The sequence below is a fragment of the Streptococcus sciuri genome, from assembly GCF_024814375.1.
GTDB lineage: Bacteria > Bacillota > Bacilli > Lactobacillales > Streptococcaceae > Streptococcus > Streptococcus sciuri.
Genome location: NZ_JANUXX010000001.1, coordinates 1 through 57,671, shown reverse-complemented (window position 1 = coordinate 57,671; position 57,671 = coordinate 1). Strand labels below are relative to the sequence as shown.

Genomic DNA, 57,671 nt, shown 5'->3' with positions numbered 1-57,671 from the left:
CACCGTGTGTTGCCGTATGGCTATCGCCACAGACAATAAACTTACCTGGCTGTGTACGTCCTGTCTCTGGTCCCACCATATGGACGATACCTTGTAGCTCTGAACCATGATCAGCATGAGGAATATCAAATTCCTTGACATTCCGAGCAAGAGCATCCATCTGCGCTTTGGAGATAACATCACGAATATCATAAATATTGACGGTAGGAACGTTATGGTCAAACGTTCCAAAAGTAAGATCAGGACGACGCACTTTGCGCCCTGACTCTCTCAAACCATCAAAGGCTTGCGGACTGGTCACTTCATGGATATAGTGCTGGTCAACATACATGAGCTGGGGTTCCCCTTCTTCACCTGTAATCACATGACGTTCCCATAATTTATCAAAAATGGATTTTCCACTCATTTATCATCCTCCAAAGGTAATAGCTGACAAGAAAGAACAGGCAAACCACTACACCATGTCACACTAGCAATCATAAACCGTACCATGTCACAGATTGCTAACAATCGCTTGTGTCATTTCGCTTGTTGTTGCATTTCCACCAAGATCGGCTGTTAGTGTACCTTCTGATAGCGTTTTTTCAACTGCCTTTTCAATCATAAGCGCAGCTGTTTTTTCTGCAAAACTCTCGCGTAACATCATAGCAACTGATAAAATCATGCTGATAGGATTGGCAAGGTTTTGACCTGCAATATCTGGTGCTGATCCGTGAATGGGTTCATAAAGACTAGGTCCATCAACGGAATGACTGGCTGATGGCATAACACCAAGCGTTCCAGATAAAACACTTGATTCATCAGATAAAATATCACCGAAAAGATTTTCTGTCACGATGACATCAAATCGACTAGGATTTGTAATCATCATCATGGCAGCGCTATCCACTAGTTGATGTTCTAGTGTTACTTCTGGATAATCTTTTGCAACTTGATTAGCAACTTTCCGCCACAGTTTTGAGGTGGCAAGAACATTTTGTTTATCAATGCTTGTCACTCTTTTTTTACGACTTCTTGCTAATTCGAAAGCTTTTCGTAAGATACGCTCAATTTCAAAAGTAGTATAAGCATTGATATCCTGTGCACTATCTCTTTTGAGATGGTGTTCACCAAAATAGATGCCACCTGTTAATTCACGAACAACAACAAAATCAACGTCCCTAATAAAATCTTCTTTAAGTGGCGATAAGTGTCTAAGCGCTTTGAAAATCTGCACAGGACGAATATTCGCAAAAAGCTTTAGTTCTTTGCGAATGGCAAGTAAGCCTTGCTCTGGTCTAATCGGAGCTGTATCATACCGAGGGCTTCCAATAGCTGCTAATAAAATAGCATCTGATGACTTAGCCGCTTCTAGTGTATCTTTAGGTAAAGGAGTGCCAACAGCATCAATCGCTGCACCACCAAAGACTCTCTCATCAATTTCATAGCAAAAACCTTCCTTACTTGCAACGGCAGCTAAAACCTCTAAACCCGCAACCATGATTTCAGGACCAATTCCATCTCCTGCTAACGTTACAATTTTCTTTGTCATAGATACCTCTTTAGAACTCTTTTTCGGACAGTTTTTTCTTCATTTCACCAGCGTTTTCTTTTTGTGCAAGAGCATTCGCATTGACATAAGCTATAGCTCCTGCTTTTAAAACGTCAAAGTCAATACCAGAAGCATTGAAAATAGTACCTGTGTCCACGTTTTCAATAGACACTGATACATGCGCTTGCGCATCAATCCCATCAGTCACAGCATCAATGGTATAGCTAAGGAGCTTAACCGTCTGGTTGAAAAATTTGTCGATAGCATTGTAAATCGCCTCAACAGATCCTTTCCCATTAGCTAATATAGCTACTTCTTCACCATCTGTATTGGTCATAAAGACTTCCGCTGTATTGGTCTCATCGCTATTTGAGGTGAGGGTTAAATTACTAAAGTGGAAACCTTCTGGATTTTCAATTTCAATTCCTGAAACAAGAGCAATAATATCAGCATCTGTAATCTCATGTTTTTTATCCGCCAATTTTTTAAATTTAGCAAATAAACTCTTAATCTCCGTCTCGTCAAAATCCAATTCAAGTTCTTTTAGCTTTTCAATGAAAGCATGACGCCCAGATAATTTACCAAGCGGCAACGAGTTTTTCTTTACACCGACAAGCTCTGGTGTAATGATTTCATAGGTCAATGGATTTTTCAACACACCATCTTGGTGAATACCAGACTCGTGTGAAAAGGCATTACCACCAACAACTGCTTTATTCTTTGGAATAGCAATTCCTGAAAAACGTGATACCAAATCAGCAGTATTGAGCGTCTCATCAAGCTTAATAGAACTTTTAGCTTGATAAAAGTCTTCTCGGATATTGAGCGCTACAGCTACTTCTTCAAGTGCTGCATTTCCAGCACGCTCACCAATACCGTTAACAGTTCCTTCAATACGACCAGCACCATTTTTGATAGCAGCTAGAGTATTTGCCACTGCCATACCAAGGTCATTGTGACAATGTGGGCTAAAGATAATCTCACGTTCTGATTTGACATTTTCAATGAGATACTTAAAAATAGCACCATACTCTTTTGGTGTTGTAAAACCAACTGTATCAGGGATATTGATATAAGTTGCTCCTGCATCCACAGCTACTTGACAAACTTCCAAGAGATAATCTCGTTCCGTACGTGTGGCATCTTCGGGTGAAAACTCAACTACATCAAAATATTTACGAGCATAACTAACCTGCTCTTTGATAAGTTCTAAAATCTCTGTTTTTGATTTTTTGAGTTTAAACTCACGATGAATTGGGCTAGTTGCAATAAAAACATGGCATTGCGGATATTTGGCATCTTTTAGCGCTTCGTAACAAGCATCAATATCTGACTTAACCGAACGTGCCAAACCTGTTACTGCCGTTGTTGTCATTGTATTAGCGATTTGTTTGACCGCTTCAAAAGAATCAGGACTCGCTGCTGGAAATCCTGCCTCAATGGCAGAAATACCCCATTTTTCAAGCTGTTTCGCAATTGCAACCTTTTCTTTGATTGAAAAATTAACCCCTGGTGTCTGCTCACCATCACGAAGTGTGGTATCAAGAAATTCAACTGTTTGCATTGTCATCACCTTTTCTAATATACTAAAAAACATCCCACTACCAAGCGAGATGTTTTTCCCGCTTGGTAACTAAGCCAAACAGGACTAATGCTTCTGCACTAGCCCAGACACCTCAATAGCAAAACGATTGAAACTGTACGCATTTGACTTCTCCTTGAATGTTGTTAGCACCAGTATATATTTTTCAGATTATTTTGTCAATAACAATTGTAAAACTTTTTTGATTTTTTTGTTAAAAAGACTTGGGTATCTCCAAGTCCTCAAAGATTAGTCTGATGTTGATGCACTCAAAATACTTGCCACTTTAGTATTAATCAAATCAATCGCTACAACATTGCTGACTCCCTCAGGAATAACCACATCGGCATAACGCTTTGTTGGCTCAATAAACTGATGATACATTGGCTTGACCACACTAGTGTACTGTTCGATAATGCTATCTAAACTACGCCCACGCTCTTCCATATCACGCTTTATTCGACGAATGATACGAATATCATCATCTGTATCAACAAAGACTTTGATATCCATCAAATCACGCAAACGTTTATCCTCAAGGACTAAAATACCTTCTACAATAAAGACATCCTGAGGTTCTTGGCGATATGTCTTGCTACTACGTGTATGCTGTGTATAATCATAAACAGGAATATCTACTGAGCGTCCTGCAATCAACTCATTTAAATGCTCAATCATCAAGTCTGTATCAAATGCTAACGGATGGTCGTAGTTCGTTACGACACGCTCCTCAAAAGTCAAATGACTCTGATCTTTATAGTAAGAATCATGCTCAATCATAGCTATATTTTCATCTGGAAAATGAGACAAAATAGCTCTTGAAACACTGGTCTTACCACCACCAGATCCACCAGTTACACCGATGATAATTGGTTTTTTACGCATAGTTACTCCGTTCATAAAAAGCTTCTTTATCTATTTTACTACATATTTCCTATTTGAAAAGCTAAAAATAACAATTTAAATAAAATCCACACTTTAGAACACTTCTTTCTCCTAAGTTTTTTGATATAATTGTAATAGTAAAAACAAAAGAAAACGAGGAACTATGTATGAAGCGTTTCCCTGATAGTTGGAATATACTGTTTGAGGAAAAAAGGATTACGACACTGACCCCTATCCAAGAAGCACTTTTTAATCCTATCTCCAAAGGACAAAACGTCCTTGGTATAAGCCCGACAGGAACAGGAAAAACCTTAGCTTATCTTTTTCCCTTGCTCCTTAAACTACAACCTAAAAAAGCGCAACAGCTGCTGATTTTAGCACCCAACTCAGAATTAGCAGGACAGTTGTTTGAAGTGTGCAAAACATGGTCTAATCCCCTTGGCTTACAAGCACAACTCTTTTTATCAGGTTCTAGTCAGAAACGCCAAATGGAACGTTTAAAAAAAGAACCCGAAATTCTCATCGGAACGTCTGGACGGATTTTTGATCTGGTCAAACTCAAAAAAATCAAAATGATGAAAGTGGAGACCATTGTCCTAGATGAATTTGATGATCTACTGAATGATTCTCAGTATAGCTTTGTTAGTAAAATCTGTCACTACGTGCCACGTGAGCATCAGATGGTTTACATCTCAGCTACACCAAAGATTACACGAGAGGCTTTAGCAGATGATACTGTAACCATTGACTTATCTGATACGATGACTACGCCTATCCAGCACTACTATGTCATGCTGGATAAGCGATATAAAACAACTTTTTTACGCAAGTTATCAAACATTCCACATTTGAAAGCACTAGTTTTTTTCAATAGCTTATCTGAGCTTGGAGCTTGCGAAGAACGTTTGCAGTTTCATCAGACATCTGCCATCTCTCTTGCTAGCGACATCAATGTTAAATTCCGAAAAATCATACTAGATAAGTTTAAACAAGGGGCATTTTCCCTTCTACTAGCTACTGATTTAGTAGCTCGGGGTCTGGATATTGAAGGATTAGATTATGTGATTAACGCAGAGCTACCCCACGATAAAGATAATTATATACACCGTGCAGGACGGACAGGACGCATGCAACACAAAGGAGTCGTCATCACTCTTGTCACAAACAAAGCAGAACTCAAACAACTCAAAAAATACATTTCCGTTCAAGAGATTGGTTTAAAGAACCAAAGCTTTTATTTCATAGAAAAATAGATTGGATAATCCAATCTATTTTTCTTACATTGACCTTTTTGTATCAAGTTTTCTAAGTTTGAAACACCCAAATCTGTCATTTTACTGTTTTAGAGCACTGCTTGGCAAACTCAAATCGCTGTGATAGTGAATATCAGTTGTATCAAGTCTGTCTAGATAATCAGCTAGTTTATCACCGTTTGGCAGAGATAATGTCGCCTCAAGGTCTAACAAAGGTTTTAATACAAAGGCACGTTCGCACATATAAGGATGAGGAATGATAAGAAGCTTGCTATTTACTGTCTGGTCATCATAAAGAAGAAGATCAATATCAATGGTTCTTGGTCCCCAATGCACATGGCGCATACGCCCCAGTTGATTCTCAATAGCTTGTGTTTTTTCTAACAAAATATTTGGTAATAAGCTTGTCTCAAGCAAACAGCAAAGATTCAAAAAATCAGCTTGATTTGTATTGCCCCAAGCAGCTGTCTCATAGACGGAAGATACCGCTACCAACTTTGTATCCTTTAACTGACTGATTGCTAAAACTGCTTCCTCAAGGTAAGCTTTGCGATTTCCCATATTACTGCCAAGGCTAAGATAAACTTTACTCATGACGTTCACGCTCCAGTTCAACCCCTACAGCGTCATAGTGACCATTGATGGGAGGATTTTCTTTAGTTATTTTGAGGGTAATTTTAGTAATTTTAGGAAATGTGTCCAGTAAATCATCACAAATCACACCTGCTAGACGCTCAATCAGGGCATAACGTTTTGTTTCAACATGTGTCCTGATATGGTCAAAAACCTGACCATAATGTACTGTATCTTCTAACTTATCCGTCTGTGAAGCCACAGTCAAATCAACAGACAAGATACAATCCACTCTGAAAATTTGGCCTAAAATCTGCTCCTCTGAAAACGCTCCATGATAGCCATAAAAACGACAATTTTCTAAATATATCTTATCCATCTATTTCACCAACTGTCCAACGACATGGACAATATCCCTGTTAGCTTTAACGTTGTGTACTCGCACGATGCGACAACCTTTCATCAGAGCCCAAGCAGATAGAGCTGCTGTTCCCTCGTCACGCTCTAGCATGTTGCGCTGACCACCAAGCAGATAATTCACTGTACGCTTGCGTGAAATTCCAAAAAGTACAGGATAACCTAGACAAGTTACACGCTCTAACCCTTTTAACAACTCGACGTTCTGCTTTTCATTTTTGGCAAAACCAAATCCTGGATCAATCCAAATATTTTCTCTAGGCACACCTGCTTTTCTTGCAGCCTGTGCTCGCTTGCTCAAAAAATTACAGACATCTTGTGTCACATCATGATAGTTTTCTTCTTGTTGATTATGCATAAGAATGATAGGAGCATTTTTTTGAGCAGCTAATGCAAGCATACCACCATCATAAAGTCCTGCCCAGACATCATTCAAAATATGAGCACCAGCATCCAGTGCTGCTCTAGCGACCGACGTTTTATACGTATCTATAGAGATGAGAATGTCTGGAAAAGCTTTTCGAACTGCCTTTATAACTGGAACTACACGTTTGATTTCCTCCTCTTCACAAACAAAGCTAGCACCTGGTCTTGTAGACTCTCCACCAATATCAATAATACTAGCACCATCTTTTATAAGACATTTCGCTTGCTCCAATGCACGATCCACACTATCATACCTACCACCATCTGAAAAAGAATCTGGTGTCACGTTTAAAATTCCCATGATAGCTACGCTACCGTCTACTTGATAAGCTCCTATATTCATGATTTCTCCTTTGTAAGATACTGTCTAACTTGTGCAATAAAGTACAAAGACCCTGTAATGAGATAAAAAATATCAGGATTATCCGCACCATCAACCCAATCTTGCCAAGAACTCACTCGAGAATACTTTTTGGGATAAGCTTGCAAGGCAATCGCTCGTGGGTAGTCAAAAGTGGTCACACTAACTTCACCTAAAGTTTCTAGCTGCTCTAACATAGCCTCTACAGGCTTAGTATTAATAGCAGATGCAAGAATCTTGATAGGTTTATCAGTATAAGTTTGCATCACAGCGACCAATGCTGCTATGCTTTCTTTGTTGTGAGCACCATCAATCATAAGATTTGGCATTATAAGCTCTGTGCGTCCTGCCCATTGCGTACTCTCTAATCCCTTTTTGATGATACTATCTGTCACGCTAGGGTAAGTGTTTTTTAATAAGAAACTCGTTGTAATAGCTAGGCTAGCATTTGCCATCTGGTGTTTCCCAAGAAGGTGCAAATGAATATCAGAAATCACATGCGTATCTTTTCGATAGGTGAATGTATCACCTGTAATAGTTATAGTAAACGCACGGCCTAGGCGATAAGTTGGACTGCTAGTCTTCCTTGCTTTTTCTTGGAAAACTTGCTCAACATCAGCTCTGCTACTAGCATAAATCAGAGGCACTTTATCATCTAAAACTCCAACCTTTTGTTGAGCAATTTCCCTATGTGTCTCACCGAGTACTGCTTGGTGGTCAAGCCCAATTGAGGGACAAACGACAGCTAAAGCTTTAAAGACATTCGTCGAGTCATAAAGCCCACCCATACCAGCCTCGATAAAGGCAATATCCACAGGATGAACGTGTCCAAAGTACTCAAACATTAGGAGCGTAATCACTTCAAACTCTGTCGCAGGTTCTAAATCAGTTTCTAGAGGAAGACGCTCAACAACAGGTTTTATACGCTCAACAACCTGCATAAAATCAGCTTTTGATATCATCTCACCATCAATACTAATACGCTCTCTAAAATCCAAGATATAAGGCGATGTAAAAGTTCCTACCTCATAACCTGCTAAACTAAAAATATGTTGCAAATAACTCGTTGTAGATCCTTTACCATTTGTACCAACGATATGAACAGCTGATAGATTTTGCTCAGGATGCCCTAGCTGCCCAAGCAGCCAATCCATACGCTCAAGACCTGGTTTTATCCCAAAAACAAGCTTACTATGTATCCACTCTAGAGCTTCTTGATACGTCATAATGTTCCTTTCTTCTCTAAAGTAAAAATGGCTTTATGGTTAGCCATTTTATCCTATTTGCTATCGAGTCACTACTAAGCCTTTGGTATCAAGATTTAAAACTTCTATTTCTCCGTCAAGATGTAGCTGCGATAATCTCTCTACAAAAGGTACAACATAATCTTTTGCTATCAGAGTCATGACGGTAGGTCCTGCTCCTGAGAGATAAGTTGCATAAGCACCAATCTTGTGCGCTTCAGCCTTAATAGGAGCAAATTCGGCCACTAACTGTTGACGAAAACGCTCATGAAATAAATCAGCTTCTATCGCTCGTCCAGCCTTTGTCAAATCCCCCACCAAAAGAGCAGAAACTGCTAGATTAGCGATACTACTCGCTTTAACTGCTTCGCTGTAATCAAAAGTGGCTGGCAAAACATGACGACTGTCACTCGTTTTCAACTCATAATTTGGAATAAAAGCTACAAAAGCGCACTCTGGGAAAGGCACAACAACACTCGTTACTTGCTCACCTGTGTAACTAGCCACAACGAGATTTCCAAAAAGAGCTGGGGCGACATTATCAGGATGTCCCTCTATTTGTGTTGCTAAATCAAGCTTGTCCTGGTTGCTGAGACCTAAGTTGCCTAGCTGGTTAGCCAACTCAATCCCTGCGACAATAACAGAACTTGATGATCCCAAACCACGCGCCAAAGGAATATCAGAAACCATATCAATCTTATGTGGCAACAAATCAGGCTTAACCTTAAGTGCAGTTTTGATGAGAAGATTACGTTCATCCCTTGGAATATTCTCCAAATTATGGTGCACTTCCCACTTCGTAGATGGAGCTAAGATGGTAATCGTAAGGTATTTGCTAACAGCAACTCCCACTGAGTCAAAACCTGGACCAATATTAGCACTCGTTGCCGGAATTGTGATTTTCATACTCATTCCCCTAAGACCTTAAATGTATTGAGTAGAGTCATATCACTAATAGATGATAATTTTTCAGTGATATGTACGAGTTGTGTCTTACTCATACTATGTGTGATAATGACGACACGTGCGTGGTTATTGCTTGCTTTTTGTTGCAAAACTTGCTCAAATGAGATGTCCTCAGCGTTGAACAAGTCAGCAAGACGAAGAAGCTGACCTTTTTCATCTGGTGTTGTAATGGCAAAATAGTAATGACTTTTGACATCACTAGCATCTGCTATGCGTGTTTCTCTTCTAAATTCATTGAAGGGTTTACCAACTGTATTATCTGACAAACGTCGTGAAATGCGCACAATATCCGCTACCACTGATGTTGCTGTCGGTTTTTGACCAGCTCCTGGTCCATAATACATGGACTCACCAATACCGATAGATTCAACAAAGACAGCATTCATCACGTTATTGACATTGGCTAGTGGATGCTCTTTAGGTAAAAAAGTTGGTGAAACTTCAGCAGATATACCAGAGGTAGTCTCACGTATGTCACCAACTAACTTGATAACATAGCCTAACTCTTGTGCAACTGCCACATCATCAGGTGTGATAGTTGAGATACCTTGATGGTCTACTTGGTCAAAATCAATGGTTATCCCAAAACCAAACTGACTCAAAATAACTGCTTTATAGGCAGCATCAATTCCCTCAACATCATTTGTTGGGTCACTTTCTGCATAGCCTAGATGCTGTGCTTGCGCAAGTGCTGCATCATATGTCCAACCCTCATCCACCATCTTTGTCATCATAAAGTTAGATGTTCCATTTAAGACACCTAAGATACGTGTCACCTTGTCAGAAGTGAGCGAATTAGCTAATGTACGTAAGATAGGGATACCACCTGCAACAGCAGCTTCATAATAGAAAGCAACACCCTTTCTTTGTGCAAGAGCAATCAAATCTCTCCCATGTGTTGCAATCAAATCTTTATTGGCTGACACCACGTGCTTACCAGCTTCTATCGCTTTTGTGATAAAGGTTCTTGCTGGCTCAATACGCCCCATCAACTCAACGACAATTTGAATATCGTCGTCACTCAAAATCGCATCTACATCCGTCACAAAGTTGTAGGCATGTCCAGCGGCGACAAGTCGTTCTTTTTCAGCATCGTCTTTAACCAAGACTTTGGCAATTTTTAATCTATCTTTAGCAGCTTCTTCAATTTTTTGTCCGTTTTCCTGAAATAAATATGGAATTCCGCTAGCAACTGTCCCAAATCCTAATAATCCAATTTTAATCGTCATAGATCCTCCTTTTTTCTGTGCACACTTCTTAAAAGGTACTAACTGTTTCTATTATACCAAATTTTCGAGATACTTTAATAATAAAGAGCTATTTTTTATACTTATCTCAAAAATATAAGGCATAACTCTATTAAAAACTACTGTTTAAATTCTAATCGAACGAATTGTTTTCCATTTGGTAAAGGAGTTTCAATCTGCTTGATGAGATGGTATCCGATTTCTTCTAACGTTTGAATCACTAAACTTTCCTCCATCTGATGATGTACTTTATCAAGATTATCAAAAACATGAAGATAAGGAGAATTAGACACCCATGTGTCATCTATATTGATTTGGATAATGCAGGAAACATACAAGGGTTGTATCTGTTCAACCGCCTTTTTGAAACAATCATACCCAATATATTCAATGAGTAAATTGGCAACTAATAATTCTGCTTGAGGTAGTTTATCTGTTTCTTCAATTAGATTTAATGCAATACATTCTAATCTATCAGAAAGGGCTGAATATCTTTTTGTCACTGCTTTTAGGTAGGCTTTGTTAATATCAATACCATACACCTTTTTGTATTTATTTTTATCAATGTGTTCTAGACCATTACCGCCTGCAACACCTAAAATAATCGTTGAATGGACGGGATAGGTATTAAATTGTTCCTTCATCATTTGGTTCATCGTTTGTAACTGCATAACCGAATCCAATTGCATATGATTTTCGTAATCTGATAAAGGTATTTCCTTCCAAGGATTTGTCATGTCTTTTAATCTCCTTTACTGTCATTTTATTTAGATATGAGCTTAAACTATCTTACACCATTATACAATAGGGGACCCTCAGTTCTCAATCTTTATAACCTCATTATATAGAGAAGCTGACACCTCTGAATAGCGGTGTGAAATATGGATAAGCATTTTACCTTTTAGAGATGTTAGGTAGGCTTCTAGTCTATCAAAAGTTGCTTGAACTAAAGCAGATAAACTCTCAATCAACAATAACATTTCTTTATCCTGCAGTAAGACTCGAACTAACAAGAATCTCTGCTTTTGCCCACCTGATAACCCACTATCACCTGTTAAAACTTCAGACAATAAATCAGAAACGTTTTCCACTCGTTGCTTACTAAGAACCCAGTCCGCTTGAATAAAAGTCCCTCTCCCTAAATGACTAAACAATCCAAATCTTACTGACTTTATAAGATATTCAATCCCTTTAAGAGTTTTCCTCAATGACTGTTTTTTCTTTGTAATCTTATCATTTATCTCAGATTTATAGTGATACAATGACACTTGGATAAAAGAAAATCTTTTTATTAATTCAATATTTCTAGAATTAATGAAATGCCCTGTAGTTGTCATTGTGACAAATTCAAAGTTATTGGTCACATATTTTGCGATTTCATTAAATTTTGGATGAACCATCAGCTCACCTCTTATCAATTGAATCTCATATACACTTCCCTTCATTTTATCTAAAAATGTAACTAAATCATTAAAATTTAAAAACTGCCTTTTTAAAGGACTAGATTGTTTATAGCAATGAATACAGTTTAAATGGCACTTATTTGTTAGCTCTATGACTATTTTTTAGGAAAAAATTTTCCGACTTCACCGTAAATGCTAAGTGAGTCAGATTTTGTCGGAGATTCAATAATTAGACCCTTTTTAAGCATATTTTTAAGGGCTCTCTAGCAAGTCAACTATTTAAGCTTCTTCTACATCTAATACAACATCTAAAAAATGGTGAACTAAATTACGCAAATGACCATCGTTATTTATAACTTCAATCAATAAAGTTTGATACTCATTTAACAAATAATTCTCATTGCTTCCAATAACAAACAATTCATTGCCAAAATAATGATAATAATAATTTCTCTGTAATTTGAGTTCCATTTTAACCTCTCCCCAAAAGCGATAACCTACCTGTAGTAATACCTAAACTTTTAAATGTGTTATCTAATAAAATACTCTAAAAATAATAATTTAGAGTAACCTTTTAGTTTGGTGTGTCCGCCTAGTTCCACAACCGCTGGTTACAACTTTAATTTTCAATAACTTGGAAGATAGCTGTTTAAAATTGATTTTTATCATAATATTTCTCCTAACTATTCTTATACTACAGATAGGCTGTGCTTACATTGAGTGTATCACATCGTTATATAAATACCAATTTGGGGATAGAAAAATTATAAATATTATATTTCATAGAGATAGCTCCTTGTGCCATTTACCCCAAGCTTTCTCTAATAAAGCTAGCTATTTCCTCTTCTTTGTGTTCAGCTAGGGCTTGAACAATTTTAGAGCCAACAATAACACCGTCTGAGACTTGATTGAAACGCTCGACATCCTCGTGCGTCGAAATGCCAAATCCTGTCAAAACTGGGATAGAGGCTAGGTCTCGTAAACGTGAGAGGTGACCGTCCAAGTCGTTGCGGTAACTGCTTGTCTTACCGGTCACTCCATTGACAGCAACAGCGTAAATGAAACCCTCAGCGTCTTCGACCAGCATTTTTTGACGATTAAGTCCTGTGGTGAGACTCACCAGTGGTACAAGGGCAATGTCTGCTTCCTCAAGCAGTGGTTTGATAAAATAATCTTGCTCGTGTGGCAAGTCCGGAATAATAAGTCCCTTGACAGGCGTGTCCGCTAAGTCAGTGATAAACTGATCCAAACCGTACTGAAAAATCGGATTAAAATAGGTCATGATAATCAATGGTAACTCTGTCTTAATCGCCTTTAGCGTACGTACAATCGTATGAGGAGTTGTGCCATTTTTCAGACTACGATTACCAGCAAGCTCAATGACTGGACCATCTGCAACAGGATCTGAAAAAGGAATTCCAATCTCAACAGCAGACACTCCTAATTTTTCTAAAAATGCAATCGTCTCAGCTAATCCATCAATCCCTTTATCGTGATCACCTGCCATGATGTAAGGAATAAAAATGCCATTACCTGTTTCTTTTTTTGCCTGTAAAAAGTGCGTTAGTGTTTTTTCCATCCTAGACTCCTTTTTGCTCTTTCTCTAAACGTTCTTTGACTTGCATCACATCCTTGTCTCCTCGTCCTGACAGGCAGACGACAATGGACTTGTCCTTACCGAGTTCCTTGGCTAGCTTAATAACGTAGGCAATAGCATGACTGGACTCTAAGGCAGGGATAATTCCCTCAAGACGTGACAGTAGCTTGAATCCCTCAAGCGCTTCCTCATCTGTGATTGGCACATAGTGGGCTCTACCGATCGCATTAAAATGCGAATGCTCCGGACCTACACCTGGATAGTCCAATCCTGCCGAAATTGAAAATGCCTCCAAAATTTGCCCTTCTTCATCTTGCAAAACGTCCATCAGAGAACCATGTAAAACACCTGCTCTACCTTTAGTTAATGTGGCTGCGTGGTCTTTTGTCTCTAGACCACGTCCTGCTGCTTCGACGCCATACATTTCCACAGACTTATCGTTAACAAAAGGATAAAAAAGTCCCATGGCATTTGAACCTCCACCAACACAAGCCACTAGGGCATCTGGTAAATCCTGTCCTGTTAATTGACTAAACTGTTCTTTAGCTTCACGACCAATAACCGACTGAAAATCCCTCACAATCTCTGGAAATGGTGCTGGACCAAGCACAGAACCCATAATGTAATGTGTGTCCTCTACGTTAGCTACCCATGAACGAAGAGCGGCATTAACAGCGTCTTTAAGTACACGTGAACCGTCTGTAACTGCCACTACCTTAGCCCCTAACAACTCCATACGAAATACATTGAGAGCTTGACGTTTCACATCCTCTTCTCCCATGTAAATGGTACACTCCATGTCAAAAAGTGCTGCTGCTGTCGCTGTCGCTACACCGTGCTGACCTGCGCCAGTCTCTGCAATAATCTTGGTTTTACCCATCCGCTTGGCTAGAAGGGCTTGTCCTAGAGCATTATTGATCTTGTGCGCACCCGTATGATTGAGATCTTCACGCTTGAGATAAATCTTTGCACCACCTGCATAATCACTCAAACGCTGTGCAAAATACAGTGGATTCTGCCGACCAACATAATAGGTCAACAATTGTTCAAGTTCTTCTTGAAATGTTGAATCCGCTTTTGCTTTACGATAAGCAGTTTCCAGTTCTAAAACTGCTGTCATCAGTGTCTCTGGGATAAAACGTCCTCCAAACTTTCCAAAAAATCCCTTTTCATCTGGTTGTTTATAAGTCATATTTTACTCCTTTTATAAATGCTTTTATCTTCTCCACATCCTTTTTACCATTTGTCTCCACTCCAGAAGATACATCAACAGCATAGGGGTGAAAATGTGCGATACAGTCACTGACATTTTCTAGTGTCAAACCACCCGCTATAAAATAGGGCTTAGTCATGTTTGTTCTATCAAGCATCTCCCAATCAAACGTTTTGCCACTACCTGCTATAGGTGCATCAAAGAGATAGTAGTCTGCTGACTCTCTAACTATCAGTTGCTCTTTGCCAACCGCTACTGCACTGATAATAGGTATATCCAAAGTTTTTAGAGCCTCATCATAGTCCCCATGAATCTGAATGAGGTCAAGTCGAACATCTTTCAAAACCTCCTGCACCTCATTTATGCTGGGATTAACAAAAACACCAACTTTTTGAACCTCTGGAGATACCCACTGTGCAAGTGTACGTGCTTTTTTTGGAGTCACTTGGCGCTTGCTTGTTGCAAAAACAAATCCAACATAGTCCGCTCCCGCATCGACTGCTGCTTGCATCGCCTCTGACGTTGTTATGCCACATATCTTAACCTTTGTCAATAGCAAGCTCCTTTATCTTAGCAGCAACAGTATCAGACTGCATCAGAGTTGTTCCGCATAAGATACCATCATAAGAAGGAACCAATCGTTTGACATCCTCTCTTGTAACAATCGCCGACTCCGAGATATAAACAGGATTGCTCCTTAGATAAGGTATCAAATCTATACTTGTCTGCAAATCAGTCTTAAACGTTGTCAAATCACGATTATTAATCCCAATAATCTTAGCACCTATTTGGTGAGCTATCTCAAGCTCAATAAGATTATGCGTCTCCACTAGAACCTCCATCCCTAAGGAAGTCGCAAAATCAAACAACTCACACAAACGCTTCTTACTAAGTGCAGCAACAATCAGCAAAATCACTGTTGCGCCAGCATTAGCTCCTCTAATAATCTGCTTTTCATCAATGATAAAATCCTTCTGTAAAGTTGGAATGGCAACACTCTCTGAAATCATACGCAGATAGTCTATGTGCCCCTTGAAAAAAGGCTCATCCGTCAACACGGAAATCATACTAGCACCAGCCGTCTCATAACATCTCGCTTGATCTAGCAAATCCACATCCATATTGATTGCTCCTAGACTAGGACTGGCTTTTTTTACTTCGGCAATAATGTGTATCCTATCATTGTGTGTTTTGACATAATCGTAAAAAGAATAAGTCTTACGCAATGGTTTGACCTTTTCGACAACGAGTTGAGCATTTTCTTGTTCTTTGATTGCCAATATTCTCTCTAAAAATGCCCCATCACTCATACCTGCACCTCCTTAAGCTTGTTTAAAACATCAAGTGCTTTTCCTGAAGCAAGTACTTGACGAGCCAGATTTACACCTTCTTGTAGCGTTGCAACTTTACCCGCTGCAAAAAAACCGAGCGCAGCATTGACAATAGTTGTTTCTCGATATGGACTTGGTTCATTTTTGAGAACACTCACTAGAATATCGGCATTCTCCTTAGCATTGCCTCCTTTAATGGCTGCAAGAGGTATCTCTTTCATCCCTAAATCAGCATAGCTAAACTGTCCTTTTGTTATTTTGCCATAATCTAGCAACGTATAGTGATTAACACCATAGAGAGCAGCTTCATCCATATTATCAGGTCCTGTAATAATTATTGCTCGTTTACGTCCCAGATGATGTAGTAACTTAGCGCAAGTCTCTTGTAAATCCTCTCTATACAATCCCATAAGCTGATAATCCAAATCCATAGGATGGTTCAGTGGACCTATGATATTCATAATTGTAGGAATTCCCAAAATCTGTCTGGCAGGTCCCACATGACGCATTACAGGATGCATTGATTGAGCAAACAAGAATGCTAGACCAACCTCCTCCAAAGCTTTTTTAATCACTTCTGGACTAGCATCTATCTTGATGCCTAGGTTTTCTAAGACATCTGCCGATCCTGATTTTGAAGAAATGGAGCGGTTTCCATGTTTAGCGAGCTTGATGCCACCAGCAGCTAATAAAAAGCTAGTAGTTGTTGAGATGTTAAAACTAAAAGAGCAATCTCCACCAGTTCCACAATTATCCATCACATCATGAAATTTTCCCGGAACTTTCTTTGCATAACTGCGAATAACAGCAATGAGACTTGCAATCTCATCAAAACTCTCTCCTTTTTCCGTCAAACCAAGCAAAAAAGCTGTTGTTTGAGCATCGGACAACTGACCAGAAAAAAGACGTTCAGCAACCTCTGTCATCTCCTGTGTACTCAAATCCTCTTTTGCAACCAACTTTGCAAATATAGTTTTCATTTTTCTTCCTCTCTTTCAATGAAAATCCTAGTGCACATTTTTCACGATAGCAACAAAATTTTCAATCATTTTCATCCCCTCATCCGTCCCTATAGACTCAGGATGATATTGTAAACCGTAAAGCTGTAAAGCGTTATTTTGGATAGCCATAATCTCATAATCATCTGTTGTTTTAGCAATCACCTCAAAACCTTTGGGCAATTGAGATACGACAATAGAATGATAACGCATGACTGATGTTTTTTTTGAGACACCTATAAAGATAGGAGAGGCTTGTTCAATTGCTATTTGGCTCTGTTTACCATGCATAACCTGCTTTGCCAAATCTAGCTTTCCTCCAAAAGTTTCAGCAATAGCTTGATGCCCAAGACAAATGCCTAAAATAGGCTTTTGACCAGCAAAATCTCTGATTAAAGACTCCATTTGCCCTGCATCGCTAGGCCAACCAGGACCTGGTGATAAAACGATACCATCTGCTTTTTTAGCATAGTCATAAAGCTGTCTATCATCATTTCTTATGACATCAACTTCTGCAAAACGACTGATGTACTGCATGAGGTTAAATGTAAAGGAGTCATAATTATCCACCAATAAAATCATTCTAAATCTCCAATATTCGTCATCGCTTTAGCTTTATTGAGAGTTTCGTAATATTCATTTTCGGCTACACTGTCATACACTATACCTGCTCCTGCTTGAACATAAGCTCTACTATTTTTCACAATCATAGTTCGAATAGCAATAGCAAAATCCATATCACCTGTAGCCGAGAGATACCCAATAGCACCTGCATAGATACCTCTTTTTTCCTGCTCAAGTTCATAGATGCGTTGCATAGCACGCAATTTGGGTGCTCCTGAGACGGTACCTGCTGGCAGAGTTGCTTTGAGCGCATCCATAGCAGTCATATCTTTGCGTAACTCACCTTTGACAACACTAGTAAGGTGCATAACATATCGGAAATACTCAACTTCCATATATTTGCTAACCTGAACGGTATCTGTTTTAGCAATACGTCCAATGTCGTTACGCCCTAAATCAACTAACATACGATGCTCTGCTGTCTCCTTAACATCTGACAAAAGTTCTCTAGCAAGTCTGACATCCTCTTCTTCTGTTTTACCTCTTGGACGTGTTCCTGCAATGGGATTGGTGATAACCATTTTTCCTTTGACCGATACGAGACTCTCTGGGCTAGCTCCAATCACCTGATAAGTACCGAAATCAAAGAAATAGAGATAATTAGATGGATTGACGATACGTAGATTACGATAATAATCAAACGGATTACCTTGTAAATCAGCAGAAAATCGCTGACTGAGCACACATTGAAACATATCTCCCTGCCGAATAAGCCGTTTTGCTTGATTAACCATAGATACAAAACCATCCTTTTCCAGATGGCTACTAAACTGCAGTGGTGTAATTACCTTTGGTGCCAACTCATCTTCACTCATGCTTTGTAACTGAACTAAAACTGCATCTAGCGCTACTTTCATTTCCGATTTATCACGCTGACTATAAATATTATCCTCAACCACACGGACAAGCTCTTTTTTATGGTCAAAAATAAGATAAGACTCGTAAACAAAAAAGTGCATATCTGGTACCTTTATAGTGTCTTTTGGGATGCTACCTAACGTTTCATAAAGATGAAGCATATCATAGCCTACATAGCCCAACGCTCCACCAGCAAAGGGAATCTCATCCATTTCCTTTGCTGTGACAACAAGAGTATTCAGATAATCAAGCGGATCTTGTGTAACAACCTGCCCATTTTGCGTTAGCACACCCTCTTGGTAAATGATTTCATAGACAGGATTGTAAGCAATAATAGAATATCTAGCATTTTCTTTTTCACGAGGGATACTCTCCAAAATGACCTTATAATCCCCCTTTAGACGCTTATAAGCTAAAATAGGCGTCAAACTATCAGCTGCCAAAATCTTTTCCATCTTATCCTCCATTTCTAAACAAAAAACCTCGCACAGAAAAACTCTGTGCGAGGGCGTTATTACTAACACGGTGCCACCTCAATATTAAGTACTCTAAGTACCTCTCACACTCGTCAAACAACGAGTCGCACGATAAGGAGTGCCCACCGAATTATTATGGTTTCAAATTCACTATAACATCAGTCCAATGTTCACCTAAAGCTGTTACCTGTTTGCAGTCACCACAGGCTCCCTTAAAACAACTCTAACTTACTTTTCTGATTGCCATCATTATACAAAAAGTCTTTTTAATTTGTCAAGAGTTTTTTCGAATTTTCTAAAAATAATCTCTTATTTTTTATCTGTGTCATTTATCAAAAAGTGGTACAATAATGAATGTCCAAAGGAGGAGAATCATGCTGAATCTCAAATACATGCCTCAGCACAATCGTTTTAATGCTATTTTACTCGGATTTATGGGTGGAGCTTTAGATGTTTACTGTCACATGCAATTTGACTCTCTAGTAGCTACACAGACCGGAAATATTTTGCTACTTGTTGCAGATTGGGATGATAGCTCCTTATCACAAAGTATTCTACGTTTGCTTTCTATTTTCTTTTTTTCCATTGGTTTTATCCTTGCTACCATCATCAAAAAAAGGGCTAAAACTGCTTATTGGCGCACTTATTGTATTTTGCCTTTACTCATGAGTTCTGCTGTCTTGCCCTTTTTTCCAAAAGTGCCAATCTTCTGGATTATACTACTTGCGACAACTACTGGTATATTGACCCTTACCTTTACAGATAGTCATATTGAATCACATGCCTATACCATTTTGATGACATCTGGTAATTATCGGAAAATGCTAAGCAGCTGGTATCAGTATCTAACCACTCGAGACAAAACACCAGAGCTCAAAAGACAAGCAACGAATTATAGTCTTGTAGTCTCAAGCTTTGTTCTCGGTGCTATTAGCGTTTCTTTAGTGAATAATGTTCTTCATGAAAAAGCATTGTGGCTAGTTACACTTAGTCTAGCGTGTGTTTGCTATCACTATACTAGCATCGTTATTCGCTACAAGCTCAAATATAGCAATATTTAAAAAGATTGGGATTGCCCAATCTTTTATTATCGTTCCTTAAATCTATAGACAACGAAGCTAAAAACAATGAGCTTCATAACCTACTACTCATATATTTTCTAAAATAGTGTCCCAAGCCTCATCAATACCGATACGCTCAACAGACGAAAAGATAAGAAAGGCATCACTAGCATCAAAACCTATACTATTTTTGATGATGCTTTCATGCTTGTTCCACTTTCCACGTGGAACCTTATCAGCCTTAGTTGCAACGACGATGACCGAAATATCGTAATATTTCAGAAACTCATACATCTGTTTATCGTCACTACTTGGCTCATGACGAAAATCAATAAGACTCACTACCATACGCAGATTTTCACGTGTTACGAGATATTCTTCAATCATCTTTCCCCATCTCGCTCGCTCTTTTTTAGACACTTTAGCATAACCATAACCTGGAACATCGACAAAACGCAGTTTATCATCAATATTATAAAAATTAAGCAATTGTGTTTTTCCAGGTTTACTAGAAGTACGAGCTAAATTTTTACGTCCCAACAATGTATTGATAAAACTAGATTTGCCAACGTTGGAGCGTCCTGCAAGCGCCACTTCTGGGAGATTATCCTTTGGATAATGAGACTGATTGGCAGCACTTAACAAAATCGAAGCATTGTGTGTATTGAGATATTCTTCAGCCATGATACCTCCTTACTAGGCAGTCTCAAGGATAGGTTTATCTGTACCTTCAACGGCTGCTTTAGTAATCCTAACCTTTACCACGCCTTCTTCACTTGGTACTTCAAACATGACATCAAGCATCGTCTCTTCAATGATAGAGCGAAGCCCACGCGCACCTGTCTTACGTGCGATAGCCTTATCCGCTATAGCTTTTAAAGCATCCTCATCAAAGTTAAGCTCTACCCCATCATAGGATAGGAGGGTTTGATATTGTTTGACCAAGGCATTGCGTGGCTCTGTCAAGATACGGACTAAATCCTCAGCGTTCAAACGCTCAAGTGCAGCCACTACTGGCAAACGCCCAATAAATTCTGGAATAAGTCCAAACTTTTGAATATCTTCAGAAATAATTTCTTGCATATACGAACTGTCATCGTCAATCTTGCGACTTGTTTGTCCAAAACCGATTACTTTTTCACCAAGACGTTGCTTAACAATGTCCTCAATCCCATCAAAAGCACCACCAACGATAAAGAGGATATTTTTGGTATCAATCTGAATCATCTCCTGATTAGGATGTTTGCGTCCGCCTTGTGGTGGTACACTAGCTACGGTACCTTCAATGATTTTTAACAGTGCCTGTTGGACGCCCTCACCTGAGACATCTCTGGTAATAGAGACATTTTCCCCTTTTTTAGCGATTTTATCAATCTCATCAACATAGATAATCCCACGTTCAGCACGTTCAACATTAAAGTCAGCTGCTTGAATAAGTTTTAAGAGGATATTTTCCACATCTTCACCTACATAACCAGCCTCAGTTAGCGAAGTGGCATCTGCAATCGCAAAAGGTACGTTGAGACTTTTAGCCAAAGTTTGGGCTAAAAAGGTCTTTCCTGACCCAGTTGGTCCAATCATAAGGATATTTGACTTTTGCAAATCAACATCTTCGTCATTACGACTTTCTGTAAAGCTGATACGCTTATAATGATTGTAAACAGCAACGGCAAGGGCACGTTTAGAACGGTCTTGACCAACAACATATTGGTTTAAAATATCCAAAAGTTCTTTTGGTTTTGGAACCTCTGCTAAATCCTCTAACACCTCTTCTGCTAGTTCTTCACGGATAATTTCCTGAGAAAGATCTACACATTCATTGCAGATAAATACATTATTTCCTGCAATCATTTTCTTGACCTCATCCTGACTTTTTCCACAGAATGAGCAGTAAACTTTTGCATCGTTATTTCGTCCAGCCATTAGTTCTCCTAAATGTTTGTTTTTATTATATGTTTTTAGCTAAAAATAGCCTCTAAAATAAAGTCCCAGAAAAGGCATGTATCGTATTAACAAGGTTGGTAAAGGTATTTAACAAAAAAATAATCCCCAAACCATAACGTCTTTTCTTAAAAGCAGGAATTGCTAAAACTAAGCATATCACAGCTAAAAGAGCGCTCAACAAGCCTAGTACACTTTTCTCCATAGTTACCTCTCATCTTTACTATCATAATATTCTATCGTAAAAGCATAGGCATTTTTCTCATCTTTATCAAAGGTTTTCGTTGCAGTTTTCACAAAAGAACGCTGTGACAAGTCTGGAAAGTAAGTGTCTCCTGTAAAGTTACCATGAACAACTGTTTTGATGATTTTAGCATAATGACCATCAAAGGAAGCATAGACTTTAGCTCCACCTATGATATAAAGAGGCTTATTTTGATTATGAAACCAAGTAAGCGCCTCTTCTACACTGTGGACAACAGTAACCCCCTTAGCCGTATAGGTAGAGTCAGTCGTTAAAACTAACGTCTCACGTCCAGGAAGAGGGCGTTTCTTCATTCCCTCAAAAGTCACACGTCCCATAAGCAATGCTCCATCTAAAGTTGTTTTCTTAAAATGGTTGAGCTCTTTGGGCAAATGCCATGGCAATTTACCGTCATTTCCGATGAGACCATGCTCATCCTCAGCCCATAAAGCCACTATATTGCGTGTCATCTCGTCTCCTCCTCATCCTCCATCATTGTAACAAAAAGCGCCAAAAAATGCTGAGATAAAGGTAGACGCTTTATTTACCTTTAGATTGCTAAATCAAAATATAGCTGTGGCTTAACAGGTGCATAATCCACCAACTCAAAATCTTCTGGTCTGATTTTAAAAAAGTCAGTCCCATCAGGAATATTTAATATTAAATGTGGCTGACAGTGACTTGGCTTTCTACGTAAAAGCTCCTTAGCCTGTTCAAATTGATTATCATAGATATGCAGATTATTCACAAAGTAAAAGAACTTACCAACTTTCCAGCCAAAGTGTTTAGCAATCATCATTTGAAGGGCGACATACTGCATGGCATTGATATGGTGAGAGACTAGCATGTCATTTGAGCGCTGGGTCAGAGTCGCATCCAAGTAAATATCACCATTGACACGCCGAACATCATACATGGTCTGAAATGCACAAGGTAACAATCCTTCTGTCTCCTCAAAGGCTTCGTAATCCCAGAGAGAGATGACATTGCGACGATTCCACGGATTATCATCCAACTGCTTGAGAATTTTTCTGATAATATCGTGTTTTTTAACAACAGCACCATACCGTTGACCAATAGTACCAGTATTAGCAACTTCCCACTCGTTCCAATATTTAACGTTGTACTTATCGTTTAACAAGGCCAAGTCATTTGACTGGTCTTGATAAATCCAAAAAATCTCACGAATAGCATTTTTTATAGGGATAGGGCGAAGTGTTGTAATGGGAAATTCTCCCTTACTCAAATCGTATTCTGCAAAGCTACCTGTAATATATTTTGAATTTGCTTGTCCTCCAGATTGGTAGACAGGACGAGCTTTTTCAGAAAACACTCCTTCCTCCATAATAGTTCTAATATTCTCTTTAAAAATCTTATCCGCTTTTGTCATGGTATTCCTCCAAAAGTTCATTCTACCAAAAAAGAGCTTTTACCGCTACTATAAAACTCATCTTCAAAAGTTTGCTATTTTTTAAAGTACGACTTATAGTCGGTTTTATGTTAAAATGTTGAATGGAACGATAACATTACTTGTAAGAAAGGGAACACTATGACTATCGGAATTGATAAAATCGGTTTTGCAACCGGTCGCTATCGCCTTGATATGGAAAATTTAGCTCAAAGTCGTGGGGTGGATGCTGATAAATTTAGCAAAGGGTTACTCCTTGATGCCTTGAGTATCACACCCATCACAGATGATATTGTCACATTAGGTGCTAGCGCTGCAAACAGTATTTTAACTGAAGATGACAAGGCTATGATTGATATGATTATTGTTGCAACAGAATCTAGCATTGACCAAAGTAAAGCAGCTGCTGTTTATATTCACAAACTGCTAGGCATTCAGCCTTTTGCCCGTAGCCTTGAGTTCAAGGAAGCTTGCTATAGTGCGACAGCGGCTCTCAATTATGCTAAACTGCATGTGGAAAAACACAAAAAAGCAAAAGTATTGGTGATTGCTTCAGATATTGCTAAATATGGTATTAATACACCTGGCGAACCTACACAGGGATCAGGTAGTGTTGCCATGCTTGTCAGCCAAAATCCACGCCTTTTAGAGATTCATGATGACAATGTCGCACAGACACGTGATATTATGGATTTTTGGCGTCCAAATTACAGTACGACACCTTTTGTTGATGGCATGTACTCAACCAAGCAATACCTCGATATGTTGAAAACGACTTGGGCAGAATACCAAAAACGTTCTGGCAAAACTTTAGCTGATTTTAGTGCGTTTTGCTTTCATCTTCCTTTTCCAAAATTAGCTCTCAAAGGACTCCATAAAATCATGGACAAACGGCTACCTGACCGTAAAAAAGAGACTTTAAAAGCCAACTTTGACGCTTCCATCATCTATAGTCGCCAAATCGGTAATATCTATACTGGTTCTCTCTTTCTAGGCTTACTCTCACTTTTAGAAAATAGTAACTCTTTACAAGGTGGTGAACAAATTGCTCTCTTTAGTTATGGAAGTGGAGCAGTTGCTGAAATATTTAGCGCTACCCTTGTCAGTGATTTTAAAAAACAGCTACAAACCAATCGCAAAGAACAACTAAATCAGAGACAAAGCATCTCTGTAGCTGATTATGAAAAACTTTTCTTTGAAGAAGCAACTCTTGATGCTTTTGGAAATGCCAACTTTGCTAATTACGCAACAAATGACTTCTATCTTTCTGCCATCAAAGAACACCAACGTATTTACGAGGCAAAACATGGATAAAACAAGAATTAACTGGGGTGAATTTGCCAAAAAAACACCAAAAGAACGTCTCCACTTTTTGGAAAACCTAAATTTATCCGAAGACAGTCTAACAACTTTAAAACTTCAAAAAATGCTTTCTCTTGATATTGCCAATCAAATGGTAGAAAATGTCATTGCAAGGCAAGCTCTGCCTTTTTCCGTGGTTCCTGATGTTTTAGTAGATGGAACTGTTTATCGTGTTCCCTTTGTCACCGAGGAACCCTCTGTCGTCGCTGCAGCTAGCTTTGCAAACAAGATTATTAAGCGCTCTGGAGGCTTTAAAACCTATCAAGAAAAACGGCAGATGATTGGACAGGTCGCACTATATGAAGTTGGTGACAAAGAACAAGCGACAAGAGCTATTCTTGATAAAAAGAAAAAGATCCTAGATTTAGCCAATAGTGCTTATCCGTCCATTGTCAAGCGTGGAGGTGGAGCTTGCGATTTGACTGTAGAAGAAAAGGGCGATTTTCTCATTGTCTACCTCTTTATTGATACTAAAGAAGCTATGGGAGCCAACATGGTCAATACCATGATGGAAGCACTTGTTCCTACACTTAAAGAGCTTAGCAATGGCAAAGCACTCATGGCTATTCTCTCTAACTACGCAACACACTCTCTTGTGACAAGTACGTGTCAAATCCCTCTTCGTTGCCTCAGTCGTCATCCTGAAGAAGCACTTGTTTTCGCACAAAAAATAACACTCGCTAGCCAACTAGCACAAGTTGACCCTTACCGAGCAAGTACACACAATAAAGGTATTTTTAACGGTATCGATGCTGTTGTATTAGCTACTGGAAATGATTGGCGTGCTATTGAAGCAGCTGGACACACCTACGCTAGCCACAAAGGAAATTACCAAGGATTATCTTCTTGGAGATACAATTCCTCCACCAAAACGATTGATGGAACAATAACTCTGCCTATGCCTATCGCTACCAAGGGAGGATCTATTGGACTCAATCCTAGTACAAGACTAGCTCATGATTTACTAGGAAATCCCCAAGCTAAGATTTTGGCAGCTATCACCACTTCTATCGGTTTAGCACAAAATTTCGCCGCGCTAAAAGCACTTACTGGCACAGGTATCCAAGCAGGTCATATGAAACTTCAAGCAAAATCGCTGGCGCTCCTTGCTGGTGCGAAAGAAAGTCAAGTCACATCACTTGTCAAAGAACTACTCAAACAACCTACTATGAATTTATCTCTTGCTAAACAGCTTTTAAAAGATAAACACTAAACAGACTAATAACAAAAAATCTATCATGAAAACACATGATAGATTTTTTATTACTTAATAATTTTTTGTGTCTTAGCGTAGTTAGCCTCGACTGTTTCTTTCTCAGATTGCCACCAGTCTTTATGATCTGTGTACCATTTGATGGTTTTCTCAAGCCCTTGCTCAAAGTTTGTAAACTCTGGCTTCCAACCAAGTTCCTCACGTAACTTAGTCGAATCGATGGCATAACGTAAATCATGACCAGCACGGTCTGTCACATGATCGTAAGCATTCTTTGGCTGTCCCATTTTCTCAAGAATAAGTTCAAGCACTTCTTTGTTATTCTTTTCACCATCTGCTCCAATGAGATAAGTTTCACCGATACGCCCCTTGGTCAAAATCGCCCAAACGCCTGATGAATGATCGTTTGTATGAATCCAGTCACGCACATTTTTACCTTCACCGTAGAGTTTTGGCTTGATACCACTCAATATGTTAGTTATCTGACGTGGAATGAATTTTTCAATATGCTGGTAAGGACCGTAGTTATTTGAACAATTGGAAATGGTAGCCTTAACACCAAATGAACGAACCCATGCCTTGACAATCAAGTCTGATGCTGCCTTAGTTGATGAATAAGGAGAACTTGGATTGTACTTAGTTTCTGCTGTAAATTTTTCACCTAGACCTTCACCATGACCTGGCAAGTCTTCACGTAGTGGCAAATCACCGTAAACCTCATCTGTAGAAACATGATGGAAACGAATATCATACTTACGTGCCGCCTCCAAAAGAGTGTACGTTCCCACAAAATTGGTATAGATAAAAGGACTTGGATCATTTAATGAATTGTCATTATGGCTCTCAGCAGCATAGTGAACGATAGCATCTGCCCTAGCAGCTAATCTATCCACCAACTCACTATCAGCAATATCGCCTACAACTAACTCCACACGATCACCTAAGATATCTGCAATATTTGCTCGATTTCCAGCATAGGTGAGCTTATCTAAGACCGTCACATGGACATTGGGATGATTATTATAAACATAGTGGACAAAATTTGAGCCAATAAAGCCCGCACCACCTGTCACGATAATATTTTTGTAGTCTGACATGATTACTCCTGTTGTATTTTATATATCATATTCGTCTTAAAATGACGTATATCAAGGTCATTTTACAAATCTTCTTTACGTAAAGGTTTAACATCTTTCAGTAAAGGATGTTTTTTATCTGCTTCTGATACCTCTGCTTCTTCAAGATTGCTCCATTTAATATCTAGACTTGGATCTGCATAATTAACAAAAGCATACTTAGGCTTAAGCTCAAGCGCCCAGTAGTCATTAACCAGATAGCTATAAGCTACTTTGTCAGAGAGCACTTGAAAACCATTTGCCACACCACGAGGGACAAAAATCCCTTTACTGGCATCAATAATAGTTTGGTAGGTATGTCCAAAAGTGCCTCCCTCACGCAAGTCTACCCAAGTCCCTAGAACCTTACCTTCATCTGCGACAGAGATGTACTTATCCCAAGGTTCAGCATGAAGTCCACGTAGTACATTTTTACGTGAAAAGCTGACATTGTTTTGCAATTTGCCTTCGGCAAAGAAAGACTCTGGAAAACCTAGCGGTAGCATTTTTTCCTTTTGGAAATTTTCTTTGAACCAACCACGGTTATCTCCATGAACAGGAATATCAAACTCCAACATACCAGGAACAGCTTCTATTTTTTTAACAGCAAGAGACTTACCGAAAAATTGATCTGTCATTTATCTTCTCCAATCAAACGAAGCAAATATTGTCCATATTCATTCTTCTTCAGGGGTTGAGCTAACTCAAACATCTGCTCCTTAGTGATATAGCCCATACGATAGGCAATTTCCTCTAAGTTAGCCACCTGAACATTTTGCATACGTTGGACTGTTTCAATATATTGAGCTGCTTCAAGCAAGCTCTCATGTGTACCAGTATCCAACCACGCAAAGCCACGCCCCATCAGCTCTACGGACAAATCACCACGCTCTAGATAAACCTTATTGACATCTGTGATTTCAAGCTCACCACGAGGACTTGGCTTGATATTTTTGGCAATTTCAACCACATCATTATCATAGAAATAAAGACCTGTCACTGCATAGTTTGACTTTGGTTGTTCTGGTTTTTCTTCGATAGAGATGGCATTCATATTTTCATCAAACTCAACGACACCAAAGCGCTCTGGATCCTTAACTTGATAACCAAAGACAGTTGCGCCTTTTTTCTTACTTTCAGCACGTTGAAGCATTTTTGAAAGTCCTGGTCCGTGGTAGATATTATCCCCTAAGATAAGGGCAACGCTATCATCCCCAATAAACTCTTCACCGATGATAAAGGCTTGTGCCAAACCATCTGGACTAGGTTGCTCTGCATAAGACAGAGAAATTCCAAACTCAGATCCATCACCAAGAAGATCTTCAAAGCGTGGCAAATCCTGAGGGGTTGAGATAATCAAAATGTCTTTGATACCTGCCAACATCAAAGTAGATAGTGGATAGTAAATCATTGGCTTGTCATAGACAGGCATGAGCTGTTTAGAGGCTGCACGAGTCAAAGGGTAGAGACGCGTTCCAGATCCTCCTGCTAAAATAATACCTTTCATAGGATTTTTCCTTTCTTATTCGTCCTCTTTATTTTATCATTTTTTAAAGACGCTGTCACCCTTAATCTTGTAATCTTAGCTAACTGATGGCCAGACAAAGGAGCTATAGTTAGACCTGTTGAACCTAAATCACTGACCATACCATATGGATGGGAAAACTCTCCAAAAAGACGAAAAAACGCTTGTATATGCTTTAATACCGATACGTTCTCATATTTCTAATGCTTCATTCCATTTTGAAAACTAAGGACTGATAATTTCCGTTGTAGTTCTAGTTGCTTGGCCAATGTTCTCATCAAAAACAAGCACCTCAATATCTGCTACTTTTGAAAAATGGTAGGTGTCGTCACTCAAACAGCACCTAATGCGACTATTACAACTCGCATAGTACCTCCTCACAAGTGGAAGAAAGGATTCGTATGGGAAGTACTTTCTAAAACTGTCAAATTCCAACCTGATTCTACCTGCCACCGACGCAGTTTTTCAGCTATCTTGGCAATGAAAAGCACCTCGATATGATGACCAGGATCAATGGCTAAAAGCCCATCTGTCAACATTTCTTGAGCTGTATGATAATAAATATCTCCTGTAATAAAGACATCCGCACCAGCAGAAAGAGCATCTTTATAAAAATGTTGCCCACTACCACCACAAATAGCAACTCGACGAATCAGCGTTGTGCTAGGGTGGTAAGCTACCAAGCGGACACTATCTAGTTTGAAAACCGCCTTGACCTTTCTAGCGAGCGTTTGTAAGTCTTGAGCCTCTACTGTTCCTACACGCCCAATACCAAAACCTTCCTCAGTCGGACTAAGGGGACTCGTATCTCTAATATCAAGTAAATCACAAAACCAATCATTGAGTCCATCTGGCACAATGTCAATATTAGTGTGGCTAACATACACTGCAATGTCATGCTTAATCAAATCCAGAAACATCTGATTTTGTGGACCAACCACAAGATTTTTTAATGGACGAAAAATCGGTGCATGTTTAACGATAATGAGATCGACCTGCTTGGCAATAGCTTCTGCGACTGTCTCTTCTCTAATATCAAGTGCCACCATGACAGTCTTGACATCTTTATCTAAAGTTCCTATCTGGAGTCCTGAAATATCTCCTTTCATAGATAACTCTTGTGGGCAGTAAGTCTCGTATTTCTCAATAACTTGACTAGCTTTCACTCCAAAACCTCCTTAATCATCTTGATTCTCTTCACAAGCTGCTGGCGTTCTTTAGACTTATCTAGCGGCACACGATTAAGAGCCTTTTCTAACTTAGTACACTCCAAACGCCATTTTTCATAAAAAATAGCAGAATGCTCTTGTAGAAGATAAGGACCAAAGCGCAACTGACGTTCTGATAAATGCATCGTTCCTTTTTGTGCCTTAATAATTTCGTAAAATTTTCCTTTGTCTTGAACAATAGTCTCTATACAAATCATAAAATGATTGGCAGATAACCAAGCACGAACATCGTCCTCACAATTGTTAGGCTGTAAAATCAAACAATCAACATTAACTAGCTTCTCTTTTCCCTTTTCTAAAATCTCAACAATCAAACGTCCACCCATACCACAAATCGTGACGCAATCCACCTCATCAGAAGACCCAAGCGCATCAAAACCATCAGCTAGACGAACGGCGATATGAGATTGAAGTCGGTGATGGTAAACATTGGAGAGAGCGGATTCATAAGGACCTTTGACTACCTCACCTGCGACAGCAAAATCAATTTTTTTCTCTTTGATAAGTGCAATCGGCAAATACGCATGATCACTACCAATATCTAAGAGATGAACCTTTTTAGGAACGAGATTCGCTATCATTTGTAATCTATCAGATAATTGTACTTTCATCGTTTTTCCTTTAATGTGATGACCTCATTTTATCATCAAATACACAAAAAATAAAGGTCTATCTTTTCTAGCACCACACATTTATACACTGTTGTGGAACTTTCCTCTTTGAAAACCTCCTAGCAAGGACTACCTGTCTAAACGATACTATACTTAAAAGCATCTGGATTTTCCAAATGCTTTCAGTCATCCATCCAGAGGTTGTTAATAGCAGATAAAAAGTCATCTGATATAGGCACTTCTTTGGTTTGTTTATGATTACGCTCATCTAAGCGTTCTTTGACTTGGCGTACAGTTCTCAGGTTATCATGTCGCCAATTGCGTAAGATGGCATTGATGTATTTAAAATTAATTTTACCGTTAAGCACAGCCTCACGTAGCGCTAAGCGTATAACTTCAGGGTCAGTATTGTCCTCATCAATCGTCTTTTGTAACTCTTCAATCTCAAAAGGACTCAAAAAACGTCCAAGTTCGCGTTCAAAGTCTTTAACCAAATCTTTAAAGGCATTGCTAGGTGTTTGAGGTAGACCCTCATCTGCCGCTGTGTCCCTTTTTGTGAGGGTATCTAACTTCTCAAGGGCAGGGCTAGCATCAAAAATCACTTCAATCTCCCCAGCCATATCGATTGTTTTGGTATCTAATAACCCTTGAGTAGTGAGGTTGCTAATCATGCGATTGACATCGCTCAAAGATTTACCAAGAGCACTCGCAATCTGACTTGGTGCCAAATCATCTCGCTTAGTTGTATTTTGCAAAAAAAAGAATTGCCAAACTAAAAATTCCTCGCTTGAGGTGAAAAGTTCACTATAGTGAAACAGTAAACCACTCGGTAAAATAAGGTTACCATAGCGAAAATGCTCTAAATAACTCATAAATCCTCTCTATAAACACGCATAATAAGTATAATCATTGTTTAACTCTTCTAAACGATAAGGGGTTTCTTGATAAACCGCATAATTAATCCAATTACTAAAAAAAGTGGTAGCTGGCAGATTCCAGCACAACTTTGGCACTTGATTTGGATCATCATTTGGAAAATAATGCTTAGGTAACTGTATTTTTTTATGAGATTTAAGATCACGCAGATACTCTTTTTTCAAGGTATCACGATCATACTCCAAATGCCCAAAGCTATAGACCTCTCGCAAATCTTTTGTCGCTAAAATAGACAATCCTACCTCATCTCCTGCAGCCAAAATATCAAGTTGAGACAGTTTTTTGACACTCTCTGTGACCACCTCAGTATATCTTGAATGTGGAGAATTAAAGCAATCATCAAACCCACGCATCAAAGGATTAAGACGATCTAAAACATCTTGATTATAGATACCTGATAGTTTTTGAGACATCAAAACCTTGTCAATACCATAATTATAATAAAGACCAGCCTGCGCTCCCCAACAAAGATGAAGAGTTGAGAAAACATGTTTTTTACTCCATTGGAAAACCTGACAAAGCTCTTGCCAATAGTCAACCTCCTCAAACGCTAACGTCTCAACAGGTGCACCAGTGATAATCAATCCATCATAATAACGACTTTTGATATTATCAAAAGTCTTATAAAACGTTTCTAGATGCTCTGCTTTAGTATTTTTAGAGGTATGTGAGGACATGTAGAGCAAATCAATATTGATTTGCAGTGGGGTATTAGATAGTAGACGCAACAATTGTGTCTCCGTTGCTTCTTTTGTAGGCATGAGATTTAAAATCAATACCTCTAATGGGCGAATATCTTGATGATTAGCACGTTTATCATCCATCATGAAAACATTCTCAGAACGTAAAATATCTAGAGCAGGTAGTGCATTATCAATTTTGATTGGCATGAAAACATCTCCACTTCTGTAATATCGTTACCCTCTATTATAGAATATGAAGATATAGGTTTCAATTATATATTTTCTTGAATTAGATATAGTTATATTCTATACCTATCAATAGTGCAACAAGACTTTACAATCGTAGTCGCCAATAGCGTCACGTCCTTTGAGATCATCTAGTTCGATAAGAAAGGCACAACCTGCAACAACTCCACCCAAGCGCTCAATCATCTCAATCGTTGCCTTGACCGTACCTCCAGTCGCTAAAAGATCATCCACGATGAGCACACGCTGACCAACTTTGATAGCATCAGCATGTATCGTCAGTGTATCCATACCGTACTCTTTTTCGTAGTCAGCTGAGATAACTTTACGTGGCAATTTACCAGGTTTACGCACTGGAGCAAAACCAACACCAAGTTCATAGGCGACAGGACAGCCAATAATAAAACCACGAGCTTCAGGACCTACAATCATATCAATCTCTTTATCTGTTGCATATTGCACAATCTCACGAACAGCGTAGCTATAAGCGTTTCCATCAGCCATCAATGGGCTAATATCTCGAAATACAATCCCTTTTTGAGGATAGTCCTCAATAGAGGCAATGTAATTTTTTAAATCCATTTCCTTGCTTTCTAGGCTTTTACCAAAATATTTTTGCTCTTTATTATATCATAAACTGAGGCATTCGTACATGAAAAATATATTTCTATCACTAATTGAATACTTTTCTCATTCAGGTATTATTCTGTTTTTTTCTCTGTATCACTTGTCAAATAATCGTAAATTTCCTTTGGAGTTGCAAGCGCCATCATTTCTTGAAAGATAACTTGTTTTTTTAAATTTTGATAAATAACACTCTCTGAAATATCACGATTTTGAGCTTCTTTGTTGAGCATCATCACACCATCAGTAATCGTCACAAACTGTAATTCCTCGAAGATTTGAATCATTTTAATGAGTAAAATCTCTGGAATATTGAGATAACGACTGAGTTCATCAAGCTTATAGCGCACATCAAACTCAGGGAATTGATAAACGGTCTTATAAAGTTTTGCAAACTGATCACGTGTACCAAATCCTGTTAGATAGTAAGGCTTAGCAATAGCATTTTTAAAATAAATCGCTTCAAAGCGATGTTGACACAATAGCTGGCGCAATTTCTCTTCAGTCTCTGGCACTGTTTTCACTGCAACGAGTAGGCTATTGGGATTGTCAAAAATATCTGGGATTTCCTCTGGAATCAAAGCAGTCTTTGATCTACAATCAATCAATTGAAGACCTCTGACACGAGCATCCACCAACATAAGTTGGAGAGTGGTCTTGCCATTCCATTCATTGATAGCTAGTGTCACTGCCAACTCGAGCCCTTGTGCCTGCTGAAAATCAAGCAGATGTCCGCCTTGATGAAAGGCAATAAGGTCATAAGACACACCATCTTGAGAGAGTTTCATCTTGAGGTGTGCATTGTTTTGCCCCATCGTTCTTGCCTGCTCTACCGCTATATCCTTTAACCAAAAGATTGGTTTGGGATTGTCCATTCCAAAAGGAGCGAGGGTATTGATATTGCGGAGAAGCTCTAAGTTAAGTTCTCCTAAGCGAAGATTAACATCTAACTGCAAGTTTTTTTTATGAGACATGTCCAGATGATGAGATGAGATATAGTCAATCAATTCTTCTTCTAGAGAATTTAGCTTATCAACTTCCAGTGTCATCCCAGCAGCTCCACTATGACCACCAAATGCAAGAAAAAGATCGCGGTGACTATTAAGAGCTGAAAAAATATCCAGTGCCTCAACACTTCTAGCGCTTCCCTTAGCTCTACCGTCATCAATAGCAAGAACAATAACAGGCTGTGCGATTTTTTCTAAAATACGCCCCGCAACGATACCCAAAACACCTGGATGCCAATCTTCTTTAGCCAATATTTGAACAGGTTTTGACAAATCCACCATGTCCATCGCTTCATCGTATATTCTCTGCACAAGCGCTTTTCGTTCTTCATTTTTAGCGTGAACCATTTCGGCGATAGCAACAACTTCTTCGTCATCAAAGCTAGTCAAAAGAGCGATAGCAGGATTTGGATCGTCAAGACGCCCTAAAGCGTTCAATTGTGGTGCAATTTGAAAACCAATAGTCTCTTCATCTACCTCCCCTAAATCAATAGAAGACTGCCTTAGAAGTTCTTGTAATCCAATACGTTCAGTTGTTTTCATCACTTGTAAGCCCATAGCAACCAACTGACGATTTTCATCAGTTAAACTCACCATATCTGCAATCGTTCCTATCGCAACCAGATCTAACAACTCTTCTGGCACCATCTCTAAAAGAGCGCATGCAAGCTTAAAAGCAACCCCACACCCCGCTAGATAAGGAAACGGATAATTGCTATCTGGATGTTCAGGGTGGACAATAGCGTACGCATCAGGTAACTCTTCTGGTAAGCTATGGTGATCTGTGACAATCACATCTACGCCTTGTTCATTGGCATAAGAAATAGCCTCATGTCCAGCGACACCATTATCAACTGTCAAGATAAGCGAAACACTCTGTTGTTCAATGAAATACTGATAAACACTCTGATTAGGTCCATAACCATCTGTAAAACGATTTGGCAAATACACCTGCACCTCAGCACCCAGCATTTCAAGTGCTTCTTTAGCAATAGAAGCCGATGTCATCCCATCAGCGTCATAATCACCATAAACGAGAATCTGCTCTCCACTTTCAATAGCTAAACGCAAACGGCTCACTGCCTTATCCATGTCATGAAGGAGATAGGGATCGTGCAGTTTTGAAATATCATATGTTAAAAAATTGAGCAATTTTTCCTCAGTATCAATCCCACGATTGTAGAGAAACTGGCTGGTCATACCGTCAAGATTATGCGCTTTTGCTAATTCTAAAAATGCTTCATCAGGCACTTGAGGGTTAAAAGTCCACTCGTATGTTGCTGAAATCATTTGAAATTAAAGACCTTTCTACTTAAAAAATCAGCTGTTTTAGGAAAGAGTGTGTAAGCCTTATATGCAAAGTTAAGTAACAAAGGCAAGTTAACCTCACGCTTATTTTTGCCAAGGATAGAAATAATCTTAGTTGCCACCATCTCAGGGCTAAGCACAAATCGTTCAACACTCTTCAGATAATGACCTGACGGATCTGCTGTATCAAAAAAGTCTGTGCGTATGGGACCCGGATTGACTGTTGTCACATAAACCTGTTTATCCGCTAACTCTAGTCGTAAACTATTTGAAAAACCAATCACAGCAAACTTACTCGCTGAATAAATCGAAGTTTTACTCGTTGCTATCAATCCTGACATGCTAGCGACATTGACAATATGACCATGTCCAGCCTTTGCCATTCTCTCACCAACAAGACGAGAAAAGAGCATAACAGCAAAAGTATTGACCGCAAACATATCTCGAATCTCAGCATCGGTATAAGTATCATAAGACTTAAAAGAGCCAAAACCAGCGTTATTGATAAGAATATCAATATGCCCAAAGCGCTGATAGATTTTCTCTATAAGCTGTGCTACTTCTTTTTCATCTGTGATATCACACGTATAAAATACTGTCTGTTGTCTCTTACCATAGAGTTTTTCTAATTTTTTACGGTCTCTTCCTAATAAAATCAATTGATCACTGCTAGAAAGCTGAGAAACTATAGCCTGTGCTAAGCCACCGCTAGCGCCTGTTATCAGAATCACTCTTTCGGTCATTAAATCGTAACCTCCTCCAAATCTTTAACAATATGTGCTTGTGAAAAAATAGTCTTAGCAGCTATTTCTAACTGTCTACAATCTCGTCCCAAAAAGCGAGCGCTGATGTGATTTAAAAGTAAGCGTTTGGCCGATGCTAGTTTAGCGACTTCTGCTGCTTGAATGACAGTTGAATGTCCATGTGCTTTCGCTATTTTTTCATCACCCTTTCCATAAGTGGACTCATGAACCAAAACATCTGCTCCCAAAGCTAGACGCACGCTGGCATCAGTCTTTCTAGTATCTCCTAAAATAGTAATGACCTTACCTTTACGCGGTTCAGAGATATAGTCTTTAGCGATAATAGGACGACCATCCTCTAATGTTATATTTTCACCATTTTTGATTTTACCAAATAAAGGACCAAACGGTACACCAGCTGCTTTTAATGCCTCAGCATCTAAAGTTCCTTCTAAATCTTTTTGTACGATACGGTAACCGATACAAAAAATGGTATGATCAAGTTTCTCACTATAAACAGTAAATTTCTCTGTTTCTAAAATTTTGCCCAATCTATCTTGGGTCAATTCATAAAAATGAATATGATACGGCAATCGCACTCCTGACTGACGCAAACTGGTAAGAACATAATTTTTAATCCCTGCTGGTCCATAAATATCGATATCTGTCTGCTCTTCATTTGCTTGAAAAGCTCTGCTAGACAAAAAGCCGGGTAAACCAAAGATATGATCCCCGTGTAAATGCGTAATGAAAATCTTGCGAATCTTGCGTGGCTTGATAGTTGTCTCTAAAATCTGATGTTGCGTCCCTTCGCCACAATCAAACATCCAAATTTCATTGATTTCGTCCTGAAGCTTAAGTACTAAGCTCGAGACATTACGAGACTTAGAGGGCTGCCCTGCCCCTGTTCCCAAAAATTGGATTTCCATGTTCAATCCTTTCTATTTTCAATATAAAGTGTAGCTTGTTTACCGTCTGACTGATAGTAGCGTTGACCTTCATAAACTTTTGCCAAATCCAAAAGTTCTTCGTGATTAAAGCTTGTGATTCTTATCACATCATTCTCTAAGCGTGATACTTGCCCCAAAAGACAGTCTTTTGGGGTTTCATCTAATAAGATACGTTCAGAAAAAGTTTTCTCTCGCATCATAATTTTATTCTCTACCGTATAAACCACATAGTGTGGAAAGAGATGCGCTATCTCTAATAAAACAGACGTTGAAATTGGCTCATCGGTTTCTGAAAATACTTGTGCTAGCTCTTTATCTGACATATAGGCAAAACCATAGGACTTTCCAGATAGATTCAGACGCACAAAGGGTTTTACCTCTAAAAAACTGGGCTGCTCAATAAAAAGGTGAAACGCCTTTGATAACTCAAAATAGTAATTTGTTGCCGCCTTTGGTGATTGCTTTTGGTAAATCTCTGCAAAGTAAGCATTAATCACGCTTGGTGGAGGGGTGATTAACGTTAGTTTATCATCATCTGATAAACGTTCCAAACAGTTTGTTAAATAAACCCTATCTAGGCTAGTAAAACCTCCATAACGTAGTGCCAAATCAATATAATCAACCATAAAATCTCTCCAACCTCCATTTGTTTTTGGGAGCAATGTAACCCGAGAGTTCCCCAACATCTTGTGCCATATCAAAAGAATCGATCAACGCTACCTTTTGTAGCGAATACAATTTATGGAGTTCACTTGATTTGACTTTGATAGCAAAAGGCTCAAATTGTTCACGGATTTGGTCTACAATCAATCGACGCAACACATGCTTACTATCCTTAGCTTTAGCAGACAGACGAATATTTGGAAAAGCCGTTGCGTTTAAGCTGTCTGCTATATCCATTTTATTGTAAATGGCTAGACGAGGAATGTTCGACATTCCTAACTCATCAAGGAGATTGCAAACGACCTTTTCCTGCTCAGCATGATTGCTATCACTTGCATCAATCACATGTAACAGCAAATCCACATGCCTACTTTCTTCCAACGTTGACTTAAAAGCAGCTACCAGCTCTGTTGGCAAATCTTGAATAAAGCCAACTGTATCAGTTAGTGTTGCTTGAAAATGTTCTGCTAGATAGATCTGTTTTGTTGTCGCGTCAAGAGTGGCAAAAAGCACGTCAGCTTCATATTGCTGATTATCCGTTAACACATTCATAATAGTAGATTTTCCAGCATTGGTATAACCAATCAAACCAATCTTAAAAACCTCATCATCCAAACGTTTTTCACGACTAGTTTCACGATTTTTAGCTACTTGCCTGAGTTGACGCTCAATATCTACAATTTGATGATGAATGGAGCGACGATTGAGCTCAAGCTGACTTTCACCAGGACCACGACTGCCAATACCACCTGCTTGACGACTTAGCATAATACCTTGACCCACCAGCCTAGGAAGCATGTACTTCAACTGTGCTAAATGAACCTGTAACTTTCCCTCGTGACTACGAGCTCGCATAGCAAAAATGTCTAAAATCAATTGCATACGGTCAATTACTTTGATACCAAGTACTTGTTCGAGATTACTATTTTGTCGTGGTGTTAGACGATTATTAACAACCACAGTGTCAATGGATTCTCTCTCAACCATCTCGGAAACTTCTTGAAGCTTTCCCGAACCGATAAAGCTTTTGCTATCGTAGCAATCCCGTTTTTGAACAAAACTAGCAATGACTTTTGCACCTGCAGTCGTTGCAAGACTAGCCAACTCATCCATTGACATCTCACTGCTTTCTTGTTCAGGTAATGTAACACCTAACAATAACACTCGTTCTTGTTCTTCTTGTGTCTCAAACATAGCCTCACCTCCCCATGTACCTTTCATTATAGCATATTTCAACTATTTAAGTTAGTTCAATATTAGTTTTCTAAAAAACCATGCACAGCATTTAAAATAGCTTCATGCGTTTCATCATCACTGATATTATAGAAATCTACCGCCATCCGATTACGAAACCAAGTCAGCTGACGTTTAGCAAAACGGCGTGTATTTTGCTTTAGCTTATCAAGCGCTTCGTCCCAGCTGACAACTCCCTCAAAATAAGGGAACAATTCCTTATAACCAATAGCACGACTAGCTTGAACATGAGGATAAGTCTGATAGAGCCATCTAGCTTCCTCTACCAGACCATCTTTAACCATTTGGTCTACTCGATTGTTGATGCGTTTGTAAAGTTTCTCACGTTCGTCATTTAATCCAATAATAAGGACATCATAATCTGGCGTTTGATTTTCCATATCCATTCCAAAGCGAGCAAGTTCCAAAGCACGTATGACACGTCTACGATTTGACAACGGTAGAGAAATACCGTAAACATTCATTTCCTTTTTCAAAAGCAAATTTGACAGTTTTTCTAGCTCTCTTCGGTATGCAAGTATCGCTTTTTGATCTCCTTTTCCACCCAAGTGATAACCTTCAAGCAGACTCTGCAGATACAGACCTGTTCCACCAACAATAATTGGCACACGACCACGATTCGCAATATCCGTAATAGCCTTTGTTGCTTCTTTAACAAAATCAAAAGCAGAATAAGTCTCAAAGACCTCTCTAACATCAATCAAGTGATGAATAGCTAAAGCACGCTCCATTTCACTCGCTTTTGCCGTTCCAATATCAAGCTGTCTATAAACTTGCTGACTATCTCCGCTAATAATCTCACCATCAAATATCTGTGCCAACTCCACACCGAGCGCCGTCTTACCCACAGCCGTCGGTCCTACAACACAAATTAATTTTTGAGACATAACTTCCGTCCTTTTTCATTTTTTACTTGCTATTTTTACAAGCATAGGTTACTATATATTATAACATAGAAGCTGAGAGGAAAACCTTTCTGCACCAATAACTTGAAGGAGAATGATTATGGCTAAAAAATTTGCATTTGCTAAGGGTGTTATTACAGGTGTTGCTGCTACTGCTGCCACCGTTGCAGGAGCTATCTATGCTGTCAAAAAAGCAATCATCGAACCTGAAGAGGAAAAAGCAGCTTTCATTGAAGAAAATCGTAAAAAGGCAGCTCGTAAACGTATAGCTCACTAATAAATAAAAACCGCTCTAGAGCGGTTTTTATTTATTAGTCTATCATTTATAAAACAATGACTATTCTTTTGAACATAAGGTAGTAAGGATATTTTCAGCAACAGTGCGTGGAATACCACAATTGATAATCTCATCAATACTCGCCTTTTGGATATTGGTTAGATTTTTGAAATGCTTCATTAATAGTTGTTTACGCTTAGGTCCAAGTCCTATGATACCATCTAGCTTGGATGAAAAGGAATTTTTAGAACGTACTTGACGGTGAAAAGTAATAGCAAAGCGATGAACCTCATCTTGGATACGTTGCAATAAAAAAAATTCCTCAGACTGCCTTGGTAAAGATACAACTTGCAAAGGATTCCCAAAAAGCAACTCATGCGTTTGGTGCTTATCATTTTTTTGCAAACCAGCAATAGGAATAGCTAAACCAAGTTGTTTTTCAATCACTTCTTTTGCAACATTGACCTGCCCTTGTCCACCATCAATCACGATAAAATCTGGCGGTGTTAATCCATCTTTGATAACACGACTGTATCTGCGATAAATGACCTCACGCATGCTAGCATAATCGTCTGATCCTACCACCGTCTTAATCTTAAACTTACGATAGTCTTTTTTACTCGGCTTACCGTTTACAAAAACGACCATAGCAGAAACTGGACTGGTCCCTTGGATATTAGAATTATCAAAAGCCTCAATGCGAATAGGCGTTGGAATATCAAGTAAATGACCCAGATTTTCTATAGCGCCATGGGTTTTGCGGATATCTTTTTCCAACAAATCAAACTTTTGCTGGAGGCTGACCCTAGCATTCTTAGCTGCTAGATTAACCAGTTGCTTTTTCTCGCCACGCTGAGGCTTGATGACCTTACTATTGACCAAAACCTGTACCAAGTCTAGATCGATATCCCTTGGAATGAAAACTTCCTTTGGCAAGAGGTGTTTTTTATCCTGATAAAATTGACCAATATAGGTCAAAAAGTCCTCCTCAGGTTCATTGTAATAGGGAAACATATTCACATCACGCTGAATGAGCTTCCCGTTTCGCACAAAGAAAACCTGCACACACATCCACCCCTTGTCCACAGCATAACCGAAAATATCACGGTCTTTCATATCTTGGTGAATAACACGTTGCTTGGTTCGCAAAACGCCAATAGCTTCTATCAAATCTCGATATTCCGCTGCACGCTCAAATTGCATCTGAGTGGCTGCCGATTGCATTTTGTCGCGTAAACCATCCACAATTTTATTATCTTTTCCATTAAGGAAATATTTAACGTCTTCTTTTAAGCCATCCCAATAAGCCTTATCCGTATGGCAGATAGTATGAGCATGACACTGCCCTAGATGATAATAAAAGCAAACTTTATTGGCCGGATTCGTACATTTTTTAAAGGGAAAGAGACGGTCTAACAAACGCTTAATTTCCGTTGCTGCACCTGAGTCGGGGTAGGGCCCAAAATAAAGCCCATCATTTTTCTTAACCTGACGTGTAATGAGTAGTCTTGGATATACCTCATTTGTAATCTTGATATAAGGATAGGACTTATCATCTTTAAGTTTAATGTTATACTTTGGCATATTTTCCTGAATGAGATTAATCTCCAGTAACAATGCCTCCGTATTGGAACCTGTGACAATATACTCAAAATCCTCAATTTCAGACACCAAGAGCTCGGTCTTAGTATTATGACTACCATGAAAATAAGAGCGTACACGATTTTTTAAATTTTTAGCCTTGCCAACATAAATAATCGTTCCATTTTTATCCTTATGAAGATAACAACCTGGACTATCTGGTAAAAGCTCTAATTTATGCTTAATCACTTCATTCATGCTTTTATTATACCAAATTCCACACAAAATACAGAAAAAAGAGGAGAGACCAACTCACCTCTTTTAATCTCCTTTTCATCTTGACGACTTTATAGATTGAATTTGCTAAATGGACAATCTCTATACCATCATAAACTGGGGCTGGCTCATCATTAAGATGTCAATTCATTGATCGTTAATAATCTGTTCTAAGTTAGTTCTTAAAAACATCACTAAAGTAGGGTTATCCAGCTGTTCAATTAAATGAATATAATCTTCAACATCAGATAAATCTGCTGCCCCATCTTCTATATAACGAATAACTTTCTTTAAAAAGTTTAAAACAACTCTAGCAAACATATCTTGATAAGTTAACATTTTCTCAAGGCTATTAATGAAATAGGAAGCATAGTAAAAGTCTTGATGTTCAACTAACACCAAAATTAAATTTATTAAAACTAACTCAGCCCGTTTTTTATGTTCTGAAAGTTCCTTATATAATTTATCTCGCTCCATAAAAGCCTTGCCCAAAAAAATCAAGTCCTCATCAGATAAAATAAATAAAGTATTTCCAAAAAGATAGAGCTCATACTCAGTCCACTCTTCAATCGCATAGAGATAGGAAGTCAGGAACTCCCTTTCTTCATTCGTAATTTCAAAACTCGGCTCCAATGAATGTATTGCAGATTTAAGCACTAGTTTATTTAACTGGTGATAAACTTCATAAGTCTCTCGAGATTGATAGTTCTTCAAAAGCTCCTTCAAACCTTCAACGTCCCTTTTTGCTTGAAAGTTTACTAGTTGATTCCCAATTTTAAATAAATCAGGTTCTTGATATTGTGTTAATGCATAACCAAACTCTGAAAAAGTCATGTGAATCCCTTGGATGGCAATAAGTAATTTATCAGCAGCTAGCATCGTTTGTCCATTTTCAAATTTTGATAATTGTGAAACTGATAAATTTTCTCTCGCTACGTCTTTTAATTTCAGACCACGTGCAAGCCTTAACTCCTTGAAAAGTTCCCCCTAGCTCTAACGATTTTTTTAGCATACAGAAGTCCTCATCTTTACTTTTATACTATGATAATAACATAAAACTCAGAACTTTTCTAGATTTGTCGTTGCTTCTAAAACCCTCTTCTATATCTGATACATAGTGTATGTGAACTAGCGTAAGAAAATACTGATGTTATACCCTGACACAATAAGCAAGAAAAAGCTTAATACAAAGAACTCCTGAAAACTTTAAAAAGAGGCCCCTATCAATCCACTAAAAATGATACTTCCTTTTCATTGTAATTCTAGAAAGGAAAAATCCAATTACCATCCACACCAGATTAGTAATCAGGAAAAAAACAAATTCAGAAAAGGACATGTTTTCATATGCACGCACCCTCATTCCAACAGCAATCTGTGAGTAAGGATATAGATTAAAAATCCCAGGTCCCATTAACAGAGCTACAAAGTTACCCAATCCTAAAATTAATGCAAAAATTAGTGATGTAAATCGACTAAACCTAATAGACACGAAGAATTGTAGAGCAATAATAGAAAGACTACCTCCCCACCCTAGTAAGCCCCACCAAATAAAAGTAAAGGGATTTACATGAGATATTGGAAAATGAGCTAAGCAAGCAATTAAGTAATATAAGATAATCAATATAATTTGACTCAGCAGTGAATAAAAAGAAGCAGTAACAACTTTAGCAATGAGAAGCCTACTTCCCTTTATTGGAAGTAGCGATGACAGATGCCAACTATTTTGTTCCAACTCCTGATACCAAACAGCATTGACAATAATAGCAATCAATAATGGGAAAAATAACTGAGCATAAAATAAGCCAATCTCACCCCACAAAGCTAGCCATTGTGTCTGGTCTTTACTAAACACTTGCTGATTCATGAAATATAGAAAAGATCCAAGAAAAATAGCAACAATAATAAAGCAACATAAGATAATTGGGAGATAAGTATGTTGTTGCTTTTTGAGCTCCCATTTAATTAACCGACTATTCATGAATAATCCTTTCTTTAAACACTAACCAGATTGAAATAATTAGAAGTAGTAGATGAATAATGAGCACTAAACTGAAATAAAGTTGATAATTAGTTAAAGGGTGTATCCCACTATCATTAATAGTATAAGGGTTTAAAGTTGAAAGATATTCCCAAGGAATAAAAATAGTAATCTGCTTTGACAATAGCCCTGAAGTTAACATACTTAAGAAGCTTCCAGCAAGTCCAATAACAATCGGTATAATTGGAGACTCAATGACAAAGGAAAACAACAGCTGTATCAGTAACATTGTTCCGCTTCCTAACAGCATAGCAACAACAAATAGGATTAGTTCATTATGATTAACGCTCGTATGATAGTACTTGCTAGAGAAAATTGTAAAAATGAGTTGGCAAGCAAATCCGATAAAAAGGATTAAGAGCCCAAGGATATATTTACTTAGAAATAAGCCAATCTCATTTCCACCATTGGTAAATAAAACGCTAAACATGCGGTTTTTTCTATCAATCATTACCATTCTAGAAGCAAGTAAGGCTACACTAAAGGGAATGATTAGATTATTAATAGTATATAGGTTAAAGACTAGGGTCTGGAAAATATTAGATGAATTTTTGTTAATTTGAATATTATTACTAACAGAACACCAGTAGATTGAAAATAAAAATAAACCTAAAATTGGTAGCCAAAGGCGATTTCGATTATACTTTTTAATTTCACTGCATAGTTGTTTCATGATTCATCACTCCTTAGTTAGGTCTAGAAAGACTGATTCTAAAGTCTTTTTAACTCCATAAATTTCATAAATTTGGAGTTCGTTATGGACTAGTTGGGTAATTAAGTCAGGAACAAACGCATGGTCAGGTAATGATAGTAAAAGGGTATCATTATCTTTTGTAACAGTAATATTACTATCAAAATGTTGAATAATCTGAATCGCTTTTTCCAGATTGTTAACCTTTAATCGATATTTCTTCTCCTGGTTAAGTAAACGATTAATACTACCTTCATAAATAAGGTGCCCATCTTTAATTATCCCAACAGTATCAGCAAGATTTTCAATTTCTGAAAGAATATGGCTTGAAATTAAGACCGTCATATTAAACTTTTGCGGTAAGGAGCGAATTAATTGTCGCATTTGATGAATGCCATCAGGATCCAAACCATTTGTCGGTTCATCTAAAATCAAAAATTTAGGAAACTTAATCAAAGCCATTGAAATACCAAGCCGTTGTTTCATTCCTAAAGAATAGTTACGTACTAATTTATCCTTAGCATAGTAAATACCAGTAGCTTCCATAGCAACTTTAATATTTTCTTTTGGTAAATGAGCTAATTCTTGAATCAGCTGCAAGTTTTCAAAACCAGTTAGATTAGGGTAAAAGGAAGGCTCCTCAATCAAAGCACCAATCTCTGATAAGACCTGATTGCGATACTTAGGTAAAGAATGACCCAGAGCAATAATTTCGCCCCTATCTTTAGAAAGTAGCCCTAAAATAATCTTCATAGTAGTCGATTTACCTGCTCCATTAACCCCTAAGAAACCGTAAATTTCACCTGGCTTAATCTCCATATTAAGATTGTCCAAAACCTTTTGCTCACCAAATGATTTGGACAAATTTTTAATTGAAAGTATTGGTTTAGTCATCTTTTTCTCCTTTATTCATACCAATAAATTGTCTATATTCAAAATTATTGTATCTTAATTCTTCATCACTTCCAATATCTACTTGACCATTTGAATTAATGAAGATAATCCGATCCATAAATTGCACACAATCTGTATGGTGGCTAGATAAAATTAAGGTCTTATCGTTATATTGTATCGAATTTAAGATATTATTGTAAATTTTTTCCCTATTGAGATTATCTAAATTACTGAATGGTTCATCCCAGACTAGAAATTTACTATCATTGAGAAGTGATTTAGCAACTAGCAATCTCTGAATTTGTCCACCTGAGAGATTTTTGCCATTTTGGAAAAGATTTGAAAAAATTTTCTTGGGTAATTGATCGATAGTCTCCATCATATTAACGGCGTTTATTGCATCGTTCACCTCATTCAAAATTTCTGGTGTGATAATCAAGTTGCCAATTAAATTGTTAATAAGCGGACCACTAGTTAAAGTCATATTTTGAGTAACGACACCTATCTTTTTTCTAAAATCTTCGACCCCATAATAAATATTTCCTTGGTATTTGTACAATCCTAAAAGAACATTAAGCAAGGTGGTCTTACCCGACCCTGATTCGCCCAAAATAACAATTTTTTCACCTGGACGGATAGTTAAATTAAAATCTTTAATGACTTGCTTATTTCCGTAATAACTAAATGAAACATTCTTTGCTTTAAGGATGTAGTGATTATTTGGAATAATCTGATCTGGCTTTCGTTTATATTTTATAAATAAACTTTGAATCTTCTTTGAATAAACATTTAAGTTGGACAACTCTAAGAGACTCGTTTGAAATTGTGTTACTGAAGATAGCAGAGAAACAAAAATTGTCTGAAATAGAACCAAGTCTCCCATGTTAATTCTATGAAGAGATACTAAAGTCATTCCTGAATAAATTAGTATGACAACACTAGAAATAGTGAATAATTGATTAATCATATTAATTAAACTCTGAAGTGATAAAATATCATTATAAAGTTCTTGACTACTCATGCTAGCATTTACCCACTCTTTTCCCAAGTCTCTTCTATTCCTTGAGCTTTAATATGATCAATTTGCGCTAAACCCTCTTGAATCTTATCAGAAACAGTGATAGTTTGCTGAACATATTTCAAATTAGCATTAAGAATTTTTCTGTATATCAAAAAGTTAATAATAGCATAAAAGGCTAGTAGTAATACTGACAGGAAAGTAAGTAATTGCGAAACTGCATATAAATATATCGAAAGTATCACAAAAGAAAACACACTAATAATTGAAGAATTTCATTGAAAACGATGTAGTTATCTAAATGTGGTTTATAATACAGGGATCTACCTGTAAGATTAACTTTAACGACCGCTGCTACATTGTGCATATCGCCTACCACTTGAAGATTGACTATCTTATCTGATTTATTTGCTAAACCAAGATTAATAAGATCCGATTGATCATTCACGTAATCAGATGTTACTTGAGTTCCCAGCATATTTAAAGAGGTGAAATAATTATAAAATGAATGATTAATATTGGGAAACTTAGTTCGGATTTCATCTAATATTTTCCCTGTAAGCACATAGTGTTTGGTAAAATAATCATATCTTTCCTCTGTGTTTAAACCAAGCAAAGACTTCTTTTCTCTCTTTTCATTAATTAAGTAGACAAGAGCCTTAGCGAATAATTTGAAAATATATAAATCAATAAAGTCCTCGCTATAAAGGGATAACGATTTTTTTACAGTGTCATCATTTTTCTTTATGTACGATAAGAATTCAGGAAATAACGGATTGTTCATAAATTTATCCTCTTTTAAAACAGCACCCCCAAAAAAGGGCGCTGTTATTTTAACTTCTTAACAACAGGTAAAAACATGTTGAAATGAATTCATACGACATTCGTGTGAAATTGTTGGCAAAACTCCTTGCCACCAACGGCTACCACCTAAAATAGTATCTAATTCAGAATCTGAGACTTCATTCAAAGAAGTTACTGCATTATGATTTAATTTTTCCATGGTAAGACACCTCCTAATGATATAAACAGCATAAAAAATTTGATCAAATAATTTACGAACATAGTGTATCATTTTTTTAACTCTTTTTTGTCAATTCGCAAATATGATTTTTCTTTTTCTTTTTTTTTCATATTTGCGAATTATCTTTTTACCAAATATTACTAGTTATAATGATAAAAAGGAGGTTTTACTATGTTGAAAAGATTAGTTACTCTTACTTTATTTTTACCATTGTTTCTCTTACCATTTTTATAATATTGCTAGGGATTCCCTCAAAAAGGAGTAGATTTCCCACTCTTTATCGACTGTAACGATAAATGAAGAATGACAATTTAGAAATGGAGCTAAACTAATTTCAATTTAGAAAAAAGAGACTCTTTAGAATGAGTCTCTTTTTTCTCTTACACTTTTCCTATAAAAACAAAAATCCTGTCAAATATTTGTTGACAGGATTTTTGGCAGAAAACCAAATCGATTTATCAGTTTCCTTAAATCGCTATAAGCTATAAAAGACTGGTAAATCGGGATTCCGCTTTTAAATTGCTATATGCTTTTTATTTAAGAGTAACTGAAGCTCCAGCTTCTTCCAGTTTAGCTTTAAGTTCTTCAGCTTCAGCTGCTACAACACCTTCTTTAAGAACAGATGGTGCGTTATCAACAAGTGCTTTAGCTTCTTTAAGACCTTCACCAGTGATTTCACGAACGACTTTAATAACAGCAACTTTCTTGTCACCACCAGCAGTCAATTCAACATCAAATGAATCTTTAGTAGCACCTGCATCCGCAGCACCATCGGCTGCAACTGCTACAGGAGCAGCCGCAGTCACACCAAATTCTTCTTCGATAGCTTTTACAAGATCATTAAGCTCAAGGATTGAAGCTTCTTTAATTTCAGCAATAATGTTTTCAATGTTCAATGCCATTGTCGTTTCCTCCAAAATAGTTAAATAATAAAATAGATTCGTAGCTCAAGCTACTTGAAGCATCAAGCTTCTTCTTTTGCTTCTGCAACTGCTTTGACAGCATATGCAACGTTTCGAACAGGAGCTTGAAGCACTGAAAGGAGCATAGAAAGCATACCTTCGCGGTTTGGCAATTTAGCAAGTGCATCAATCTCTTCTTTAGTAGAAACTGCACCTTCAATTGTTCCACCTTTAATCTCAAGCGCCTCAGCATTAGCAGCAAATTCGCTAAGAACCTTTGCTGGTGCAATAACATCTTCATTCGAAAACGCTACTGCAGATGGTCCAACAAAGATGTCTTTCAGCTCGTCAAGACCTGCTTTTTCAGCTGCACGAGTCAAGATAGAGTTTTTAATCACTTTAAACTCAACACCGTTTTCGCGAAGATTACGACGAAGAACTGTGTCTTGCTCAACTGTAAGACCTCGAGAGTCTACAACGACGATACTGGTCGCTGCTTTCATCTTTTCAGCAACAAGTTCGACTTGTTCAGCCTTTTTAGCAATAATTGCTTCACTCATTAGTTTTACCTCCGTTTTTATTTTTGGGATAGATACAAAAAAAACGCATCTACACCTAGACACGAAAGTACAAAACCGTTATTTTCAAATCACGTTTTGTGCCTCGGTAGGACTATTATGAGCACCGCTCCCCTACTGTCTTAGGTCAGTTTCATCCAAAACCTTTCTTATTGTACCGTGTTTTTTTTTACTTGTCAAGCTTTTTATAATTATTTTTTATAATTTTATTGGAAGCTTCAGATAGTGCGGTAATATCACTATAAAAGCACTCAAAAACTCGTTTGTATTTTGTCTTTATCACTTTAGTCAATAACCCCTGCCGGAATCGAACCAGCAACTACTCCTTAGGAGGGAGTTGTTATATCCATTTAACTAAGAGGTCAAGTAAAAAATCTGCCTTTTGGCAGACTTGATACAACTGTATCAGAATTATTTACGAACTGCTTTGATACGAGCTGCTTTACCTTGCAATGCACGCAAGTAGTAAAGTTTCGCACGACGCACTTTACCGTAACGAACAACTTCGATTTTTTCAACACGTGGTGTGTGTACTGGGAAAGTTCGTTCCACACCGATACCGCTAGAGATTTTACGAACAGTATACATCTCTGAAATGCCTTGTCCTTTGCGAGAAATAACGACACCTTCAAAAATCTGAATACGTTCACGCGTTCCTTCGACAACTTTAGCATGTACACGCACAGTATCACCTGGGCGGAACGATGGGATATCAGTACGAAGTTGACTTTCTGTCAAACTCTGAATTAATGGATTCATTTATTTTTCTCCTTCTCTTACTAATCATAAAGTTCTTGTCCCAGCGGATTAGCCGTTTTTTGTGTGTCCATCACACACTCTTAAAAGTATATCATACTCATCCACTTCTGTAAAGAGGATTAAATAAAATAACCTACACAAATCGCCAAAAATCCTAGACTATAGGTTGAAATGACATAGACCACTAGATATTTTGGAGTTCGCAAAAGTGATAACAACTCCGTTTGAAAAGTAGAATAAGTAGTCAACCCTCCACAAAATCCTGTTGCAAGTAGGAGATAAACTGAACTATCCTGACAATAATGATAGGACAGTCCGAGACAAAAGCAACCCAGAATATTTGCAAAAAAAGTTCCCAAATAAGCTGGCGCAACATTCCATCGTGAAAGATAAAAACGTAGAAGAGCCCCAACACCACAACAAAGCAACATGTAAATGATAGTCATTCCCTACTTCTCCAATTTTTCTAACAGATAATAAGATAAGTAGGCAACACCTAATCCGCCAAAAACTAACAAGACACTATAGCAGAAAAAAACAAGGTAACGACCAGTTTCAACGAATTTGAATAAATCCAACATCGCACTCGAAAAAGTCGTAAAACTACCACAAAATCCTGTCCCTAAAGCTAGTTGCCAGGCAGACGATAGACCTTTTCGACTCAAATAACCTTTAATACAAAAGACAAGTAGAAAAGTCCCTAAATAATTTATAATAAGCGTATCAATAGATAAACCATATAAAGTTGGAAATAAAAGACCAAATAAATAGCGTGATAAACCACCAAAAAGGGCGCCAATAAAAATAATCACGCTTTCTCTTAGACTAGTCATGCATTTGTTTTTCCTGATAAAGGCGTGATTGTTTCATAATATCAGCAAATATCGCTACAATTGTTTCCTCAAATTCTTTATTAATCACACAGAAAGCAACTTTATCGAGAATGGCTTTCTCACGCTCTTTATCAAAAATAGCGGTTTCTGTTGCTTTTTTATAAGCGACAACTTCAGAAACAAGTTGAATACGCTTCTCTAATAAAGTAACCAGATCTTTATCAAGTGTATCAATGGCTTTACGTATATCTACTAGATTCATATTTATGATATCCTTTCTGAAAAATATCAAGCCTATCAAAACTAGACCAATAGAGATAGAAACTTTTTTATAGTACATAAAAACCATGAGCTTTCGTCCTAAGCTCGATAACTCATCGTTTTATGTGTCTATCCTAACTTAGCAGACAGTGTCTCTGCAAAAGCCTCTAATTTTTTAATATCTTCATCCTCAGCTGCCAAATCAACCTTGACACTCTCAGCACCTTTTTCAGCACCCGTTTGTGCAAACTGCTCTTCGAAATCATCGACAGCTTTACAGAAATAGTCGTAGAAAGTATCTCCAGAACCTATCACACCGTAAATTTTACCAGACAAATCAAGGTCTGCTAAATCTTCGTAAAAGTCTACAATCTCATCGGGTAAATCACCATCACCATATGTGTAAGTTGCGACAATTGCGATATCTGCACCCTCAAAATCACTAGCATCAACAGTTGTGCATTCGTCAATCTCCACATCATGACCTAATTCTTCTAACTTCTGTCCAACGATATCTGCGATTTCTTCTGTATTACCAGTCATACTAGCATAAATAATTTTTGCTAAAGCCATATATTCCTCCTATTATCCATTCTAGCATAATTTTAGTTTATTTGATAGGTTATTGTCAAAAAGACTGATTATTTTCTTAATTTTTTGCTTTAAAAGAAATGGTAAATAGCATTTAAAATCATCTCTTATGAATACCTGTGGAGATTTATGTTATAATGGAAAAAACTTTTACTAGAAAAGAGAATAACATGTTTCGAGAGATTTTAGCTAAAATAGAATATTATCACACCATTATCATTCATCGCCATATGAAGCCAGACCCAGATGCTTTAGGTAGTCAAGTCGGACTGAAAAAAATTATCACGCATAATTTTCCAGATAAACGTGTCCTTGTAACAGGTCATAATGAACCAACTTTAGATTGGATAACACACATGGATGAAGTGACAGATAGCGACTATCAAGACGCTCTCGTCATTGTTACAGATACAGCCAACACACCTCGTATTGATGATAAACGCTATGCTAGTGGAGCTTTTTTAATTAAGATAGATCACCATCCAAACGATGATAGCTATGGTGATATTTGCTATGTAGATACTACAGCTTCTAGTACTAGCGAGATTATCTGCGATTTTGCACAGACTGTTGGACTTTCTCTCTCAGATGAAGCGGCTCGCTTGCTTTACATCGGTATTATCGGCGATACTGGACGTTTTCTCTATCCAGCAACTAGCAGTAAAACGCTAGCTATTGCAAGTTATCTCCGACAGTTTCCATTTGACTTTTCAGCTCTATCACGTCAAATGGATTCTTTCCCATTAAAAATCGCTAAGTTGCAAGGTTATGTTTTCGAACATCTTGAGATTGATCCGACTGGTGCAGCTTGTGTTCTACTGACACAAGAGATACTCAAAAAATTTGATGTGACTGATGCCGAAACTGCCGCTATTGTTGGAAGTCCTGGAAAAATTGATAGTATCAAAGCTTGGGCGATTTTTGTCGAGCAAGCTGACAAGCATTACCGTGTACGTTTACGCAGTAAAGACAAGGTTATCAATGCCATAGCTAAACGTCATGATGGAGGAGGGCATCCTCTAGCTAGCGGTGCCAACTCCTACAGCGCGGCAGAAAACGCCCAAATTTTCCAAGAATTAAAAGAACTATTTCTTTAATTTTTCTAAGTCTTAAAGTCTAATAACGACAATTACTTAACTGTTTTAAAAATCTTTTTTGCGAATCAATCAAAAAAAGCTTGCCAAGTTAGACAGGTTTTGATAAACTATAATGGTTAATAAACTATGGCTCACAAGAAGCTATGGCAGAAAGGAAAATTGTTAAACATGAAAAAAGATATCCATCCAGAATATCGTCAAGTAGTTTTTATGGATACTACTACTGGCTACAAGTTCCTTAGTGGTTCAACAAAGTCTTCTAAAGAAACAGTTGAATTTGAAGGTGCTGAGTACCCACTTATCCGTGTTGAAATTTCATCAGATTCACACCCATTCTACACAGGTCGTCAAAAATTCACTCAAGCAGACGGACGTGTGGATCGTTTCAACAAAAAATACGGTCTCAAGTAAACCATACTTGTCATTTAACACTAAAAAACCATTTCCAAATTATTGGAAATGGTTTTTTAGTGTTAAAAGTTAAAAATAGAAGACTAGAAACATTTAATCTAGCCTTTCCTATTTTCTTAATGAGCTACCATTTCTTGAGCGATTTCGTGTCCTGAGAGTTTTTCAGGATAGTAAGTTGGCCAGTTGTTCATTTCTTTTAGGATATCGTCTTGGCTTGTCTTCCCCCAGAAGAGGTGGAAATGCGAAGCTGTTTGTGGTTTGATACCATGATCGCTGAACTGGACATACTTGAACTCGCCTGCATCTTTGTCCTCTGTTTCAAAGAGGTAGCGAACCCCACGATTGCCCTTTTTGTACTTCAAGATTTTGTAGCCGACATATTTATAGGTAAAAGATTTCTTTTCACCATTTTGTGTAAAGGTAATAGTGTTTTTGCTACCGTCAATACTGATATTTGTAACGTCTGTCTTGTAACCTGTTGTGTAGTAGGCTTTGTACTCTTCTGCAGTTTTATCTTTGTTGAGTCTTGCCTTGTAATCCCACACTTGGTCAAACGTACCGTCTACAAGATAAGGGTAAACAGACTGCCAATTGCCACTCCAATCAGACAAGGTGCGGTTTTTGACAGCACTTGTCTTGAAATAACCGTTTTCAACCGTTTTTTCACTTGCACCAAACTCTGCCTTAATCTCTCTACCCTTGACAGAGGTTGTTTTTTGTAAGGCTTTGAGATTTGATTTCATGATAGAGATGTAAGACTCACCAGCTTTTTCTTGCTTGCTGGTTAGGCTCTCAATTGGGCTGAGCACTGCTGCTTTAACACCAGCTTCATTAGCTAGCGTTTCTGCTACTTTACTTGAGGCTGTTTCCTCAAAGTAAATATACTTGATATCGTATTTTTTGATATATTTTGCAAGTTCAGCTAGACGTTTTGCGGTTGGCTCAATCTCAGGACTAACACCTGTGATAGCAATTTGATTGAGTCCATAATCAAGGGCAAGGTAAGAAAAGGCTGCGTGCTGTGTGACAAAGCTCTTTTGTTTAGCTTTTGAGAGCGTCGCTTCATAGCTCTTATCCAATGCTTCTAGCTTAGTGATGTAATCGGTAGCATTTTTAGTAAAGGTTTCTTTCTTGTCTGGATAAGCTTTTATCAAGCCATCACGGATATTTTCGACAACAGTTTTGGCTCGTTTTGGAGATAACCAAACATGTGGATCGTAGGTGTGGCTATGACTTTTGCCACTTTCTTCGTGCTCTTCTTCACTACCAGCTAGAAGCAGCATATCACCTGTACCGTTGATAAACTTAGAGCTGTCTCCGATTGTTTTCTTGATAGAGCTGACCCAAGTCTCCATGCTATCATTCATGTAGACAAAGCTGTCTGCCTTTTGAATCTTAGCAACATCCTTTGTAGAAGGCTCAAAATCATGCGGTTCAGTTCCCGCCTTAATTAAAAGTGAAACATCTCCCTCATCCCCCATGACTTCCTTGGTAAATTCGTAGACAGGATAAAAGGTGGTCACTACCTTTATCTTATCTTCTGCATAGCCTGTTTTGCTAAAGGCAAGCGATACTCCAAGAACTAATGCCACAGCAGTCAATAGACATACTAATTTTCTTCTCATCATTTTCCTTTCCTCATCAAGTCAAGTATATACTTAACTAGTTAATTGTTTACTGGTTAATTATAACATGATTTTTAGGAATTTCAAGCATTGATAGCAAAAAGATAAATTTTTTTAGTATTCATTTCCTGTTGTCATATTTGGATAGCTAAGACACGATTTTCCACATGCCCTATAAAGTGATAATCGTTGTCGACAAAAACCAATAGAACTGAGAAATTAGCCAAAAATTTTCCACAGAATTCAGCGGTTTTCCTATCGTGAAAATTGTAATCTTATCCAGTAGCAAAGTCTTAGACTCACTGATAAACAAAGCTAGAAAGTTGATTTTCCAAAAGACTTTTTCCTTTTTAAAATCTAAAAAACAGATGAAGTAGGAATTTCAGCTAATTGTACAATTTACATTTTAGTATCTTCTATTTATTTTTTCTATTAGGGTAATAAAAAATACCTAAACAACTGTCTAGGTATTTCCCCAGCTAAATAGCTGGAAAACCAAATGGTTTGAATGGAAAATCTCTAGGATTAGCTAAGATGACCAGAAAGCCAAGTCAACAAAGCACCCAAAGCGCCAAATACCACTTTCAAAATTGCGATTACAGACATCTTTTAAAACCCTCCTTTCTTAATCTCCAACACTATATCATATCACAGAATTCTTGTAAAGGGTTTCATTGTTATTTTTTAAAACTATTTTTTCATCAATAGCTCGACTATATAATAGTAGAAAATCGATGAATTAATAAAGTAACTGACTATTGTAAACACCGCACCAGACCAAGCATCTTCATGAAAAATGCCCTTTTTTCCATTGACAGACTAACACACCATCAATCAGAAAATAAACAATTCATCTTTTTATTGAGTTACATCATTTTTTCTCATATTTTAGTAAAAGATTCTAAAATGAGAAAAGGTTTTCTCTGATTTTCATCTTTGAAAAGAAATGAGAATTGATTTTATATAATATTTATTTTTTAGTTCAATGGATTACATATAAATATTTTTTATAATTTAATAGGTGCACTATTAGCAGTCTTTGTAGCTTTTATACTGGCTTATGCAACTGATTGCGCCATCTATTTCATAAGAATATTTTATAACAAAAAGTTTAAGAAAACCCTTTACAAGCGATTTTAGTAGGTGTATAATGGCTACAATTTTTGTTGCTTAAAGGAGATTTTTAATTTTGAAAAAATTTAAAACGAAACAGGTATTTTCCATTCGAAAATACCATTTTGGAGCAGCTAGTGTTCTGCTAGGTCTCGCTTTTGCTTTTGTAACACCTACACAAGTGTCTGCGGAACAGCAGGATAAGACCTCTGCTACAGTCACTATCACTGCTCCTTCAAATGCGCCTGACAGTGCCAAAACACCCACTGTTTCGACAACAAATCAAGAAAGCACATCAAATAGTACTGTCGTTACTACTACCACTCAAGAGCCAAAAGCTGAAACAGCACCGAAAACTGCTGAGCAAGCTACTCAAAGTGCTCCTACTAACGATGTTGCTCCACACAAAGCGCTTGTAGAAGATAGGACAAGCGCACCAATTTCCACAGACCAAACGTCTAAGGAGGATCCCAAAAGTCCCAACACTAGCCAAGTAAGTGAACCTGCAAAACCTATTGTTTACTCAGATGCTTCTTACTTTGCGGATAAGAAATCCGATTCTGACGGTAATGTAGATGTCGACCCCAAGGATTTGCCTCAAGGTTGGACTCTTAAGTTACCTGAGACACCAGACAACATCGTAAAAGACCCTAACGCAGATCACTATACCTTTGCCAATGTGAAAATCAGCAAAACAGATACACTTGTTGTTTCCCAAAATATACCTGAAGGAGAAACGTATGCTGCGATTCACAAAGCAGTTACTGATCGAGATACCGAACCCACTCCTGTTTACCAGCCTATTGAGAAAAATGGCGAAAAAACCAACTTAGAATCAGTTTCTGTCAACATTAACGAAAAAGATCAGTTCGTTGTTAATAGTACTTCTGGTAATCTAAGTTTTGACTATCATTTTATTACTAAAAAGAAAATGACTGGTGATGTTTCTAAGCCCACAAGTATTGTGAGGATGAGTATTCCTGAAATCTTCACTCAAGAAATCAATTTCGTAGATCCCAAGGGCAAAAAGGTTTTTCCAACCATCAAAAGAAAGGTCGTAGTAGGTCAGGAATACAACATTACCCCCTTTGAGAAGAAAGGATACAGTGTTCAGATTCCTGAAAATGCTAAGGGGATTGCTAATATCTCCCGCTCCGCTAAAAAAGGAGAACAGCAATTTCACCACACAAAAACCAAAAATGGTGTTCAAGTTGACTATACAATAACCTTTACTGATGATAAGGGAACCGCTGATTTTCAAGCAACAGCAACATTTAACGGAAAGACAGTACGACTATCAGAAGTTGCTCAAAATCCTACCAGAGGTACAGACAAATTTGTCATTAAGAATGTCAAACCAGGGGAGTATGCTAGTTTTTACATTCCTGCTTTTGATGTAACCAAAAGTACCTCAACAGGCTCCACACGGAACAAACGCTCATTACCTGATACACCGACTGAAACACCAGTATTGAAAACAGATCCAGTATGGGGCTCTTACGGTAACGGATGGAAACTGGCTAACACGGTTGTGAATTTTTTATACACTCCAATCATAACTGACAAGACGGTTCCAACCAGTCAAACGGTCACCTTTGAGGGAGCAGGCGATGCGACCCCAGCAACCGACACGCAAAATGACTACAGCTTTAGTGGTAAGCACGATGAGGTGACAGGTAGCGACACATG

General features: G+C 37.9%; 63 protein-coding genes, 1 tRNA gene, 1 pseudogene and 1 other annotated feature (1 of these 66 running past the window's edge). Of the genes and pseudogenes, 8 read left to right on the top strand and 57 right to left on the bottom strand.

The window, feature by feature from the left end; all coding sequences use genetic code 11:
- From leuC to udk, 4 genes are all read right to left on the bottom strand, one after another.
- Window positions 1-406 carry the start of a 3-isopropylmalate dehydratase large subunit gene (gene leuC / locus NXS10_RS00320; protein WP_259136454.1) on the bottom strand. It extends 977 nt beyond the left edge of the window, so the window shows 406 of its 1,383 coding nt (coding positions 1-406); its start codon is at window positions 404-406; the stop codon falls past the left edge of the window.
- Window positions 407-493: 87 nt separating this feature from the next.
- The gene (leuB, locus tag NXS10_RS00315) at window positions 494-1,531 is read right to left on the bottom strand and encodes a 3-isopropylmalate dehydrogenase (protein WP_259136453.1); all 1,038 of its coding nucleotides are present in this window, start codon (window positions 1,529-1,531) and stop codon (window positions 494-496) included.
- Between the two features lie 10 nt (window positions 1,532-1,541).
- Complete coding sequence (locus NXS10_RS00310; RefSeq protein ID WP_259136450.1) at window positions 1,542-3,095, bottom strand: 2-isopropylmalate synthase; 1,554 nt, start codon at window positions 3,093-3,095, stop codon at window positions 1,542-1,544.
- A 267-nt stretch (window positions 3,096-3,362) separates the two neighbouring features.
- On the bottom strand, window positions 3,363-3,998 hold the full coding sequence (gene udk, locus NXS10_RS00305; RefSeq protein ID WP_259136447.1) for a uridine kinase: 636 nt from the start codon (window positions 3,996-3,998) through the stop codon (window positions 3,363-3,365).
- Between the two features lie 167 nt (window positions 3,999-4,165).
- Here udk and NXS10_RS00300 point away from each other — a divergent pair, with 167 nt between their 5' ends.
- Complete coding sequence (locus NXS10_RS00300; protein ID WP_259136444.1) at window positions 4,166-5,251, top strand: DEAD/DEAH box helicase; 1,086 nt, start codon at window positions 4,166-4,168, stop codon at window positions 5,249-5,251.
- A gap of 81 nt (window positions 5,252-5,332) precedes the next feature.
- On the opposite strand, the gene folK is transcribed toward NXS10_RS00300, so the two are convergent.
- From folK to trpE, 17 genes are all read right to left on the bottom strand, one after another.
- Entirely contained in the window at window positions 5,333-5,845 is a 513-nt protein-coding gene (gene folK / locus NXS10_RS00295) for a 2-amino-4-hydroxy-6-hydroxymethyldihydropteridine diphosphokinase (protein WP_259136442.1), read from the bottom strand.
- Complete coding sequence (gene folB, locus NXS10_RS00290; RefSeq protein ID WP_259136440.1) at window positions 5,838-6,203, bottom strand: dihydroneopterin aldolase; 366 nt, start codon at window positions 6,201-6,203, stop codon at window positions 5,838-5,840. Before folB ends, folK begins: the two co-directional genes overlap by 8 nt.
- Window positions 6,204-7,010 carry a dihydropteroate synthase gene (gene folP / locus NXS10_RS00285; RefSeq protein ID WP_259136438.1) on the bottom strand — a complete coding sequence of 269 codons (807 nt, stop codon included), beginning with the start codon at window positions 7,008-7,010 and terminating at the stop codon, window positions 6,204-6,206.
- Window positions 7,007-8,254, bottom strand: a complete 1,248-nt coding sequence (locus NXS10_RS00280) for a bifunctional folylpolyglutamate synthase/dihydrofolate synthase (RefSeq protein WP_259136436.1) — start codon at window positions 8,252-8,254, stop codon at window positions 7,007-7,009. Before NXS10_RS00280 ends, folP begins: the two co-directional genes overlap by 4 nt.
- Before the next feature lie 60 nt (window positions 8,255-8,314).
- Window positions 8,315-9,178, bottom strand: coding sequence for a homoserine kinase (gene thrB / locus NXS10_RS00275; protein WP_259136434.1), 864 nt, complete (start codon window positions 9,176-9,178; stop codon window positions 8,315-8,317).
- Window positions 9,179-9,180: 2 nt separating this feature from the next.
- The gene (locus NXS10_RS00270; RefSeq protein ID WP_259136432.1) at window positions 9,181-10,467 is read right to left on the bottom strand and encodes a homoserine dehydrogenase; all 1,287 of its coding nucleotides are present in this window, start codon (window positions 10,465-10,467) and stop codon (window positions 9,181-9,183) included.
- 137 nt (window positions 10,468-10,604) lie between these two features.
- Window positions 10,605-11,222 (bottom strand): methyltransferase type 11, encoded by a 618-nt coding sequence (locus NXS10_RS00265; protein WP_259136430.1) that lies wholly within the window; start codon window positions 11,220-11,222, stop codon window positions 10,605-10,607.
- 78 nt (window positions 11,223-11,300) lie between these two features.
- The gene (locus NXS10_RS00260; RefSeq protein ID WP_259137300.1) at window positions 11,301-12,041 is read right to left on the bottom strand and encodes a radical SAM protein; all 741 of its coding nucleotides are present in this window, start codon (window positions 12,039-12,041) and stop codon (window positions 11,301-11,303) included.
- Window positions 12,042-12,167: 126 nt separating this feature from the next.
- On the bottom strand, window positions 12,168-12,359 hold the full coding sequence (locus tag NXS10_RS00255) for a hypothetical protein (protein WP_259136428.1): 192 nt from the start codon (window positions 12,357-12,359) through the stop codon (window positions 12,168-12,170).
- Between the two features lie 90 nt (window positions 12,360-12,449).
- Window positions 12,450-12,557, bottom strand: a complete 108-nt coding sequence (locus NXS10_RS08680; RefSeq protein ID WP_444544868.1) for a TQQ cross-linked RaS-RiPP peptide — start codon at window positions 12,555-12,557, stop codon at window positions 12,450-12,452.
- A 136-nt stretch (window positions 12,558-12,693) separates the two neighbouring features.
- Window positions 12,694-13,467 carry a tryptophan synthase subunit alpha gene (gene trpA, locus NXS10_RS00250; RefSeq protein ID WP_259136425.1) on the bottom strand — a complete coding sequence of 258 codons (774 nt, stop codon included), beginning with the start codon at window positions 13,465-13,467 and terminating at the stop codon, window positions 12,694-12,696.
- Between the two features lies 1 nt (window position 13,468).
- Window positions 13,469-14,677, bottom strand: a complete 1,209-nt coding sequence (gene trpB / locus NXS10_RS00245) for a tryptophan synthase subunit beta (protein WP_259136424.1) — start codon at window positions 14,675-14,677, stop codon at window positions 13,469-13,471.
- Window positions 14,667-15,251 (bottom strand): phosphoribosylanthranilate isomerase, encoded by a 585-nt coding sequence (locus tag NXS10_RS00240; protein ID WP_259136422.1) that lies wholly within the window; start codon window positions 15,249-15,251, stop codon window positions 14,667-14,669. The genes trpB and NXS10_RS00240 overlap by 11 nt, the downstream gene beginning before the upstream one ends.
- Window positions 15,238-16,008, bottom strand: a complete 771-nt coding sequence (gene trpC, locus NXS10_RS00235; protein WP_259136420.1) for an indole-3-glycerol phosphate synthase TrpC — start codon at window positions 16,006-16,008, stop codon at window positions 15,238-15,240. The genes NXS10_RS00240 and trpC overlap by 14 nt, the downstream gene beginning before the upstream one ends.
- Window positions 16,005-17,009 (bottom strand): anthranilate phosphoribosyltransferase, encoded by a 1,005-nt coding sequence (gene trpD / locus NXS10_RS00230; protein WP_259136418.1) that lies wholly within the window; start codon window positions 17,007-17,009, stop codon window positions 16,005-16,007. Before trpD ends, trpC begins: the two co-directional genes overlap by 4 nt.
- 27 nt (window positions 17,010-17,036) lie before the next feature.
- Entirely contained in the window at window positions 17,037-17,609 is a 573-nt protein-coding gene (locus NXS10_RS00225) for an aminodeoxychorismate/anthranilate synthase component II (RefSeq protein WP_259136417.1), read from the bottom strand.
- Window positions 17,606-18,964, bottom strand: a complete 1,359-nt coding sequence (gene trpE, locus NXS10_RS00220) for an anthranilate synthase component I (RefSeq protein ID WP_259136416.1) — start codon at window positions 18,962-18,964, stop codon at window positions 17,606-17,608. The genes NXS10_RS00225 and trpE overlap by 4 nt, the downstream gene beginning before the upstream one ends.
- 395 nt (window positions 18,965-19,359) lie before the next feature.
- Here trpE and NXS10_RS00215 point away from each other — a divergent pair, with 395 nt between their 5' ends.
- Window positions 19,360-20,046 carry a YoaK family protein gene (locus tag NXS10_RS00215; protein ID WP_259136415.1) on the top strand — a complete coding sequence of 229 codons (687 nt, stop codon included), beginning with the start codon at window positions 19,360-19,362 and terminating at the stop codon, window positions 20,044-20,046.
- Window positions 20,047-20,133: 87 nt separating this feature from the next.
- On the opposite strand, the gene yihA is transcribed toward NXS10_RS00215, so the two are convergent.
- From yihA to NXS10_RS00190, 5 genes are all read right to left on the bottom strand, one after another.
- Window positions 20,134-20,730, bottom strand: a complete 597-nt coding sequence (yihA, locus tag NXS10_RS00210) for a ribosome biogenesis GTP-binding protein YihA/YsxC (protein ID WP_259136414.1) — start codon at window positions 20,728-20,730, stop codon at window positions 20,134-20,136.
- Between the two features lie 12 nt (window positions 20,731-20,742).
- Entirely contained in the window at window positions 20,743-21,969 is a 1,227-nt protein-coding gene (gene clpX / locus NXS10_RS00205) for an ATP-dependent Clp protease ATP-binding subunit ClpX (protein WP_259136413.1), read from the bottom strand.
- Window positions 21,970-22,021: 52 nt separating this feature from the next.
- The gene (locus tag NXS10_RS00200; RefSeq protein WP_259136412.1) at window positions 22,022-22,192 is read right to left on the bottom strand and encodes a hypothetical protein; all 171 of its coding nucleotides are present in this window, start codon (window positions 22,190-22,192) and stop codon (window positions 22,022-22,024) included.
- A gap of 2 nt (window positions 22,193-22,194) precedes the next feature.
- Window positions 22,195-22,701 (bottom strand): dihydrofolate reductase, encoded by a 507-nt coding sequence (locus tag NXS10_RS00195; protein WP_259136410.1) that lies wholly within the window; start codon window positions 22,699-22,701, stop codon window positions 22,195-22,197.
- Between the two features lie 80 nt (window positions 22,702-22,781).
- Window positions 22,782-23,621 (bottom strand): thymidylate synthase, encoded by an 840-nt coding sequence (locus NXS10_RS00190; RefSeq protein WP_259136408.1) that lies wholly within the window; start codon window positions 23,619-23,621, stop codon window positions 22,782-22,784.
- A gap of 159 nt (window positions 23,622-23,780) precedes the next feature.
- Here NXS10_RS00190 and NXS10_RS00185 point away from each other — a divergent pair, with 159 nt between their 5' ends.
- Both NXS10_RS00185 and NXS10_RS00180 read left to right on the top strand, forming a co-directional pair.
- Complete coding sequence (locus NXS10_RS00185) at window positions 23,781-24,953, top strand: hydroxymethylglutaryl-CoA synthase (protein ID WP_259136405.1); 1,173 nt, start codon at window positions 23,781-23,783, stop codon at window positions 24,951-24,953.
- Window positions 24,946-26,214: a hydroxymethylglutaryl-CoA reductase, degradative gene (locus tag NXS10_RS00180; protein WP_259136402.1), complete on the top strand. Its 1,269-nt coding sequence runs from the start codon at window positions 24,946-24,948 to the stop codon at window positions 26,212-26,214. Before NXS10_RS00185 ends, NXS10_RS00180 begins: the two co-directional genes overlap by 8 nt.
- Before the next feature lie 50 nt (window positions 26,215-26,264).
- Here the strand turns inward: NXS10_RS00180 and rfbB are convergent, their stop codons facing one another.
- The 14 genes from rfbB to miaA form a co-directional block, all read right to left on the bottom strand.
- Window positions 26,265-27,311, bottom strand: a complete 1,047-nt coding sequence (gene rfbB / locus NXS10_RS00175) for a dTDP-glucose 4,6-dehydratase (protein WP_259136399.1) — start codon at window positions 27,309-27,311, stop codon at window positions 26,265-26,267.
- Between the two features lie 62 nt (window positions 27,312-27,373).
- Window positions 27,374-27,967: a dTDP-4-dehydrorhamnose 3,5-epimerase family protein gene (locus NXS10_RS00170; protein ID WP_259136397.1), complete on the bottom strand. Its 594-nt coding sequence runs from the start codon at window positions 27,965-27,967 to the stop codon at window positions 27,374-27,376.
- Window positions 27,964-28,836 (bottom strand): glucose-1-phosphate thymidylyltransferase RfbA, encoded by an 873-nt coding sequence (gene rfbA, locus NXS10_RS00165; protein ID WP_259136395.1) that lies wholly within the window; start codon window positions 28,834-28,836, stop codon window positions 27,964-27,966. The genes NXS10_RS00170 and rfbA overlap by 4 nt, the downstream gene beginning before the upstream one ends.
- A 395-nt stretch (window positions 28,837-29,231) precedes the next feature.
- Window positions 29,232-30,020, bottom strand: a complete 789-nt coding sequence (locus tag NXS10_RS00160) for a Nif3-like dinuclear metal center hexameric protein (protein ID WP_259136393.1) — start codon at window positions 30,018-30,020, stop codon at window positions 29,232-29,234.
- Entirely contained in the window at window positions 30,017-30,694 is a 678-nt protein-coding gene (locus NXS10_RS00155; RefSeq protein WP_259136391.1) for a tRNA (adenine(22)-N(1))-methyltransferase, read from the bottom strand. Before NXS10_RS00155 ends, NXS10_RS00160 begins: the two co-directional genes overlap by 4 nt.
- 182 nt (window positions 30,695-30,876) lie before the next feature.
- Entirely contained in the window at window positions 30,877-31,566 is a 690-nt protein-coding gene (locus NXS10_RS00150; protein WP_259136389.1) for a DnaD domain-containing protein, read from the bottom strand.
- Between the two features lie 9 nt (window positions 31,567-31,575).
- A complete protein-coding gene (gene metA / locus NXS10_RS00145) occupies window positions 31,576-32,520 on the bottom strand; it encodes a homoserine O-acetyltransferase MetA (RefSeq protein WP_259136387.1) in 945 nt (314 codons plus the stop codon).
- 108 nt (window positions 32,521-32,628) lie between these two features.
- Entirely contained in the window at window positions 32,629-33,141 is a 513-nt protein-coding gene (locus tag NXS10_RS00140; RefSeq protein ID WP_259136385.1) for an adenine phosphoribosyltransferase, read from the bottom strand.
- A gap of 119 nt (window positions 33,142-33,260) precedes the next feature.
- Window positions 33,261-35,480, bottom strand: a complete 2,220-nt coding sequence (gene recJ / locus NXS10_RS00135) for a single-stranded-DNA-specific exonuclease RecJ (RefSeq protein ID WP_259136384.1) — start codon at window positions 35,478-35,480, stop codon at window positions 33,261-33,263.
- The gene (locus NXS10_RS00130) at window positions 35,477-36,241 is read right to left on the bottom strand and encodes an SDR family NAD(P)-dependent oxidoreductase (protein WP_259136383.1); all 765 of its coding nucleotides are present in this window, start codon (window positions 36,239-36,241) and stop codon (window positions 35,477-35,479) included. The genes recJ and NXS10_RS00130 overlap by 4 nt, the downstream gene beginning before the upstream one ends.
- A complete protein-coding gene (gene rnz / locus NXS10_RS00125; protein ID WP_259136382.1) occupies window positions 36,241-37,170 on the bottom strand; it encodes a ribonuclease Z in 930 nt (309 codons plus the stop codon). Before rnz ends, NXS10_RS00130 begins: the two co-directional genes overlap by 1 nt.
- 2 nt (window positions 37,171-37,172) lie before the next feature.
- Window positions 37,173-37,817 (bottom strand): HIT family protein, encoded by a 645-nt coding sequence (locus NXS10_RS00120; RefSeq protein WP_259136381.1) that lies wholly within the window; start codon window positions 37,815-37,817, stop codon window positions 37,173-37,175.
- Window positions 37,810-39,048: a GTPase HflX gene (gene hflX, locus NXS10_RS00115; RefSeq protein ID WP_259136380.1), complete on the bottom strand. Its 1,239-nt coding sequence runs from the start codon at window positions 39,046-39,048 to the stop codon at window positions 37,810-37,812. Before hflX ends, NXS10_RS00120 begins: the two co-directional genes overlap by 8 nt.
- A 62-nt stretch (window positions 39,049-39,110) precedes the next feature.
- A complete protein-coding gene (gene miaA / locus NXS10_RS00110; RefSeq protein ID WP_259136379.1) occupies window positions 39,111-39,995 on the bottom strand; it encodes a tRNA (adenosine(37)-N6)-dimethylallyltransferase MiaA in 885 nt (294 codons plus the stop codon).
- 118 nt (window positions 39,996-40,113) lie between these two features.
- On the opposite strand from miaA, the gene NXS10_RS00105 reads away from it, so the two are divergent.
- Window positions 40,114-40,290 carry a DUF3042 family protein gene (locus NXS10_RS00105; RefSeq protein ID WP_259136378.1) on the top strand — a complete coding sequence of 59 codons (177 nt, stop codon included), beginning with the start codon at window positions 40,114-40,116 and terminating at the stop codon, window positions 40,288-40,290.
- A gap of 60 nt (window positions 40,291-40,350) precedes the next feature.
- On the opposite strand, the gene uvrC is transcribed toward NXS10_RS00105, so the two are convergent.
- From uvrC to NXS10_RS00025, 16 genes and pseudogenes are all read right to left on the bottom strand, one after another.
- A complete protein-coding gene (uvrC, locus tag NXS10_RS00100; protein WP_259136376.1) occupies window positions 40,351-42,129 on the bottom strand; it encodes an excinuclease ABC subunit UvrC in 1,779 nt (592 codons plus the stop codon).
- A gap of 165 nt (window positions 42,130-42,294) precedes the next feature.
- Window positions 42,295-43,159: pseudogene (locus tag NXS10_RS00095) on the bottom strand (Rgg/GadR/MutR family transcriptional regulator).
- Window positions 43,160-43,378: 219 nt separating this feature from the next.
- Window positions 43,379-44,125: an ABC transporter permease gene (locus tag NXS10_RS00090; protein ID WP_259136375.1), complete on the bottom strand. Its 747-nt coding sequence runs from the start codon at window positions 44,123-44,125 to the stop codon at window positions 43,379-43,381.
- Window positions 44,118-44,858, bottom strand: coding sequence for an ABC transporter permease (locus tag NXS10_RS00085; RefSeq protein WP_259136374.1), 741 nt, complete (start codon window positions 44,856-44,858; stop codon window positions 44,118-44,120). Before NXS10_RS00085 ends, NXS10_RS00090 begins: the two co-directional genes overlap by 8 nt.
- Window positions 44,859-44,864: 6 nt before the next feature.
- Window positions 44,865-45,770, bottom strand: coding sequence for an ABC transporter ATP-binding protein (locus tag NXS10_RS00080; protein ID WP_259136373.1), 906 nt, complete (start codon window positions 45,768-45,770; stop codon window positions 44,865-44,867).
- Window positions 45,763-46,818: an ATP-binding cassette domain-containing protein gene (locus NXS10_RS00075; protein WP_259136372.1), complete on the bottom strand. Its 1,056-nt coding sequence runs from the start codon at window positions 46,816-46,818 to the stop codon at window positions 45,763-45,765. The genes NXS10_RS00080 and NXS10_RS00075 overlap by 8 nt, the downstream gene beginning before the upstream one ends.
- 211 nt (window positions 46,819-47,029) lie before the next feature.
- Window positions 47,030-47,572, bottom strand: a complete 543-nt coding sequence (locus tag NXS10_RS00070) for a hypothetical protein (RefSeq protein WP_259136371.1) — start codon at window positions 47,570-47,572, stop codon at window positions 47,030-47,032.
- 57 nt (window positions 47,573-47,629) lie between these two features.
- A complete protein-coding gene (locus NXS10_RS00065; protein ID WP_259136370.1) occupies window positions 47,630-47,791 on the bottom strand; it encodes a lacticin 481 family lantibiotic in 162 nt (53 codons plus the stop codon).
- Window positions 47,792-48,345: 554 nt separating this feature from the next.
- Window positions 48,346-48,714, bottom strand: a complete 369-nt coding sequence (gene rplL, locus NXS10_RS00060) for a 50S ribosomal protein L7/L12 (RefSeq protein WP_259136368.1) — start codon at window positions 48,712-48,714, stop codon at window positions 48,346-48,348.
- A gap of 62 nt (window positions 48,715-48,776) precedes the next feature.
- Entirely contained in the window at window positions 48,777-49,274 is a 498-nt protein-coding gene (gene rplJ / locus NXS10_RS00055; RefSeq protein ID WP_259136366.1) for a 50S ribosomal protein L10, read from the bottom strand.
- A 28-nt stretch (window positions 49,275-49,302) separates the two neighbouring features.
- Window positions 49,303-49,437 (bottom strand) — a sequence feature (ribosomal protein L10 leader region).
- Between the two features lie 147 nt (window positions 49,438-49,584).
- Window positions 49,585-49,656, bottom strand: a tRNA-Arg gene (locus NXS10_RS00050).
- Between the two features lie 47 nt (window positions 49,657-49,703).
- Window positions 49,704-50,051: a 50S ribosomal protein L19 gene (rplS, locus tag NXS10_RS00045; RefSeq protein ID WP_259136364.1), complete on the bottom strand. Its 348-nt coding sequence runs from the start codon at window positions 50,049-50,051 to the stop codon at window positions 49,704-49,706.
- Between the two features lie 119 nt (window positions 50,052-50,170).
- Window positions 50,171-50,497: a fluoride efflux transporter CrcB gene (crcB, locus tag NXS10_RS00040; RefSeq protein ID WP_259136362.1), complete on the bottom strand. Its 327-nt coding sequence runs from the start codon at window positions 50,495-50,497 to the stop codon at window positions 50,171-50,173.
- A gap of 3 nt (window positions 50,498-50,500) precedes the next feature.
- Window positions 50,501-50,884: a fluoride efflux transporter CrcB gene (gene crcB / locus NXS10_RS00035; protein ID WP_259136360.1), complete on the bottom strand. Its 384-nt coding sequence runs from the start codon at window positions 50,882-50,884 to the stop codon at window positions 50,501-50,503.
- Complete coding sequence (locus NXS10_RS00030; RefSeq protein WP_259136358.1) at window positions 50,877-51,146, bottom strand: chorismate mutase; 270 nt, start codon at window positions 51,144-51,146, stop codon at window positions 50,877-50,879. Before NXS10_RS00030 ends, crcB (NXS10_RS00035) begins: the two co-directional genes overlap by 8 nt.
- Before the next feature lie 128 nt (window positions 51,147-51,274).
- Complete coding sequence (locus NXS10_RS00025) at window positions 51,275-51,718, bottom strand: flavodoxin (protein ID WP_259136356.1); 444 nt, start codon at window positions 51,716-51,718, stop codon at window positions 51,275-51,277.
- A 188-nt stretch (window positions 51,719-51,906) separates the two neighbouring features.
- On the opposite strand from NXS10_RS00025, the gene NXS10_RS00020 reads away from it, so the two are divergent.
- On the top strand, window positions 51,907-52,833 hold the full coding sequence (locus NXS10_RS00020; RefSeq protein ID WP_259136354.1) for a DHH family phosphoesterase: 927 nt from the start codon (window positions 51,907-51,909) through the stop codon (window positions 52,831-52,833).
- 168 nt (window positions 52,834-53,001) lie between these two features.
- Entirely contained in the window at window positions 53,002-53,244 is a 243-nt protein-coding gene (locus NXS10_RS00015) for a type B 50S ribosomal protein L31 (protein ID WP_115269015.1), read from the top strand.
- Between the two features lie 116 nt (window positions 53,245-53,360).
- Here NXS10_RS00015 and NXS10_RS00010 read toward each other — a convergent pair whose 3' ends face one another.
- On the bottom strand, window positions 53,361-54,869 hold the full coding sequence (locus NXS10_RS00010; RefSeq protein WP_259137297.1) for a metal ABC transporter solute-binding protein, Zn/Mn family: 1,509 nt from the start codon (window positions 54,867-54,869) through the stop codon (window positions 53,361-53,363).
- Between the two features lie 1,189 nt (window positions 54,870-56,058).
- On the opposite strand from NXS10_RS00010, the gene NXS10_RS00005 reads away from it, so the two are divergent.
- On the top strand, window positions 56,059-57,671 hold a 1,613-nt coding region (locus NXS10_RS00005; protein WP_259136353.1), incomplete at its 3' end, for a YSIRK-type signal peptide-containing protein.

Excerpts from the sequence above, each read along its gene's own strand:
- leuB (WP_259136453.1), bottom strand. The coding sequence starts at position 1,531 with ATGACAAAGAAAATTGTAACGTTAGCAGGAGATGGAATTGGTCCTGAA.
- NXS10_RS00310 (WP_259136450.1), bottom strand. The coding sequence starts at position 3,095 with ATGCAAACAGTTGAATTTCTTGATACCACACTTCGTGATGGTGAGCAG.
- udk (WP_259136447.1), bottom strand. The coding sequence starts at position 3,998 with ATGCGTAAAAAACCAATTATCATCGGTGTAACTGGTGGATCTGGTGGT.
- NXS10_RS00300 (WP_259136444.1), top strand. The coding sequence starts at position 4,166 with ATGAAGCGTTTCCCTGATAGTTGGAATATACTGTTTGAGGAAAAAAGG.
- folK (WP_259136442.1), bottom strand. The coding sequence starts at position 5,845 with ATGAGTAAAGTTTATCTTAGCCTTGGCAGTAATATGGGAAATCGCAAA.
- folB (WP_259136440.1), bottom strand. The coding sequence starts at position 6,203 with ATGGATAAGATATATTTAGAAAATTGTCGTTTTTATGGCTATCATGGA.
- folP (WP_259136438.1), bottom strand. The coding sequence starts at position 7,010 with ATGAATATAGGAGCTTATCAAGTAGACGGTAGCGTAGCTATCATGGGA.
- NXS10_RS00280 (WP_259136436.1), bottom strand. The coding sequence starts at position 8,254 with ATGACGTATCAAGAAGCTCTAGAGTGGATACATAGTAAGCTTGTTTTT.
- thrB (WP_259136434.1), bottom strand. The coding sequence starts at position 9,178 with ATGAAAATCACAATTCCGGCAACGAGTGCTAATATTGGTCCAGGTTTT.
- NXS10_RS00270 (WP_259136432.1), bottom strand. The coding sequence starts at position 10,467 with ATGACGATTAAAATTGGATTATTAGGATTTGGGACAGTTGCTAGCGGA.
- NXS10_RS00265 (WP_259136430.1), bottom strand. The coding sequence starts at position 11,222 with ATGACAAATCCTTGGAAGGAAATACCTTTATCAGATTACGAAAATCAT.
- NXS10_RS00255 (WP_259136428.1), bottom strand. The coding sequence starts at position 12,359 with ATGGAACTCAAATTACAGAGAAATTATTATTATCATTATTTTGGCAAT.
- NXS10_RS08680 (WP_444544868.1), bottom strand. The coding sequence starts at position 12,557 with ATGATAAAAATCAATTTTAAACAGCTATCTTCCAAGTTATTGAAAATT.
- trpA (WP_259136425.1), bottom strand. The coding sequence starts at position 13,467 with ATGGAAAAAACACTAACGCACTTTTTACAGGCAAAAAAAGAAACAGGT.
- trpB (WP_259136424.1), bottom strand. The coding sequence starts at position 14,677 with ATGACTTATAAACAACCAGATGAAAAGGGATTTTTTGGAAAGTTTGGA.
- trpC (WP_259136420.1), bottom strand. The coding sequence starts at position 16,008 with ATGAGTGATGGGGCATTTTTAGAGAGAATATTGGCAATCAAAGAACAA.
- trpD (WP_259136418.1), bottom strand. The coding sequence starts at position 17,009 with ATGAAAACTATATTTGCAAAGTTGGTTGCAAAAGAGGATTTGAGTACA.
- NXS10_RS00225 (WP_259136417.1), bottom strand. The coding sequence starts at position 17,609 with ATGATTTTATTGGTGGATAATTATGACTCCTTTACATTTAACCTCATG.
- trpE (WP_259136416.1), bottom strand. The coding sequence starts at position 18,964 with ATGGAAAAGATTTTGGCAGCTGATAGTTTGACGCCTATTTTAGCTTAT.
- NXS10_RS00215 (WP_259136415.1), top strand. The coding sequence starts at position 19,360 with ATGCTGAATCTCAAATACATGCCTCAGCACAATCGTTTTAATGCTATT.
- yihA (WP_259136414.1), bottom strand. The coding sequence starts at position 20,730 with ATGGCTGAAGAATATCTCAATACACACAATGCTTCGATTTTGTTAAGT.
- clpX (WP_259136413.1), bottom strand. The coding sequence starts at position 21,969 with ATGGCTGGACGAAATAACGATGCAAAAGTTTACTGCTCATTCTGTGGA.
- NXS10_RS00200 (WP_259136412.1), bottom strand. The coding sequence starts at position 22,192 with ATGGAGAAAAGTGTACTAGGCTTGTTGAGCGCTCTTTTAGCTGTGATA.
- NXS10_RS00195 (WP_259136410.1), bottom strand. The coding sequence starts at position 22,701 with ATGACACGCAATATAGTGGCTTTATGGGCTGAGGATGAGCATGGTCTC.
- NXS10_RS00190 (WP_259136408.1), bottom strand. The coding sequence starts at position 23,621 with ATGACAAAAGCGGATAAGATTTTTAAAGAGAATATTAGAACTATTATG.
- NXS10_RS00185 (WP_259136405.1), top strand. The coding sequence starts at position 23,781 with ATGACTATCGGAATTGATAAAATCGGTTTTGCAACCGGTCGCTATCGC.
- NXS10_RS00180 (WP_259136402.1), top strand. The coding sequence starts at position 24,946 with ATGGATAAAACAAGAATTAACTGGGGTGAATTTGCCAAAAAAACACCA.
- rfbB (WP_259136399.1), bottom strand. The coding sequence starts at position 27,311 with ATGTCAGACTACAAAAATATTATCGTGACAGGTGGTGCGGGCTTTATT.
- NXS10_RS00170 (WP_259136397.1), bottom strand. The coding sequence starts at position 27,967 with ATGACAGATCAATTTTTCGGTAAGTCTCTTGCTGTTAAAAAAATAGAA.
- rfbA (WP_259136395.1), bottom strand. The coding sequence starts at position 28,836 with ATGAAAGGTATTATTTTAGCAGGAGGATCTGGAACGCGTCTCTACCCT.
- NXS10_RS00155 (WP_259136391.1), bottom strand. The coding sequence starts at position 30,694 with ATGAAAGTACAATTATCTGATAGATTACAAATGATAGCGAATCTCGTT.
- NXS10_RS00150 (WP_259136389.1), bottom strand. The coding sequence starts at position 31,566 with ATGAGTTATTTAGAGCATTTTCGCTATGGTAACCTTATTTTACCGAGT.
- metA (WP_259136387.1), bottom strand. The coding sequence starts at position 32,520 with ATGCCAATCAAAATTGATAATGCACTACCTGCTCTAGATATTTTACGT.
- NXS10_RS00140 (WP_259136385.1), bottom strand. The coding sequence starts at position 33,141 with ATGGATTTAAAAAATTACATTGCCTCTATTGAGGACTATCCTCAAAAA.
- recJ (WP_259136384.1), bottom strand. The coding sequence starts at position 35,480 with ATGATTTCAGCAACATACGAGTGGACTTTTAACCCTCAAGTGCCTGAT.
- NXS10_RS00130 (WP_259136383.1), bottom strand. The coding sequence starts at position 36,241 with ATGACCGAAAGAGTGATTCTGATAACAGGCGCTAGCGGTGGCTTAGCA.
- rnz (WP_259136382.1), bottom strand. The coding sequence starts at position 37,170 with ATGGAAATCCAATTTTTGGGAACAGGGGCAGGGCAGCCCTCTAAGTCT.
- NXS10_RS00120 (WP_259136381.1), bottom strand. The coding sequence starts at position 37,817 with ATGGTTGATTATATTGATTTGGCACTACGTTATGGAGGTTTTACTAGC.
- hflX (WP_259136380.1), bottom strand. The coding sequence starts at position 39,048 with ATGTTTGAGACACAAGAAGAACAAGAACGAGTGTTATTGTTAGGTGTT.
- miaA (WP_259136379.1), bottom strand. The coding sequence starts at position 39,995 with ATGTCTCAAAAATTAATTTGTGTTGTAGGACCGACGGCTGTGGGTAAG.
- NXS10_RS00105 (WP_259136378.1), top strand. The coding sequence starts at position 40,114 with ATGGCTAAAAAATTTGCATTTGCTAAGGGTGTTATTACAGGTGTTGCT.
- uvrC (WP_259136376.1), bottom strand. The coding sequence starts at position 42,129 with ATGAATGAAGTGATTAAGCATAAATTAGAGCTTTTACCAGATAGTCCA.
- NXS10_RS00090 (WP_259136375.1), bottom strand. The coding sequence starts at position 44,125 with ATGAATAGTCGGTTAATTAAATGGGAGCTCAAAAAGCAACAACATACT.
- NXS10_RS00085 (WP_259136374.1), bottom strand. The coding sequence starts at position 44,858 with ATGAAACAACTATGCAGTGAAATTAAAAAGTATAATCGAAATCGCCTT.
- NXS10_RS00080 (WP_259136373.1), bottom strand. The coding sequence starts at position 45,770 with ATGACTAAACCAATACTTTCAATTAAAAATTTGTCCAAATCATTTGGT.
- NXS10_RS00070 (WP_259136371.1), bottom strand. The coding sequence starts at position 47,572 with ATGAACAATCCGTTATTTCCTGAATTCTTATCGTACATAAAGAAAAAT.
- NXS10_RS00065 (WP_259136370.1), bottom strand. The coding sequence starts at position 47,791 with ATGGAAAAATTAAATCATAATGCAGTAACTTCTTTGAATGAAGTCTCA.
- rplL (WP_259136368.1), bottom strand. The coding sequence starts at position 48,714 with ATGGCATTGAACATTGAAAACATTATTGCTGAAATTAAAGAAGCTTCA.
- rplJ (WP_259136366.1), bottom strand. The coding sequence starts at position 49,274 with ATGAGTGAAGCAATTATTGCTAAAAAGGCTGAACAAGTCGAACTTGTT.
- rplS (WP_259136364.1), bottom strand. The coding sequence starts at position 50,051 with ATGAATCCATTAATTCAGAGTTTGACAGAAAGTCAACTTCGTACTGAT.
- crcB (WP_259136362.1), bottom strand. The coding sequence starts at position 50,497 with ATGACTATCATTTACATGTTGCTTTGTTGTGGTGTTGGGGCTCTTCTA.
- crcB (WP_259136360.1), bottom strand. The coding sequence starts at position 50,884 with ATGACTAGTCTAAGAGAAAGCGTGATTATTTTTATTGGCGCCCTTTTT.
- NXS10_RS00030 (WP_259136358.1), bottom strand. The coding sequence starts at position 51,146 with ATGAATCTAGTAGATATACGTAAAGCCATTGATACACTTGATAAAGAT.
- NXS10_RS00025 (WP_259136356.1), bottom strand. The coding sequence starts at position 51,718 with ATGGCTTTAGCAAAAATTATTTATGCTAGTATGACTGGTAATACAGAA.
- NXS10_RS00020 (WP_259136354.1), top strand. The coding sequence starts at position 51,907 with ATGTTTCGAGAGATTTTAGCTAAAATAGAATATTATCACACCATTATC.
- NXS10_RS00015 (WP_115269015.1), top strand. The coding sequence starts at position 53,002 with ATGAAAAAAGATATCCATCCAGAATATCGTCAAGTAGTTTTTATGGAT.
- NXS10_RS00010 (WP_259137297.1), bottom strand. The coding sequence starts at position 54,869 with ATGAGAAGAAAATTAGTATGTCTATTGACTGCTGTGGCATTAGTTCTT.